Here is a 57671-nt window from a genome sequence, read left to right on the forward strand (position 1 = left end):
AAACCGTTCTTAAAAATGTAAAGAATTTTCGAGAATCGTATGTGTTTCACTGTTTAGTTATCAAGGTTGTCTGTCTTCACCTCTCGGCTGACAGCTCATTTATTATATCACTTGCTTTTTGCTTTGTCAAGAACTTTTTTATTTTATTTTTTAAGTTCTTTTTTCATCTGCATCAGCAACTCTGATATAATATCATGTCTTCAGTTTCCTGTCAACACTTTTTTTATATTTTTTTCAACTTTATTCAACCAAATCTCTGTTGTCTGTCAAAAAAAATCCGCCTCACTCAGAAGCGGATTTATCATATCATTATTTTCTTTTTGCGTCAAGTATTATTTTACATTTTTTTACATGTTTTTTACACCATCTCCGATATCGCTATAATATCCTCGTTTTTAACGCCCCAATATCAGAGTAAACATTCAAAAATCGTTCGCATTTGCGCAGGAAGACATTTGGATCCGATACCTACGGTCCACAGATACCAAACCTTTTTAATAGAAGATACTCATAAATATCCTGATCAGGATATCTCTGTCATATATGAAACTCAGGATGCAATCTTTCTTAATGATCTGAAGGGCCGCCTCACCAGCCTTTGTATTGCACACAATGGTGAGAGCCAGAAAGATAATCCATATTACTATAAGGAATTTAACTGCCCCCAGCAACGCTCCTGCTACCTTGTTCATGCCATGCAGCACAGGTAATCTCGTCACAAGATTCAGCATCCATGTGATACTCCTCACCATAATCGTCGACATCAGCAGAGAAATCAGGAAAGAAATTCCATTCACTGCCATTCTCGCCAGATATTGAGCAATATAATCCGAAAATGTAGTTACAGCCAAATACTGGTAACTGTCAGAATTATTATTCTGAACCAGTCCATTCCTCAGCAGTTCCGGGAGATTCATTTCATTTATAAATTCAGTCTGGCTTTCTCCACTGCCTGTCCATGTGCTGTATTCCTCTCCTACAAACTCCCGGCAGCTTTCCTGTACTTTTTCATAAATTGATGTATTTTCCCGAATAAACTCATTTACATAAGGATTTATAAACCACACGATCGCCATCGACAGAAAAACACATACAAGCGAAACCAGTTCTTTTATCAGTCCCCGCCTATAACCTCTGACACATGCAGCCGCCAGAAAAAGTATCGTAATGACTCCGGCCCACGTTAAAGCCATTTTCATCCTCCTAACTAAGTTTTATTATCTCTACACCGCTGTCCAATACCAGAAGATATCTGTTCATTCCGATTTTGAAGAAATCTTTGATCGTTCCATCCACACTGCCAAGATATTTCTGTACTCCCCTGCTGTTCATTACACACATCTGGGAACTGTTGTACATCAGAATATTTCCACCGCTTAATTTAATCGTCGTATATGGAATATTGAAGTTTTCTTTGAATTTCAATTTGCCATCTGTAGTATAAACTTCCATTGTATACTGTTTGTCTTTACTGTCATTCTTAAACACAAGACCAATCATATCATTATCATAAAAAGTACTGACAATTTCTTTATCTACTTTTACTGTTTTTACTTCCTTCGGAATCTGGCTTCCATGATAAATTGTAAATCCATTATCTTTAAGTGCTACAGACCGGTTATTATCAAGATACTGGATCTGCGGAACTACCACGCCTTCATACTTATATCCACTGACAATTCTGTCATCCTCGTTCTGTCCTACATCTCCAAAATTGTAAAATGCCACATAACTGGTCGTATCACTTCCATCTACGAACTGATAGGTTACCATCATGATCACTCCGTCTTCAGATACAGCAATATCAAGGGGATATCCCGGATCATCTATCTTCGTCTGATTTTCAGCAATCAGACTTCCATCTGTACCATAAAAATCAATCCATGTATCATCTCCACCATCCAGGATTGCCGCAACAAGACCGCTTTTGGATACTTTTGCTTTGACAATACTGTAGGAAGTAGTTACACTGCCTGTTTTTCCTGATTTATCATAAATCTCCAAAGTTGTTCCATCTTTATCCGCAATCACCGCACGAGTTCCATTGACATCTGCCACAGGATTCTGCATCTGATAGGTTTCACTCCATAATGTACTCATCTTATCAGAAACAAGCGAAACTCCGTCCGGACTGTATCGAAGGATATTTCCGTCTATTTCAACATAATTTGTAGAAACAATATCCTCCTGCTCACTTGTCTGGACTACTTTATAAGTATGATAGCTTCTCTTCTCTATGTAAAATCCCACAGCCGTTACAGCAGCAGCTATCGCCACCACTGTAATAACTGTCTTTTTCACTACACTTCTTTTGTGGCGGGACAATCTGCGCTCATAATCATCTGCATATTCCTCTTCAGCTCTCTCCCGGGCTTTCGCTTTTCTGTTTCTCTCTGCCTGAAGCTTTTTCTTTTTATGTTTTTTTATTATTTTCTTAAATGTATTTGCCATTTTAGCCTTTACCTTATTTCTCACTTTCATTTTGTTGATTATCAGGTTTCAGTTTTTGCCATTTATTATAGCACAGTTTTCTAAGGTAATACAATTACTTGTCCCGGATAAATGATTTCGTCCGCTGACATCCCATTCAATTTGCAGATCTGACTTATGGCTTCGATACTTCCGTATCTGTCCATACTTATCTGAAAAAGAGTATCGCCGGGCTGAATCACATATGACTCATGGGCTTTTCCCGCTGCTTCGCTGTTTTCCTTCTGCACAGCTTCCCTGACACGTTTCTGTGCTTTACGTTCATCTGCTTCCTGCTGGTAGATTTGTTCGGTTTTATCTGCTTTTTCTGTCTTTACATCCGGAAGCTGTTCTGTTTTGTCCGATTTTTGTTCTGTATCTGTCTGCTCTGCTGATATTTTTTTCTCTGAAGTATTGTTTTTCTTTTCAGAATTTTCTTTTTCACTGGTGCTTTGATTATTCTCTTCATCATTCTCTTCATTATTCTTTTTATTCTTCCCTGCATCATTTTGTATAGTATCTGTCCGGTATTGTTTATGCTGCCTGACAGCTTCATTGTTCGAAGTCCCGGCAACAGGAGACGGCGTTATCTCCTCAACGATCACCGAAGAAACCGTCGCGCTCTCCTTTTCGTTCTGTTTTACATTCTGGTAACTTCTGTAAAAATTAACACCCACTGTCAGTACTGCAATTGCCAGACATGCAGTTAATCCATATGAAAAAACAGAAGGAGCTGCCGGCTCCTTCCTGGTTTCCTTTTTATCTGCAATTATTTTGCGAAAATCTTTCACAGCCTGATCTTCATATTTTTCCTGAGGTTCCGGCTGAAGTTCTTCATTTTTGTCGATCATATACGTCTGCATACCGGGATTTTTTTCATAATAAAGATAATACCCTCCCAGACGCACCATTTCATTGTTTTCATAACGGAAAAAAGCATCTTCCCTTTCCTGAGGTTCCATAAGCATCAGGACTTTTTCTCCTCCAAAATGTTTCATGTGTACTTTTGACATCACTTCCGATACTTTCAGGAGAAGCTGAGGCTGTGAAAAGAACCATCCCACAATCTCCTGATCTTCGAAGTACTCCTTCTGGGCTTCCTGTATCTGCTTCCATTGATTTTCCGAAAAATCGATATGATCAGGTGCTGCCTCCATCTCCTCCGCTATAATAGCACCTTTGATAAACAGATAAGCTGTCTGAGAACGCCATTTAAGATTTCCTGTAAGAACTGCCACTCTGGTTTTTGCTTCCCCCAGAGAGTCTTCCGTTCTGGCAAGTCTTACCAGAAATGTGTACACATAGTCCTCCATATAAATCCTGTAATCTTCGGCTGCCAGGCCGATCTGGCGTATATTTCTGGGTAATCCAAACGGTTCCTCACCATTTTGTCCTTCCTGAGATTCGTCCTTATAGATTACTTCTATCATCTCTCATCACCCCTTCGGGTATCAGGATAACACAGATAAATTGCAGATTTTATCACATTGTAAGAGGAATTTACCAGAATTTGGCGACAGATTTTGCACAGTGCATATTTTTATCCCGGTAAGGATATGATGTTATCAGAAGCCTCTTCGCAGCTTGTTGTTATGAAGCAAAGGGACTATAGCAATTAAAAGATATAATCAATAATGTGCTCTCGAAATCTTTTTGTGCAGGTACAATAGAGACTCTGCGAGTACATAATACGATCAGGGAGGTTTTATGGTATTTTATGTGGACTCACAGAAAAGCAGTTCTGCTGAGGAAATCGCTTTTCTTTTAAATAAATGTATTCTTCAATATCCCGGCAGATGGTCGGAACTGGTTTTTCTGTGTATCGGAAGTGACCGCGTGACAGGAGACTGTCTCGGTCCCTATATCGGACACCAGTTACTTGAACATCTGAATACGGACACTCATGGCGTTTATGTTTACGGTACCCTGAAAAGCCCCGTACATGCTTTAAATCTTTCCAGAATTTCCCGCCAGATCAAAGTTCTGCATCCCGAAGGTCTGGTTATTGCAGTGGATGCCTCTCTTGGACAAAAAAAGCACCTGGGGTATGTGACCATCGCAGATGGTGCACTTTACCCAGGTGCTGCAGTTCAGAAAGAACTTCCTCCTGTTGGTGATATCCATATCACAGGGATTGTAAACATCGCAGGTGTACTGGAACAGCTAACCCTTCAGACTACCCGCCTGTCTACGGTAATCTCTCTGGCAGATATCATCACACAGGGAATCGTAAATTATACAAATTCTTTGATCTGTTTGTAGATGCCTTCTGCATCAAGACCATATTTCTCAAGAAGAGCTGTGGCAGGACCGGATTCTCCGAATACATCATTTACACCGATACGTTTTACAGGTACAGGTGCTTTCTCAGACAGGCATTCGCATACTGCTCCGCCAAGTCCGCCGATTACTGAATGCTCTTCTACAGTTACAACCTTGCCTGTTTCTTTGGCTGCTGCAACTACAAGTTCTTCATCCAGAGGCTTAATCGTATGGATATTGATTACTTTTGCATCTACGCCGTCTGCCGCAAGCTTCTCTGCAGCTTCAAGAGCAGGAGCTACGCAGAGACCGTTTGCAATGATCGTAAGGTCTTTTCCTTCACGAAGGACAATACCTTTGCCTAATTCAAATTTATAGTCCGGTCTGTCATTGATAACCGGAACTGCCAGACGTCCAAATCTCATATATACAGGACCAACATGCTCATAAGCTGCTTCTACCATAGCTTTTGCTTCAATATCATCAGAAGGGCAGGCAACAACCATTCCCGGAATTACTCTCATAAGAGCAAAATCCTCACAACACTGATGGGTAGCACCATCTTCACCTACAGAAATTCCGCCATGAGTAGCGCCAATTTTTACATTGATCTTCGGATATGCAATAGAATTACGAACCTGCTCAAAAGCACGTCCTGCTGCAAACATTGCAAATGTGCTGGCAAATGGAACTTTTCCTGTAGTAGCCAGACCTGCGGCAATGCCCATCATATTACACTCGGCAATACCACAGTCAATATGACGCTCCGGAAATTCTTTTTTGAATACGCCAGTCTGAGTAGCTGCAGCAAGGTCAGCGTCCAGAACGACCAGGTTCTCATGTTTCTTACCTAATTCAACCAGCGCAGCACCGTAGCTTGCTCTTGTTGCGATCTTCTTTACTTCTGACATAATGCTTCACCTGCCTTTTCTAACTCTTCCATTGCCTGTGCATACTGCTCGTCATTCGGAGCTTTTCCATGCCATCCAACCTGATTTTCCATAAAGGAAACACCTTTTCCTTTTACAGTTTTCATAATGATAGCTGTAGGCATTCCCTTAGTAGCTTTTGCTTCATCAAAAGCAGCTCTTAACTGATCCATATCATTTCCGTCTGCAACGTTAATCACATGGAAGTTAAATGCCTCAAATTTCTTATCAATCGGGTATGGAGAACATACTTCATCAACCTTACCGTCGATCTGAAGTCCATTATTATCCACGATCACTACAAGATTGTCCAGTTTTCTGAAGCCTGCAAACATAGCAGCTTCCCAAACCTGGCCTTCCTGAATTTCGCCGTCGCCTAATAAGGTGTATACACGATAGCTTTCATTGCTTAATTTGGCAGAAAGCGCCATACCAACTGCTGCAGAGATTCCCTGTCCCAGAGAACCGCTGGACATATCAACACCCGGGATATGTTTCATATCCGGATGTCCCTGTAAATAGGAACCCAGATGACGAAGAGTCTTCAGATCTTCTTTTGGGAAAAAGCCTCTTTCTGCAAGTGCAGAGTAGTATCCCGGTGCTGTGTGGCCTTTGGAAAGTACGAAACGGTCACGATCAGCCTTCTTAGGATCCTTTGGATCAATATTCATTTCTTCAAAATATAAATAAGTGAATACATCTGCTGCAGACAGAGATCCGCCCGGATGTCCTGCTTTTGCAGAATGTAATGCAGTAACGATGTCTTTACGGACTTCGTTTGCAATTTTCTGAAGTTCTAATTTTTCCATTGTGGTAAATTCTCCTTATTCGCCGAATACTGCTTTATAATCTTTCTGGAATTTCTCAATACCTGCATCTGTCAGAGGATGTTTTGTCATCTGTACGATTACATTGTACGGAACAGTTGCAATGTCAGCACCTGCAAGTGCACAGTCTGTTACATGGATCGGATTTCTTACGCTTGCTGCGATGATTTCTGTCTCGATTCCTGCCACTTCAAAAATCTCAGCGATCTCGCGAATCAGATCAACACCTCTTGTAGAAATGTCATCCAGTCTTCCAAGAAACGGAGATACATAAGTAGCACCTGCTCTTGCAGCCAGAAGTGCCTGGTTAGCAGTGAAGATCAGAGTAACGTTTGTCTTGATTCCTTCTGCATGAAGAACCTTAACTGCTTTCAGACCTTCTACTGTCATAGGAATTTTAACAATCATATTCGGATGAATGGCTGCAATCTCACGTCCCTCTTTGATCATTCCTTCTGCATCTGTTGTAGTAGCTTTTACTTCACCGCTGATCGGTCCGTCTACGATAGATGTGATCTCTTTGATTACTTCCTTGAAATCTCTTCCTTCTTTTGCGATAAGAGACGGATTTGTGGTAACACCACAGATTACACCCATATCATTAGCTGCCTTAATATCTTCTACTTTTGCTGTGTCAATAAAAAATTTCATGTTCTTAACCCTCCTGATTTTTGCTTGTCATAATCGTTCATTGATCTGATGGTTTCATTATAACAGACTTTACATTCAGGTCAAGCGCGGCAAAAGATTATTAATAATTTCTTTATTAATAATCGCATATCTTATTAATTCTTTATTTTTCAGTCAAAGCATATATTCGTTGTTATCAACATGCAATATACAATATGTTTTATAACCATTTCTTTTCGTAACTGTTCGCTGTCTTTGCTGTTGCAGAAAACCTCCGTCAGAAATCATTTCTGATATCGGATTTCAGCCGCACATCCTGAAATTTTGGTACGTTTCCAGAAAATGCCTGCCGGGTAGATATTCGCAATCTGCCTCGCCACACAGCTCTATACCAAATAACTGTTCTGCAGTTTCGATAAATTATTATTAATAATTTTCATTCGACGTATTTAATTATTTTTTTTGGTTCTGACATACCCCGTAGTGCGTCTCGCTATCAGCTTGGGGGTATATTCAATATTATAGAGACTGGCAGGAGCAGAATCTGTGAGAAAACGGTCCTGCTCATCGATTTTGCGCAGTATAATATCACAGGCATCTCTGCCTTTAAGGGCTACGAAATGATCGATCGTAGTAAGAGAGATCTTCCGTATTCCCGAATAAAAGATATTATCGCACCCAATCACCGATACATCCTTGGGTACATGAATCCTTGCTTCATGGAGAGCATCCAGCGCACCAATAGCCATCATATCATTCTGGCCTGCAATAGCTGTAAATTCCCTGCCTTCATCCAGAAGCTCCATAGTAAGCTCATAACCCATCGAATATTCCGAATCCATCCGTGGGATCTGCATATCGATAGCTTCATCCGCAGCCTTAATGATCACATGATCCTTCAGGCCTTCTTTCTCAAACTCTTTCACAAAACCATTTACACGTTTTGTTCTCTGCCATTGTCTCCTTGTCAGGGGCGGAGTGATAAACGCTACATCTCTGTGCCCCAGATCAAGCAGATGTCTTGCCATCATCCTTCCCACAACTGTATTATCCTGATTAATGGCATCTATAGTTGTAGTTTTCTCTTTATTACTGATGATAACCAGTGGGATTGTCTGCGCCAGTTCCTCTACCTGCTGCTGAAAATCCGGATTTGGATTACAGCAGTAGATAATGCCAAGCGGCTCTATTGTACCCATCATACGCAGATACTTCTCCTCCAGACGGGGATCTCTCTGTGTATTACAGATAAAGACACCATATCCCTGTTTGTTCGCCACTGCCTCAATTCCCTGCAGAAGCAATACATAATACGGGCTTGTAAGCGTAGGGCAAAAAACAACGATCAGCTTCTCTTTCCGGCTTTCTTTTCTGTTCTTTCGTCCGGGAAGATGATAGCCTAATTCTCTGGCTGCCTGCTCTACCTTCTCCACTGTTTCTCTGGAAAAAGAAACATTATATTTCTTATTCAGGACCATGGAAACAGTTGCCTGGGAGACTCCTGCCCTCTTTGCCACGTCAGAAGAAGTTGCTTTCTTTTTAGACAAAGTGATGCCTCCTTTTCCGATGATCTTTTGTCAGAACAGTAACCTTAAAGCTCCACACGCCCCTCAAGAGCACGTAAAAGAGTCACTTCGTCAATATATTCCAGATCTCCTCCTACTGGAACTCCGCTTGCGATCCTGCTGACTTTAATCCCGGTAGGTTTGATCAGCTTACTGATATACATTGCCGTTGTTTCCCCCTCCAGACTGGAGTTGGTAGCAATGATCACTTCCTTTACCTCATCCTTTGCCAGACGCTGCATGAGTTCTTTCAGTTTGATATCATCCGGCCCGATTCCAAGCATTGGAGAGATTGCACCATGAAGAACATGATAAACGCCATCAAACTTGCCTGTTTTTTCATAAGCTGCAAGATCTCTTGTATTCTCTACCACCATGATCACTGAATGATCACGCTTATCATTGCTGCAGATGGGACAGATCTCTCTGTCTGTCAGAGTACAGCAGCACTTGCAATACTGTACATTCTCTCTGGCACCGGTAATGGAAGAGGTAAGCTGCTCTACCTGATCCTTTGGCATATTCATGATGTGAAATGCCAGTCTCTGTGCTGATTTCGCACCGATTCCCGGAAGATGGGAAAGCTGCTCGATCAGCTTATTGATATGACTGCTGTAGTATTCCATCAGAATGGAAGACCTCCGCCAAGTCCGCCCAGACCACCTGTCAGTTTAGACATAACAGCTGTAGATTCTTCTTCCACTTTGCGAAGTGCTTCGTTTGTAGCTGCAACGATGAGATCTTCCAGCATTTCGATGTCATCCGGATCTACAACTTCCTCCTGAAGCTTTACTTTTGTCACCTCTCTCTTACCGGAGATAGTTACCTCTACAGCTCCGCCTCCTGCAGTAGCCGTAAATTCTTTCTCTTCCAGAGCTTTCTGGTTCTCTTCCATCTGGCGCTGCATTTTCTGCGCCTGTTTCATAAGATTATTCATATTTCCCGGCATACCCATTCCCGGGAATCCTCCACGTTTTGCCATTTGTGATGTCCTCCTTGCTATTTATTGCCTTATTATTTACTGCCTTTTCCTATAAGGAGAATATTTATTCTCCTTTTTCCTCATCAGGATCTTCCTCTATCACAACATCCATGTGGATATTATTCTTTATCGCCTGGTCCACTGTGATATTTGCCAGATTTGTATGCTGATGCTTATCTGCCACCAGCATCTGGATCTCTACTGTTTTTCCTGTCTGAGCAGTGATGATGTCCTGAAGCTCTTTCTTCGCTTCCGAATTGTCCACATAGGACTGCCCCAGAAAATCCTGAAATTCCACATAAAGAACAGGTTCTCCTGTCTCACTGTTATACTTCGGAACAGATTTCTGAAGCATCTGCTTGAACATCCCTGTTGTCTGTCCTGTGATCACTCTCCAGCCTGCCACGATCTTCTGCAAATCTTCCGGTGCAGCTTTCGCCGGTGCTTTGTTTCCCGCCGGTTCCTGAACTGCTCCGGTTTCTGCCGGCATTTTCCCTGAACCCTGCTGCACGATCACCTGCTGTACCGGACGTTCATCCATCCGCTGTTCCAGCACACGCAGTCTGTCCAGAACAGAATCCAGATTAGTCTCCATTGCAGGACGGCACAGCTTGATCAGTGCAATCTCCACGAGAACCCTTTTCTGGGTTGCATATCGGATCTGGTTGGACAAATCCGAAAAAATACGGATATACCGCATCAGCGTCTCCACATCCAGCATGGTGCTCTCTTCTTTCAGAAGCTTCATGTTGTCGGATGAGACATCGATCGCTTCCTCCGGATTCTCAGAAGTCTTAACGAGAAGAAGATTTCTCATATACCAGGTAAAATCTCCCACAAACTGGCTCAGTTCCCTGCCTCCTACGATCAGTTCCTCCAGGATATGAATGGAACCTGTCACATCTCCCCGGATCACTTTGCGCAAAAGCTTGCTAAACACTTCGGTGTCAACGGCTCCCAGAACCTCCAGAACTTTATCATAGGTAAGTTCCTGTCCAAGATAAAAAGCAATACACTGGTCGAGAAGGCTGAGCGCATCTCGCATGGAACCATCTCCCGCTTTCGCTACATATCGGACTGCTTTTTCCTCAGCTTCTACACCTTCAACTTTGAGCAGTTCATCCAGTCTGGCCGCGATAGTGTCTATGGTGATTCTGTGGAAATCATATCTCTGGCATCTGGATAAAATCGTAATCGGAATCTTGTGCGCCTCTGTAGTTGCCAGGATAAACATAACATAAGACGGTGGTTCCTCCAGTGTTTTCAGCAGGGCATTGAAGGCACCTGTGGAAAGCATATGAACCTCATCAATAATATATACTTTATATTTACCTTCTGTAGGGCGGTAAGAAACCTCTTCTCTGATCTCACGTATATTATCCACACCATTGTTGGATGCAGCATCGATCTCGATCACATTCATTGCAGTTCCTGCCTGGATTGCCTTGCACATGGCACATTCATTACAGGGGCTGCCATTTACGGGATGCTCACAGTTGACTGCCTTCGCCAGAATTTTGGCTACTGTTGTTTTACCGGTTCCTCTGGTGCCACAGAACAGATACGCATGGCCGATACGGTTATGCTTAATCTGATTTGTCAGAGTAGTCACTATGTGATCCTGACCTTTGACATCCGCGAAATTATCCGGTCTGAACTTTCTGTAAAGAGCAGTGTAACTCATGAGTAAACTCCTATCGTAACTATTCAGCACCCCCACTGTCAGCAGCGCGCCAAATAGTTATCTCTATCTTATTATCACAGCCGCCGCGGAAAAAATTCCCGCGGCGGTCTTTTTTACATCCATATCTTATATGAAAAAGTATCTGTCAGTCAAGTACTGTTTCACTTAATCAGTCACCAAAGCTGATACCGATCTGTTTGGCAGCAACTACAAGCTGATCTTTCGGTGATACCATCTTAAGCTTACCTGCACACTCTTCAAGAGGTACACGTTTAATTTTGCCGTTTACCACGCCGATCATGATGCCATATTCACCATCCATAATCGCCTGCGCTGCACCTGCACCGATTCTTGTGGAAAGAACGCGGTCATACGGACATGGTTCTCCGCCTCTCTGTGTATGTCCCGGAACTGTAACGCGGACTTCGCTTCCGATCTCTTTGTAGATCTGGTCGGCAATCTCATAGGAAACGGACGGATATTTCTTTGCTCGGGCTTCCAGTTTCTCTTTGTATTTCTTTTTAGGAAGTTCTGCGTCTTCTTTGGAAATCGCACCTTCTGCAACTGCAAGGATTGTGAAACGCTTGCCTGCTTTGGCACGTTTCTGGATCGCTGCGGTAACTTTTTTGATATCATATGGGATCTCAGGAATCAGGATGATATCCGCACCGCCTGCAACACCTGCATGAAGTGTCAGACTTCCTACCTTGTGTCCCATGATCTCTACGATAAATACACGTCCATGTGAGGATGCTGTCGTATGGATACAGTCAATGGCATTTGTGGCAATGTTTACCGCACTCTGGAAACCAAAGGTCATGTCTGTGCCATAGATGTCATTATCAATAGTCTTTGGAAGATGGATAATGTTCAGTCCTTCTTCTCTCAGAAGGTTTGCTGTCTTCTGTGTACCATTTCCGCCAAGGATCACAAGGCAGTCCAGGCAGAGTTTATAATAAGTCTGCTTCATTGCTTCAACCTTGTCCAGGCCATTCTCATCCGGGACACGCATCAGTTTGAATGGCTGTCTGGATGTTCCGAGGATTGTGCCGCCCTGTGTAAGGATTCCGGAAAAATCTTTGGATGTGAGCATACGGTATTTACCATAGATCAGTCCTTTATATCCATCATCAAATCCATAAACTTCCAGTTCATCCAAATTGTTGCTCAGTCCCTTTACTACTCCTCGCATGGTAGCGTTAAGAGCCTGACAGTCACCACCGCTGGTAAGCATACCTATTCTTTTAATCATGATAGTATCCTCCATTTCTGTGTTTTAAGAATTATCCATATCCATACATACAAGACATGTTGTGTACTCTGGCATATCCATTTCCAGAATAAAGATAGTTTATTTCTGTTTATTATATAATATTTATCGTTTTCATACAATAGTGTTAGAAAAGTTTTAGTTACTGTTCACTCCGTTCCCAGTAATAAGTTTTACTATAATGATTCACTATTGACAAAACAGCCTCCTGCCTATATAATCAGAAATGCGCAGCCGGGGAGATAGCGGTGCCCTGTACCTGCAATCCGCTACAGCAGGGGTGATGCCAATCCGAGGCTTGTATCCTGTGGAGCTGCCCTCTATAAGTGGCGTTGACGTTTGGGTCTTACGCAACAGGAATCTGTGAACCGTGTCAGGACAGGAATGTAGCAGCACTAAGCAGAAGCTCTTGTGTGCCGTAAGGGTGCCTGGGCTGAGTTAACTGTAGAGGTAACGTCTGTGGGACCATTCCGAAGTGCGGCGCGCAAAAAAGAATATTCATGATGCAGCTCATCATATAAAAAAGCATTCAGAATTTTATCTGTTGATAATTTTCTGAATGCTTTTCTTATTTTTGTGGTTTACAAAAGTCCATATATTAACAGAAGCGGGAAAGAGCCTTATACAATTTCCATCAGATAAAGAATAATTAATCCTCTACTACCTGTACCTGACTTTTGTTCTTATATTTCTTCATCACATGAAAATAATAAGGAATCAGTGGGATCAGTGCGGCGATCCATGCGGTCGGATCAGCCATACAGACACCGGCAAAGGAAGTATGTCCCGCAATCAATACGACAATTCCGGTTCTCGCCACCAATTCAAATACCCCGCCAAGCATTGGTACAAGTCCATATCCCATTCCCTGCAGAGTATTTCGATAGAGGAAAATACTTCCGAGAAACGGATATGCCCAGAATACTGTCCGGAAATAAGTAACAGACACATTTACTACGTCCTGTTCCGATGGATCTACGAAAAGATATGTCAGATATTTTCCGAAGAAAAACATCAGGAACATAACAAAAACGCTCCATCCCAGGACCATCATCTGCGTGTAACGGACTCCCTGTTTCACACGATCCATTTTTCCTGCGCCCCTGTTCTGACCTACATAGGTTGCTATAGTTGCACCGAAGGCTGTAAATACTGTGGCAAAAATATTCTGGATCTTACCGGCAGCAGAGAATCCGGCCATATGTACAGGTCCGTAAATATTGACCGCGCTCTGTACAATAATGGTTCCGATTGCTGTAATCGAAAACTGCAGTCCCATAGGAATTCCAAGCTTCAGAAGTCTGCCAAAACTGTCCCAGCATATCTCAAAATCCTTCCGTTCCAGATGAAGGATCGGAAATCTTTTTACAATATAAATCAGGCAGCACACTGCCGAAATTCCCTGTGCGATCACTGTAGCATATCCGCATCCTTCTACACCCATTCCAAAGACTACAATAAAAACTACATCCAGAATAACATTGATCACAGCCGAAATGATCAGGAAATACAATGGCGACTTGGAGTCACCCAGCGCACGCAGGAAAGCCGCAAGTGCATTATATGCACCTGTGATAATAAGACCTGCATAAATAATTCCCATATATGCAGTTACATCACCAAATACCTCTTCCGGCGAATTCATCAGATGCAGGATTGGTTTGTTCGCAAGACTGAATCCTATGGTCATGACAATGGAAAATGCAGCCATAAGGTAAATGGACATGGCAACATAATGGCGCATCCTGTCAAATTTTTTCGCTCCGAACATCTGGGCTACGATAATCGCAAATCCACTGCTGAGTCCATTCAGCCAGCCGGTCACAAAAAACATCAGTGAACCGGTGCTTCCGATAGCTGCAAGGGCATTTACTCCGATAAATTTTCCGGCAACAATGGAATCTGCAATATTATAAAACTGCTGAAAAAGATTTCCCAGGCACATTGGGATCATAAATTTTATTATCAGACTCACCGGACTGCCGACGGTCATGTCGTTTGTTGTATCTTTTTTCATTCTTTTTATTCGCCTCTTTTTATTTCTGCCTGTAACATTACTTCTGTTATTTTTATTACTCTTATTGCCTTTAAGATTCTTCCTGTTTTTGTCTGTCTTTTACTTTTATTATTCCGGTTCTCCCTCCGGATTTTCCTGTGCAGCTTTAAGGGCTGCCTTTTCCTGCTTCTTTTTCTCACGAAGCTTTCTGAAAAACTCAGACAACATAGAAGAACATTCCTCTTCCAGAACTCCCTGTGTAATCTTTACCTGATGATTAAATCCATCCACCTGTAAAAGATTCATCACAGAACCTGCGCAGCCCGCTTTGGCATTCATACAGCCGATCACTACTTCATCTATTCTGGACTGGACAAGTGCCCCGGAACACATCTGACATGGTTCCAGCGTCACATACATAGTGCATCCCTCCAGCCGCCAGTCTCCAAGTTTTTTACTGGCTTTGCGAATTGCATTCAGTTCTGCATGGGAGAGTGTATTTTTATCTGTGTTTCTTCTGTTATATCCACGTGCGATGATCTTACCCTCATGCACGATCACACAGCCGATTGGCACTTCTTCCAGATCTTCTGCCTTCTTCGCCTGACGGATAGCTTCTTTCATAAAACGTTCCTGATCTGTCAACTTTTCTTTTCCTTTCTGCTGTTGCATCACTACCAGAATAGCAAAAAGAAAGCCTGAAAACCAATTGGTTTCAGACTTCCTATGCGTAGTCGAAGCGACGGGATTCGAACCCACGACCTCTGCGTCCCGAACGCAGCGCTCTACCAAACTGAGCCACGCTTCGTCAATGCAAGTGCTATTATATTAATAAAATTGCAGTTTGTCAATAGATTTTTTCAAATTTTTTAATTTTTTTGAATATTTTTGTTATTGAGAGCGGAATGAACAGTGGCATATTTTTTTGTAACAGTCATATACATTATTGAATCTGGTTTTACGGAGGAAGGATTTTGTCTGGATATCGGCGTTTTATCGCATATGTATATGACTATGAAAACGGAAAGAAAGGCAGCAACTGCGGATTTATTAAAGTTGAAGTAAAAGATCAGCAATGTTCTGTTGAGATTCATCTGCATTGTCCGGGGCTGCCTGAAAATGTAAAATGCAATATTTATGGATTTACACGAAAGGATGGCCTGATCAACGGAATTCTTCTGGATACCTGCGAGACAGAAAAAGAAACTGTAGAATGCCTGATCATAACAGATGCAACAGATATGAATGACTCCGGCGTTGCAATGGGTAAGTTGGGCGGAATGATCATTACTTCAGATACCGGCGGATTCTTTGGTACTGAATGGGACGATCAGCCTATACGTCCGGAGAATTTCCATGAAATAAAAGCTATGCCTGCCGCAGATATTCCTGAGTCTGTGAAAATCACCTCACAAAAACCCGAAATTCCGGCAGGTATGGTATTACAGGAAATGCCCGAAGAACCAGAAGATATTTCAGAAAAAACTGAAAATATCTCGCTTACAAAAGTTCCTGACGACACTTTATCAGTCGAACCATCTGCCAACATTCCGGCTCAGGGAACGTCTGCTGATAATCCAGGAGAAGCGTCATCTACTATCTCAGATAATACTGTTGAAGATACCAATAGTTCTGAAAATACCAGCACTCCTGTCCCGGAAAGAAGTGCAGAAAACAGAAAAACCTCTGCCGAATTTTCCCCCTTCTCCGATGGCGAACTGATCGCTGCATGGAAGATACACCTTGATGATCTGAAGCGTTTTCCGCGGCATTACTGTGCACTGCGCAATAACCGATTTCTCCAGTACGGGCATTATAATTTCGGATATTTGCTTTTAGGACAAAGAAATAACGGACAGTATATCCTCGGCGTTCCCGGCGTTTATAATCAGCAGGAACGCTTTATGGCAAATATGTTTGGCTTTCCTTACTTCAAAGAAAGCAGCTATATAGAGATTCCAAAAATGCGCGGCGGTTACTGGTATCGTTTAATCGATGCCCCGGATTCCCACAGATAAAATCGTCTTTTGAAGAATCTTCTGAAAATTCTGAAGTTCTTCAAAAGTATAGCTTCCATATCCAGGCCTGAGGACTCCATCTGAGTCCTTATAAGCCTGCAGATAATATTCTTTCGCTCCTGCCAGCCACCCGGCGATTTCTTCAAAATCCTTCTGCGTATGCAGTTCCCGTACTACTGTTGTTCTGAATTCATAGTCCAGATTCCCATGCAGCAGAAAATCTGCTGTCTCAAAAATACTGTCCATATCAGGCTTTTCTATTCCGGTCAGATTTCCATAGTTATCCGGACAGGCTTTGATATCCATAGCTACTTTATCAATCAGTCCGGCTTCTGCCAGATGTTTTACAATCTTCGGACGTGAGCCATTGGTGTCCAGTTTAACAGCATAGCCCAGCTCTTTGATTTTTCCCAGAAATTCCTCCAGACCATCTGACAGTGTAGGTTCCCCTCCTGAAATGCAGACCCCGTCCAGAATTCCCTTTCTTTTTTTCAAAAAAGTCAAAAGTTCCTCCTGACTGTAATCCGGCTGTTCTCCGGGAGCCACAACCAATATACCATTCTGACAGAACGGACAGCGGAAATTGCATCCACCCAGAAATATAGTACTGGCTACCTTTCCCGGATAGTCCAGCAATGTCGTTTTATTAAAGCCACAGATTCTCATTGTTTATCTCCATTCCAATTATATTTTACCGTATATAAATCTGATATATCATTTTATCATCAGGCATCTGAATCCTCAAGTTAAACCACCTATGTTATAGCAATCCGGGCAAAAATCCGAAAAAAAGAACCCTGTTTTACCAGAGTTCTTAATCACATTATTGTTTTGTTATCAGTTCAACTGATAAACCTCAGCAGACTGAAGTCCGAAGCTTAATGCTTCTGAATGGCTGTCACAATAAATATCAACATGTCCATAAGGTGTTCCCAGATCCTCTACTGTGTATACATTTCCGTTGATCAGAAGCTGTGTTCCAAAGGGTACTCCCGCCATAGCTACAGTACGTCCTGCTGTCGGAACTGTTCCGCTGGCTGTCAGGTTACCTGCTGTACCGCAGCACTGTGCACAGTTGCAATATGCAGTCAGTGTAAAGTTGCCAAGGTATTTTCCCTGACCGGAAGAACTGTCTGAGGATGCCTGGCTGTCAGATGTATCTTCTGATTCATTGCTGTCAGAGTCTCCCTCATAGAAATCTGCATCGTTCTCTTCGTATGTATCTTCATCATCAGAATCCCCTGAATCTTCAGAAGTATCCTCAGATCCTTCAGTCTCCGAAGAATCCTGACTGTCCGAAGAGTCTTCCTCATAGGAATCTGTATCTTCTTCATAATCATCAGAACTCTCTTCTGCATCCTGTTCCTGTGCCGCTGCCGCCTCTGCTTCGGCCTGTGCCTGCGCTGCCTCTCTGGCTGCTTTTTCCTCTTCTGCCTGCTGCACAAGCTGAGCAATGCTGTTATCTGCATTGTTGATTTCTGCAGTCAGTGCTGCTGCTTCTTCCTGGCTTGCGCTGATCTGGCTTACATAGGAAGATATGTTATCACTTGTGCTTGCTGCAAGATTCTGAACCTCCTGCTGTTTGGCCGCTCTCTCTTCAAGAAGCTGATCAATAGCAGCCTTCTCTTCCTCAGCAGTTGTTTCCTGATCTTTGATAGTGTTCTGAAGGTTCTCGCATTTCTCCAGCATAGTCCTGTCATACTGGGAAATCTTCGCAACACTCTCTGCATTGTTGAGGAACTCAGAAAGATCCTTAGATGACAGCAAAGTCTCTAACGCAGATGTACCACCATTCTCATACATATACTGAATACGAAGTTTCATATCATCGTACTGTTTATTTAATGCTTTCTTAGCTTTCTTTAATTCTGTGTGAAGCTGTTTCAGCTCATTCTCCTTCTCTCCGGCCTGTATGCTGAGTTCAGAAATCGCATTAGTCAGGTCTTCATACTGTGTATTCAAATCAGACAGATAGTTCTCCAGCTCCTGCTTCTTGCTCTGAAGGCTGTCAATATTCGCCTGTGTCTGGGCAAGTCCGGCTTCTGCCTGCTGTTTCTGAGCCTGCATGTCAGCGATCGCATCTTCTGTTGCATATGCAGTTGTTCCCATGGAAAAAGTAAGCATTCCGGCCAGCAGTAATGAAAAAACTTTTTTCTTCATAAATTAATCACCTTTCTCGTTAATCTGAAACCCAGTATATCATATTTCGTAAAAAAATCAACACTTTTTATTAATTTATGTAATAATTATGTAACATTTTATCTTCACTAATGCTCAGCAAAAAACAGGCACTGCCCCTTTTTCAGAGACAGTGCCTGTGCTTCTTATCTGTTTACAGTTCTTTATTCACCGGTTATTCCGCAGCTGCAGCTTCTTCCGGTTCCGCATCCATAACTTCCTGGAACTTGTCCAGAATGATCGTCTGGATCCTGTCACGTGTTGCAGAATTGATCGGATGTGCAATATCACGATATTCTCCGTCTGTTGCCTTACGGCTTGGCATAGCGATAAATAACCCTTTTTCTCCTTCAATCACCTTGATATCATGTACTACAAATTCATCATCGATCGTTATGGAAACAACCGCTTTCATCTTTCCTTCTTTTGCTACCTTCCTCACACGCACGTCAGTAATATTCATGATACAAATTTACTCCTTTCGATTTACCGAATCTATCCGGCTGTTTTATTTACAGTATATATCTGTCATTTTTCTCCACGACGATCTTCACTTCACCGTCGCCGCAGTAATACGAATTTGCACGAATAGTATCCCGGCTTTCAACAATGCAGTTCTCAATATGAGTATTATCTCCCAGATATACATTGTTTAAAATCACAGAGTTCTTGATCACGCAGTTATTTCCTACAAATACGTCTTTAAAAAGAACGGAATTCTCCACCGTACCATTGATAATACATCCGCTGGCAACCAGGCTATTCTTCACCTGTGCTCCCGGATTGTATTTTGCAGGAGGCAGATCATCAATCTTTGTCTTAATTGTCGGTTCCTGTTTGAAGAAATAGTTTCTGATCTCCGGTTTCAGGAAATCCATATTTGTCTTATAATATGCTTCTGCTGTGGAGATATTGCTCCAGTATGTGTCAATCTTATATCCATAGATTCTCTTAAGATTCTTGTAGCGGATCAGAATATCCTTTACAAAATCATGTCTGCCTTCCAGCGCAGCTCTCTCGATCAGCTCGATCAGCTGTCTTCTTCGGATAACATAGATACCTGTTGAAATTGTATTATAAGAAGAAACCATTGGCTTCTCTTCAAATTCCTCAATCCTGCAGTCCTCATTCATACGGAGAACACCAAATCTCTCAATCTCACTGGGATTATCGCAGGTAGTGCATACTACCGTAACATCTGCACGTTTCGCAATATGATATTCAAGAACCTTGTTGTAATCCATCTTATAAATGCAGTCGCCGGATGCGATCACTACATATGGTTCATGACTGCTTTTAAGGAATTCCAGATTCTGATAAATAGCATCTGCTGTTCCCTGATACCACAGACTGTTCTCTTTTGTGATCGTAGGTGTAAATACAAAGAGACCACCCTGTTTTCTTCCGAAATCCCACCATTTGGAAGAGCTTAAATGTTCATTCAGAGAACGGGCATTGTACTGTGTCAGAACAGCAACTCTCTGAATATGAGAACTCGCCATGTTGCTCAGTGCGAAGTCGATACTTCTGTAGCTTCCGGCGATCGGCATTGCTGCGATTGCCCTCTTATTTGATAATTCTCTCATGCGGTTATTATTACCACCAGCCAAAATAATACCTATCGCTCTCATTATTCGTCACCGTCCTTTGCTGTAATTACCTGTCCGCCGGCCAGCTCACCATCAGGATAATCCTCAGGAACAGTTATACCTGAGATTGCTGTATTCTTTCCGATCCTTACATTATCCGGGATCACGCTGCGTTCACCAACCGTAGCAATTCCAAATGCATAAACTGCAGGTTTCAGCACATTCGGTGCTTCCTCACCACATCCCAGTACAACATTGTTTCCAATAGTAACATCCTCGGCAATAATAGCCTTATCCATCTGTACGCCCTCACCAATGGTAGAATTGCGCATGATAATGGAATCACGGATCACGCTGCCTTTTCCGATCACAACATTTGGTCCGATCACAGAATTATGTATTTCCCCGTAAATTTCTGCACCCTCACCGATCAGACATCTGTCTGTAACCGCATCTGCTGAAATATACTGAGGCGGGATAATATCTCCCTTTGTGTAAATCTTCCAGAATTCTTCATAGAGATTAAATTCCGGAATAATATCGATCAGTTCCATATTGGCCTCCCAATAAGAACCCAGTGTTCCTACATCCTTCCAGTATCCATTGTATTCGTAGGCGAAAAGTCTCTCACCTTTCTCCTTGCAGTATGGGAGAACATGTTTGCCAAAATCACAGCTGTTCTGATCCTTCAGAGACATCAGTGCTTCCTTTAAAGCAGGCCAGCTGAAAATATAAATTCCCATGGACGCCAGATTGCTGCTTGGATGCTCCGGTTTCTCCTCAAACTCCGTAATGCGTCCTATGTCATCTGTTACCATGATACCAAAACGGCTTGCTTCCTCAATAGGTACCGGCATACAGGCAATCGTCACATCCGCTTTATTCGCTTTATGGAAATCAAGCATTACTTCATAATCCATCTTATAGATATGGTCACCGGATAAGATCAGGACATAATCCGGATTATACTGTTCCATGTAATCCATATTCTGGAAGATTGCATTGGCTGTTCCTGTGTACCACTCACTGCTGGTACTCTTCTCGTAAGGCGGCAGTACTGTTACACCACCTTCGTTTCTGTCAAGATCCCATGGAATACCAATTCCGATATGTGTATTAAGTCGCAATGGCTGATACTGTGTCAATACACCTACTGTATCGATGCCTGAATTAATACAGTTACTTAAAGGAAAATCTATGATACGATATTTCCCGCCAAAAGCAACTGCAGGTTTCGCTACTTTTTCTGTCAGTACACCCAGTCTGCTGCCCTGACCGCCGGCCAGAAGCATAGCTATCATTTCTTTCTTAATCATGCAATCACCTCTTGTTGTAGTTATGGTAACTATTCGTCAGTCTGCTGTTTCGCGAGGCACTGAACAGTTACAGGTTATGATTATTTAATTATAACACACTTTTATCTGTTAGTGAACATTATTTACAATTTTTGTTTCTCATTTTTTGTTTTTTTATGATTTTTGCACACGTTTTTTATTGAGTCTGTATTTCCACCGATATATTATTAGGCATTTTTCATATATCCAATGTCGTTTTTTGTAATTTTTTATCAACCAAAAGAAGTCCTTTTCATTTTAAGGCACAGGGAGTATAATAAACAGACAGATAAAACAGTTCCAGTAACTATGCGAATATGTTACAGTTACCGGATTTATAAAGATTTGTAAATAATTAATCAAGGAGAACATACTATGTATCAGATAGATTTTCACAAACCACTTCATATACATTTTATCGGTATCGGCGGCATCAGCATGAGCGGACTGGCCGAGATTCTTCTCGGCGAGGATTTTGTCATTTCCGGTTCCGATTCCAAATCCAGTCCTCTTACGCAGGCACTGGAGAAAAAGGGAGCCACCATCTATTACGGACAGCGTGCCACAAACATTACCGATGACGTAGATGTTGTGGTATATACCGCAGCTATCCATCCTGACAACCCGGAATTTGCCTGTGCAAAGGAAAAAGGACTTCCAATGCTCACACGTGCAGAGCTTCTCGGACAGATCATGAGGAATTATGATACTCCTGTTGCCATTTCCGGAACTCATGGAAAAACAACCACGACATCTATGGTATCTCACATTCTTCTTGCAGGAGACTGTGACCCGACCATCAGTGTGGGAGGTATTCTTCCTGCTATCGGCGGAAACATCCGCGTAGGCAATTCTGAGACTTTTGTCACAGAAGCCTGCGAATACACAAACAGCTTTCTGAGCTTTTTCCCGAAGATCAGTATTATCCTGAATATGGATGCAGACCATCTGGATTTCTTTAAGGATATTGACGATATCCGTCATTCCTTCCGCCGCTTTGCAGAGCTTCTTCCTGCTGACGGTACACTGATCATCAATGCAGATACTCCGAAATATGAAGATATCATCCGGGATCTTCCATGTAATGTGATCACTTATGGTCTGGAACATGATGCAGATTATCAGGCAGCAGATATCACTTATGACAAATATGGACATGCTTCCTTCTCCGTTCTGCGCAATGGCGTTAAGGTTGGCAGCTATTATCTGAAAGTGCCGGGCATCCACAATGTTTCCAATGCACTGGCAGCAATTGCCCTCGGTCATCTTCTTGGTCTTTCCGAAGAAGTGATCATCAAGGGACTTGGAAGTTTCACAGGAACAGACCGCCGTTTCCAGTATAAAGGAGAAGTTGCAGGGGTTACGATCGTAGACGATTATGCACATCATCCTACAGAAATTGAAGCAACTCTTCATGCCGCACACAATTATCCCCATAAGAAATTATGGTGTGTATTCCAGCCACATACATATACCCGTACCAAAGCTCTGCTTCCGGAGTTTGCCAAAGCACTCAGCCTGGCAGATCATGTGGTAGTTGCGGATATTTATGCAGCAAGAGAAACCGATACTCTGGGAATTTCTTCTGAAGATCTGCAGAAGCGTATTCAGGAACTGGGAACTCCCTGCGAGTATTTCCCTACCTTTGATGAGATTGAGAATTATCTGCTCTCCAACTGCCAGGAGGGTGATCTGCTCATCACCATGGGAGCCGGAGATGTTGTAAATATCGGGGAGCATCTGCTGGGTAAATAATGTTTCTGCCTGACATAAATATCAGCAATTTACACAGGACAATTCGGAAAATAATTTTTCAGAATTGTCCTGTTTTTTACAACCGCCCAACTTATAGCACTTATAGCAATAGAAGATACTGAACACTTGTGTCTCTGTCGACAATTTCCATTAAAAAGTTATAAACATTTTATCCCCCTCAGTTCTTCCTTTATTTATAACAGTTCAGATCACTTATCCACATTTTCCACATCGTTATACACATTTTCATCTGCCTGCATATGTGGATGTATATGTGCATAAATCACTTAACATAATTCGACATTATTCGTCCCCGTAATACTCCGTTTTTCCCTGAAATTCAACATTTTTCAGGTTTCCAATAATATATACCATATTTCACCTTTCCACATTATCCACATTATCCACATTCAAATGTGGATGAAATCTTCGACAAAAATCCCCTATTCTCTTTTAAAAAATGTTGTGCTATAATTCATAGATATCAAGTCAGAGGAAAAATATCTTTTTTTACTCTGACATCTTATTATTATGATATCAGGGTCAAAAGGTCAAAAAGTCGTTCGTGCTTGCACGATAAGACTTTTGAACTTGGGACCCGCCAAACATGAGAAAGTAGCGATTTACGCAGTAAATCAGCGGATTTCGAATGTTTGAGAATTGTGGGAGCTGCTTTGCAGCGGAGCAATTCGTGGATATCAGGTTAGGGGCAAAATACCTTTTGACCCTAACATCTTATTATTATGAAAGAGAGTGGAAATTCATGGCTATGATCACTTTACAGAATTCCCGCAATGCGGAAGTAACTGTATTAACCAACAATTTCATAGACAACTATATGCCTGGGGCCAATGGAGAATTTGTAAAAGTATATATCTATCTTCTGAGGCTTCTTTCTGACACCTCTGTACCCTTCAGTCTGGAGCAGATGGCTGATCATTTCTTCTGTACAGAACGTGACATTATCCGCGCTCTGAAATACTGGGAGAAAGAGAAACTCCTTACTTTAACCTACAGAAATAACGAAGATATAGCAGATATCATATTGAATGTACCACCTGTAAAATCTGCTGCTTCCGACACACCCGTTTCGACAGCCCCTGTTACAAAAACAGAAACCCGTACTTCTTCTGCACCGGCACAGCCTGTGAAGCAGACCACCAACTCAGCCACTGCACTGTCTCCTGACCGTGTAAAAGAATTAAAGCAAAATGATGAGATCGTACAGCTCCTCTATATCGCAGAACAGTATCTCGGCAAAACGCTCACTCCTACCGAGATGAAAAAGATCCTGTTTTTCTATGATGAGCTGAAATTCTCGCCTGATCTGATCGAGTACCTGATCGAATACAGTGTCAGCCGCGGGCATAAGAGTATGCGTTACATAGAAACCGTTGCTCTTGCCTGGGCAGATGAGGGAATCACCACTGTCACCATGGCAAAAGAGGCAAATTCCCGTTATGCCAAAGAATACTTTACTATTTTTAAATCAATGGGAATCAGCGGACGAAATCCGGTAGATACAGAGATTTCTCTTATGAACACCTGGCTGAATGATTATGGTTTTACCATGGATATCATCCAGGAAGCCTGCAGCCGTACAGTTCTCTCTACCGGACAGCCAAGTTTCCAGTATGCAGATAAAATCCTTTCCGGATGGAAAGATAAAAATGTCCGTACACTTGCAGATGTCCGGCTCCTCGATGCTCAGCATCAGCGCCAGAAGCTGGAAAAGAATCCCCAGCGAAAAGCAGCTTCCAAACCGGCTGCATCAAACCGGTTTAACAATTTCCATCAGCGACAGTACGACTTTAACGAATATGAAAAGAAATTGCTGAATCAGTAACGGCAGTGACATAATCGTCTGAAAGTCACTGAACAGCTACAAAAAAACAAACGAAAGGGTGTGAAGTCATGCCTTTACAGAATTATCAGTATGATACGATCATGCGGGAATACAGCAAGACCCAGTCTCAGAACAGACGTATTCTGGAGGAGCGTACTCAGGAGATTTATAAAAAAATCCCGCGCATCCACGAAATAGATGAAGAGGTTGCCACCTTAAGCGCCAAAAAAGCAAGAGCACTCTTAAGCGGAGAATCATCAGGTCTTGAGGACCTTAAAGCTGCAATCTCTCTTCTGTCCCAGGAGCGCAATGCCCTGCTGGTATGTAACTCATATCCGGAGGATTATCTGGAACTTCCATATAAGTGTCCGGTCTGTCAGGATACCGGTTACGTCGGAAGCCAAAAATGTACCTGTTTTAAGAAAGCAGAGATAGAACTGCTCTATACGCAGTCCAATTTAAAAGAAATTCTCAAAAAAGAAAACTTTGACCACTTTTCTTTTGATTATTATTCTGATACAATGAAGAACGAAGCTACCGGACTGACAGAAAGAGAGACGGCCCGGAGAGCTTATGATATTGCCAGAGGTTTTGTGAGAAATTTTGACAGTTCCTTTGAGAATCTGTTTCTTTACGGTGATACCGGTGTGGGTAAGACTTTTCTTTCTCACTGTATTGCTCATGATCTTCTGGAATCAGCACATTGCGTTATGTACTTTTCCGCATTTGATCTGTTTGAACTGCTGGCAGACTCCAAATTCTCCAGAGATAAAACAGAAGGACAGGAATTTGTATTTGACAGCGATCTGCTGATCATCGACGACCTGGGAACTGAACTTACAAACAGCTTTGTCTCTTCCCAGTTGTTTTTGTGCATAAATGAACGCATCATGCGCAGGAAGTCTACGATCATATCAACAAATCTGAAACTGGAAAATTTCTCGGATACTTATTCCGAACGAACCTTTTCGAGAATCGCCAGCAACTACCGTATGGTGAAGCTGGAAGGAAAGGATATCCGTATACAGAAAATTTTTTTAGGAGGAAAATAAAACATGGCACAGGCAACAACTAAAGATTTAACTACACTTCCGGTGGGCAGACTTGGTCTGATCCCTCTGATCAGCTGTAAGGATCTGGGTGAAAAAGTAAATGAATGGCTGATACAGTGGCGTAAAGAGCGCAGCCACGAAGAGCTTGATTCTTTTGCATTTGAGGGTTATCAGAGAGAGTCCTATCTGATACCGGTCCAGACAGCACGTTTCGGTTCCGGTGAGGCGAAATGTACGATCATGGAATCTGTACGTGGTGACGATATCTATCTGATGGTTGATGTATGTAACTACAGTCTTACCTACAGCATCGGACCATACGAGAATCTTATGTCTCCTGATGACCATTTTCAGGATCTGAAACGTGTGATCGGCGCAATCGGCGGCAAAGCCCGCAGAGTAAACGTGATCATGCCTTATCTGTACGAAAGCCGCCAGAATATCCGCAGCGGCAGAGAATCCCTGGACTGTGCAACAGCACTTCAGGAGCTTGTAAGTATGGGTGTGGAAAACATCATCACTTTTGACGCACATGACGCGCGCGTGCAGAATGCAACACCTCTGCATGGATTTGAGACTATACAGCCATCCTATCAGTTTATCAAAGCTCTTCTCAATCATGAGAAAGGACTTCACATCGACAACGATCATTTCATGATCATCAGCCCTGATGAGGGAAGCATGAACCGCGCAATCTATCTTGCCAATATCCTTGGTGTTGATATGGGTATGTATTACAAACGTCTGGATTACTCCAAGAGAATCAATGGACGTCACCCAATCGCAGCTTACGAATTCCTCGGTCCAAACCTTAAGGGCAAAGATATGATCCTGATCGATGATATGATTTCTTCCGGTGATACAGTTCTTAAGATTTCTTCTCTCCTCAAGGAAAGAGGAGCAGGCAGAATTTATATCTGCTCTACTTTCGGACTGTTTACAAACGGACTCGAGAAATTTGATGAGGCTCATAAGGCAGGAGTGTTTGACAAACTGCTCACTACAAACCTAATCTATCAGTCTCCTGAGCTTCTTGCAAAAGATTACTACATTTCCTGTGATATGAGTAAATATATCGCCCTGATCATTGATACTCTTAATCATGATCAGTCCGTAAGCTATCTGCTCAACCCGGTTGACAGGATCAACCGCTGCGTAAGCAATTATATGGCTCAGTATGATGAGAAATAAATAACTTCTGTAAAATTTATAAAAAGAGATTTCATGTTCTGTTCCGGCTGTTTCATCCGAAATTCCTGCAGAACATGAAATCTCTCTTTTTGTTATATATAATGCAATCCACTCTTCTATGCGGCCCTACACTGAATAACTGCTTCGCAGTCTGATTAAAATTCAGGAAATAATTTGCTTCCCATAAGGGATTCCCTCTCTGTCCAGAAGTTCCATCTCGCGTTTACTGCAGGTACTGATGATAACCTGCTTTTTCTCCTTATACATCCATTCAAGAACTGCCTCAAGATCTTCTTCCTCATACATCCCAAAGATATCATCCAGTATCACCGGCAGACTTTCTTCCTGACACAGAAGCTCTCCTGCAGCCATGCGCATGGCAAAATAAATCAGCTCCAGAGTGCCGCGGCTGAGACATTCCAGTGCTTCCGCTCCGTTCCCGGTAGTTACTGTCATGTGGGATGCCGCATCCATCTGTACGTCCTGATATTCACCATCTGTAATCTCACTCAAAATCTGAGAAGTACGTATCTGCAGCTTTCGTCCCACCTGAAGATGAATATTTCCTGACATTCTCTCTATGGTTTCCATCGCCATATTCAGAGCCTGTACTTCCCGCTCTTCCGATGTAAGCAGAAAAGAATTTTCTTCGTATTCCCGGTATTCTTCCTTAAGGTTACAAAGTTCTGTTTCTTTCTCATCATAGTCCTGTCTGAGATTTTCTTTACTGCATCTGAGTTTCTCCTGCCTGGATACCCAACGTTTCTTCATCCGTATTCTCTTCTGAAATTCCCTTGCATACTTCAGCTGCTGTTTTCCACAAAATCCCACCAACGCAGCTGCAATAACCGCTACGATCAGACTTACCGAAACACTGTCCGCTATAATCGCAGTCAAAATCAATCCAAAGATGCCGGCAGCGGCCGATATCAGCATTCCCATTGCAAAGCTGTTTCTTTTTGCCTTTGCCTGTGCCATTCTCTCATCCAGAATAACCGCACCATTTTCATCTCCGGGATGCATCCGTAACGACTCCTCTTTCTCATTAATCTGATCCAGCTTTCCATTCAGATCATTCAGATCACTTATGATATCATCCATCCTGGTCAGAAGTTTCTGCCTCTCCTGTTCTGTCTCTTTCTGTTTTCTGTCTGCCTGTACCAGATAACCCTTTCTGGACATCTTGAGCATCTGCATGGCCCGTCCCAGATCCATGGAGCTGTCTGCAGTTCCCTGATAGCCGGTCATAAATTTTTGCAGCTCCCGAGCCAGATCCTGTTCTGTCGGACTCTTTAACTTCGCAGCAAAAACTGCATTATCGTAGATTGCTTCACTGATATCTCCGAGAAACATATTTTTAATATACGTATGTACTATCGCTCTTTCGCTTTCATTCTCTCCATACAGAACGTTAATTCCCGGAGAAAACTCTAAAGTTTTATCATGGATTTCTCCAGAGTTTTTAATATTTAACTGTCTGATAATCATATTCTGTCTGTCACCTGCTTGTTTCCAGTAAAGCCTGAAGACCATAATATAATGCCTTCTCCTCCACTGCATTTCTGTCTTTTTCAAGAAAATAACTGATATAGTCACCGATCAGTGTTCCACTATATTTTTTTTGAAGTGCTTCCAGATCATAGGAAGGCTTTGATTCATCCAGAACCTCTGTTACGTAGCCAAAAGACTTCAGTCTCTCGGGAAGCAGCAGAAGCTCCGGTGCCCTGGTTCCCTGGATCACGATCCTGTAGATATTCATGCGTCCTTTATTCGCCAGATCCGCCTTCAGCATATCCTCCAGAGATGCCTGTGTAGAATCTTCACGCAGCATCAGAAGAATCTGCTCATAGGAACGGCAGGCAAAAGGAACAAAATTTGTCTTAAGCCTTCCATTTTCCAGATGTCCTTCTATGTATCCATGATCACCCAGATCATTTCTGTCAACAGGCTCCAACGCACCTGCATAAGCTGCATTATCCCGGATCAGAATCTGGGGTTTATGAATATGTCCTAATGCAATATAATCAAATCCTGACGCAGCAATTGATTTGATATTCATGGGGATATGCTTCGCATCTCCACCATGAGCCAGTAAAATGTGAACCCCCTCTCCCTCTGCAGGATGTATGGAATCATACAGAGGATTCTCTATTTCCTGATGTTCATAGCTCAGTCCATATACATAAACATCCAGTTTCTCATCTTTCACACAGGTAAGCTGTTCATTCTTAAAAAATGTCACATTCTTTTCCCACTGAAAATCCCGGTAAAAAGAATCAGCCTTAATATAGTCATGATTTCCTGCCATCAGATAAACCCGGGTATCCGGGATGGTGGAAAACAGGTTATTTACTTCTTTCAGTTCCCGTAGAAGAGGCTGGCGGTGGAACAAATCTCCTGCTATAAATAACAAATCCACCGGATTCTCGCGGATACCCGCAATAACCCGGCGGAAAGTTTCCCAGATTTCTTCCTCCCGCCTGCTGCTCCATGGACAGCCCCTGTCAGGAACTGCACCAAGGTGTACATCTGCAAGATGAATAAATCTCATGCCAATCTCTCTTTCTATAACATTTTTGATATCTGCGGATTGCTCTGCAGCTTCAATGCTCCCACAATACTGATATCAGTCAAATTATAAATCACAGTTTTTAACAGTTCTTGGGAATGGAATTACGTCGCGGATGTTGCCCATGCCGGTAAGGTACATTACGCAACGTTCAAATCCAAGACCAAATCCTGAATGGCGTGTGGAACCATATTTACGAAGATCAAGATAGAAGTCATAATCCTCTTTCTTAAGTCCCAGCTCGTCCATACGTTTCTCAAGTTTCTCAATGTCATCCTCTCTCTGGCTTCCACCGATGATCTCACCGATTCCAGGCACCAGACAGTCCATAGCTGCAACAGTCTTGTTATCCTCATTCATCTTCATGTAGAAAGCTTTGATCTCTTTCGGATAATCTGTTACAAATACAGGTTTCTTAAAGATTTCTTCTGTAAGATAACGTTCATGCTCTGTCTGCAGATCGCATCCCCAGAATACTTTGTAGTCAAATTTATCGTTGTTCTTCTCCAGAAGCTCTACTGCTTCTGTGTAAGTAACATGACCAAACTCAGAATTGATCACATGGTTCAGTCTGTCCAGAAGTCCCTTATCAACAAAAGAATTGAAGAAATTCATCTCTTCCGGTGCATTCTCCAGTACATAACGGATCACATATTTCAGCATTGCCTCTGCAAGATCCATGTTGTCATTTAAATCTGCAAATGCGCATTCCGGCTCGATCATCCAGAACTCTGCCGCATGGCGGGTTGTGTTGGAATTCTCAGCGCGGAAGGTTGGTCCGAAAGTATAAACATTGCGGAATGCCTGTGCAAAAGTCTCGCAGTTTAACTGTCCGCTTACTGTCAGATTAGTTTCTTTTCCAAAGAAATCCTGAGAGTAATCTACAGCACCCTTGTCATCTGTCGGAACGTTGTTCATATCCAGAGTAGTTACCTGGAACATCTCACCTGCACCTTCACAGTCGCTTCCTGTGATCAGCGGAGTATGCACATAAACAAATCCCTGCTCCTGGAAGAAACGGTGAATCGCATAGGCACACAGAGAACGTACACGAAATACTGCCTGGAATGTGTTTGTTCTCGGACGGAGATGTGTGATGGTTCTTAAGTATTCAAGACTGTGGCGTTTCTTCTGAAGCGGATAATCAGGTGCAGAATTACCCTCTACTGTAACTTCTGCTGCCTGGATCTCAAATGGCTGTTTTGCCTGTGGAGTTGCTACCAGTGTACCTTTGACAATGATCGCTGCACCTACGTTTAATTTGCTGATCTCAGCAAAGTTCTCCATTGTATCGTGATAAACTACCTGAAGAGTCTCAAAGAAGCTTCCGTCGTGAAGCACGATAAATCCAAATGTCTTGGAGTCACGTACGCTTCGTACCCATCCACCTACTGTAACCTCTTTATCCAGGTATTTTTCTCTCTCTTTGTAAATCTCTTTTACTGTTGTTAACTTCATATCTATGTTTCCTCTTTCTCCTCATCGTTCTGGTCTTACACAAAAAGACGAAACGCTGTTTCAGATAACAGCCGTCTCGCCTTTTAGTATAGACTATTCCCTGTTTTCACGCAAGGAGTAATCTGGTATTTAACTATGTTTTTTCTTTTGTCAGGTGTAGCAAAATCATGCTCTCTGCCATTTGGTCAGGCAGGCACTCTCAATGAATCCATACATTTTGCAAAAATACGCTTATATGTCCTTGTAGTATAGTGAAGCCCGTCATCTACCGTACCGGTTCCGTAATGATCACTGGCAAAGCTGTATCCTGTTGATTTCAGATAAGAATACATATCAATATAAGTATAAGCAGAAGACAGATTTGCTTTCATATACTGATTGAATGATCTGACTGCCGCCTCACTTCTGTCCGCTCTTCCCGCATTGGGAAGCATCAGACGATTCACCGGATTTACAGACATGAAGTACAGTTCACATCCTTTGCTTTTAAGCTGTGGTGCAATCCAGTTATAATACTCCGCATAATCTGCAGATTTTGACAAGTCGTTTACTCCAAAATTAAAGATCACTGCGGTTTTCTTTGAAAGAATACTGTTGGAATCGTGCTGTACTATGGAATAAAGCTGAGCCCATCCTGTAGTGGTAAACCAGTCCAGTCCCTTTCCTGCCGAGCAGACAAACTTCACATTTTTAGTCGCAGATTCTCCCATTCCTGTCAGAACATTTTCCATAAATTCCGTACGGGAATCACCTACAAAAATCACCTGTTTATATTTATAGATATCTACCTGCGGAAGCTGATCCTCTGTAAGGTCTGTTTCCGTTGTTCTGTTAAATACCACTGCATAGAGATCCACATTTCCATTTACCGTGATTTTTTCTTCTGCCTCATACTGCGGAGAAACACTCTGCATTGGTTTTGTGGACCACCCCATAAAAGTATAACCTTCCGCATCCCTTACGCCCGGAAGAGAATAAGAACTTCCTTTTGCCAGAGTCGTTTTCTGCCAGGTGCTGCCGTCACATCTGTGAAAAGTCAGCTGTACTGCCTTCTTCTGTACCGCATAAAGAGTGATATTTTTGTTGACTGTACATTTCGCCTTTGCTGTTGCTTTCTCAGAATTTTTCTTACTTGACCATCCCTGGTTAACATAACCGGTTCTTGCCGGTACTTTTGCAAAGGTAACAACCGTTCCCTCTTCTACTGTCTGAGTAAGTTTTTGATAAGCCGCATTAGTGCTTCCATTTCCCAGATAGTAGCTGACCGTATAATAATTACTCTTTCTGCGCACTGCATAGAACTGAGTTGCCTTTGTAATCTTTACTGTATCACCGGCTGAATATTCCGGTTCTGTTTCTCCCTTTTCAGTTGTCCAGCCCAGATTTGTATAGCCCTTTACTTTCGGCACATCAGGCAGTGTCACTTTCTGATTTTTTGACGCATACATGGTGAGCGAAGTATAAATTTTGCTGGTACTTGTTCCATTATTGTTATTGAAAGTAACTGTGTAAGGCAATTTCTTATATACAGCATAGAGAGTCAGTGTTTTTGATATAGTCACATTCTGGCCTGCTTTATAGTCAGCTTTGGAGGCTTTTTTACTCTTTGACCATCCCAAAGACTGATATCCTGTCTTGACAGGCACCTGCGGCATTGTAACTGTAAGTCCTTTTCCGACTTTCTGATTCAGTCTGGTAAATTTACTGTTGCTTGCCCCCGTATTGGTCTTAAAATTCACCTGAAGTGCTGTACGGCGCACAATGTAAAAATCTGTGTCGCCGGTCACTGTAAATTCTGAATTCAGTTCATATTTTACAGCAGAACTTCCCTTTGTATCTGTCCATCCATAATTAATGTATTTAGATGATGGCATATCCGGAAGTATGACGTTTTTTGTCTCATATGCCTGCAGAATCCCATTGGAAAACACACTGGTTCCTGAATTATTATAAAGGGAAACCGTACATTTCTTTGGCATATAGAAGTTCAGGATGCCTTTTTCGAGAAACAGATTCCAGCTCTCGCCTTTCTTCAGAGTAAGAATATCTCCACCCTTCAGAGTGATCGCATCTCCAAGTTTTTCATTTTTTTCCAGTTTCCACATATCTGGTGCACCTGTATCCGGTACATTGGGAAGGATCAAAGATTCACCCCAGGACATCACTGTTCGCAGCTGTTCGCATTCATTTCCTTCTCCGTCTATAAACCGGAGCATTACCTCTTTCTCCGGATTAATCGTCGGCGTGGGAGATGGTGATGGTGTGACTGAAGGAGTCGGTGTTGAAGACGGCATCGGTGTGACCGAAGGAGTCGGTGTTTCTGTCAGTGCAGGTGTACCCTCCGGTGTCGAAGTCACTGTTGGTGTTGGTGACAGTTCCGATGCCATTACTTTCTCCGAATCAGAAGCTGCCGGCAAAGTATTTTCTGTATCAGTTATGCACGAATCTTCTTCCCCTGAACTGAAAATCTCTTCAAAACTGTCCGGAGTGCCGAACTCTGCTGCCTGTACGGGAACTGTTGCAGTGATCAGTGCCACAGTCAGAAACACACTTGCCAGACGCTTTCCTCTTTTGTGTCTTTTTCTGTACATATTTACCTCCATTTTGCAAAAACGTCCCAACATAAAATATGCGGGACGTTCTCTATGCATTCCCAATCATTCAAAAACATCTTCAGACTGCCCGGCTTTTGATCAGAACCGCCACAACCTGCTCATATGTAAATAATACCAGATTTGTCATCCTGCTATGTAAACACTGTTTTCTTATGGTTGAAAATATTCCTTATAATTTATTGATAAACCTCATAAATGCTTCTCTGCCTTCAGCAGTGCATTTATATACGCCGGCATCCTCAAGTACATGAACGAATACATTACCGACTTCTTTTCTGAGAACATCCTGAATGTTGTCTTTATCAAGGTTGTCATATTTCGGAAGGAATTCTGCAACCCACGCTGCATGTTTCTCAATCTTCTCATTGGAAGAAATGTCTTTTCCCTCCAGAATATATTCTGCCAGAAGTTCCAGTTCTTCTTTTAATCTTGCCGGAAGTACGGCAAGTCCCATTACTTCGATCAGACCAATATTCTCTTTCTTGATATGGTGATACTCTGCATGCGGATGGTATACACCAAGAGGATGCTCATCAGTAGTAATGTTATTTCTAAGTGTGAGATCCAGTTCAAACATATCTCCGGATCTACGGGCGATCGGTGTGATCGTATTGTGCGGTTCTCCATCAGTTTCAGCAAAGATAAACGCACTTTCGTCTGTATAACCTCTCCACGCTTCCAGAACATGTGTAGCAAGCTCTATCAGTCTCTTCTCATCCTTATGACGGATCCTTAAAACTGAAAGAGGCCATTTAACAATACCTGCTTCTACATCCTCATATCCCGGAATAGTCACATGTTTCTCGATCGGTGCTTTTGCCATTGCGAAAGTATAATGTCCGCCCTGGAAATGATCGTGACTTAAAATAGAACCGCCTACGATAGGCAGGTCTGCATTGGATCCCAGGAAGTAATGCGGGAAAAGTTTTACAAAATCAAAAAGTTTGATAAATGTATTCTTCTCAATCTTCATCGGAACATGCTGACTGTTAAAGACGATGCAATGCTCATTGTAATACACATATGGGGAATACTGAAATCCCCAGGGACTGTCATTTACAGTGATAGGAATGATTCTGTGATTCTCTCTGGCAGGATGATTAACTCTTCCTGCATATCCTTCGTTCTCCGGGCAAAGAAGACATTTCGGATAACTGCTGGATTTTACAAGCTTGGCAGCAGCGATTGCCTTCGGATCTTTTTCCGGTTTGGAAAGATTGATGGTGATATCGATTTTACCATATTCACTGTCTACTGTCCATTTCTGATCTTTCTTTACACGATAACGACGAATATAATCGCTGTCCTGACTGAGTTTATAGAAGTAATCGGTTGCTTCCTGTGGATCTTTCTCATATCTGCTCCAGAACTCATTCTGTACCTGCGCCGGACGTGGCATCAGACAGTTCATAAGTCTGGTATCAAAAAGATCTCTGTACACAACACTGTCTTCTATGAGATTTCTCTTCACAGCCTCATCCAGAAGTGCATTTAATACCTCTTCAAGATCGATATCCCTGTACTCTTCCTCAGGTTCCACATATTCGTCTTCTTTAAAGACATCCAGAAGAAGATTTATTGTATAATTCTTCTCGCAGGCCGGTGTAAGCCCTGTTTCTACTCCGTACTGTACTAATTTTTTAATGTTCTCATATAACATCTGTACGTTCCTCCGTTTCGCTGTTACTGTTTCACTCTTACAGTAACGTGTTTAAACAATAAATTTCTCTGCCACTGTTTGTCCTTTTTAGAATACTCAAATATCAGTGAAATGTAAAGAAGCATTTTTACAATTTTTTGGATGAATAACCGGCAGGTTGCTGTCGCGTTACTGTTCGCTCCGTTCTCAGCTGCCTGCCGGTTATGCTTTTCATCAGTAATTTACTGTTTCTATATAGGTGATAAACACATTTCCGGCTTTCTGGAAAAGATCCGTACTGTCATTCATTCCATACGGATAGGTCTCTTTTTTAACCGGATCATACAGCCAGGTATTATATTCATCATATCCTACGATCACCACGCTTGTATCTGCTCCCGTTTTGGCAATTACCGGACGCTGTGCACTTATCTCGTACAGCACACTGTCCAGACTGCAGCCGGAAAGATCGATCACAGTTCCGGTCTTTTTGAGGCTCTTTTTCAGGGTTTTAATATCATAGGTTCCCTGAAGCACAATCTCCGGAATCCCTTCTGTATCTATCTGCATTTTTGTCTTTTTATTTCCACGTTCCCATACATACTGCTGTGTACGGTTCAGCACTACACCTCCCAGCGTATCTGCACGCAATACAGCCTTCGCCGGATCTGTATAGATACCGTCCAGTCCGCCCTGTCCGTAAACATAATATGCTGTTTCCTGAGGAATCTGAGTGTCCAGAACAATGTCTTTCCGGTCGGAACTGCTTACCTTTGCATACATAGTCAGCGGAGAATCTGTCTGTTTGGTTGTGTTAAATACCAGTTTCACACGAACACCTGTCCTGGATGCAGAAATAAGTTCGATTTTTACTGTATTTGCCGCTGCCTTTTTATTATTCATGATCGTATCTTTCTTCTGGGCAACATAAGAGGTTTCTCCGGATTTTGCAGAAAGTTCAAACTCGATCAGAGTATTTCCTACTGAAATATCAGTGATATAAAGTCCGTCTTTCCGGTATTCTTTTTTTACATTTCCTTCAAAATCTTCAATACGCAGAATGCGGATCCCAACAGATTTATGTCCCTCCTCATCTGTAAGAATATCTTCTTTATTCAGCATTCCATAAATCAGATCTTCATTCATAAATCCAACTGTACGAAGTCTCTGGCCTTTCTGCGGTGCGATCAGTCGGGTTTTACAGGTATCAAAATCAATTTCCTTGATATTTCCCTTTTCATCCCCCTCTGAAACCAGCCAGGCTGCATGGTCATTATTATCGGAAGATACAAAATTCGCATTTTTTATTCCTTTTTCAAGAATTTCACTGGAGTTCTCTTCGATATTGATCCTGTAAAGATTCTTCGCCAGAATCAGAAACAGCTCATTCTTTTCATTGACATAGGACAGTTTTTCAAGATCTTTTTTAAGAAATTCAAATGATTCCGAAACAGGGATAAAGGCTCTTTCTTCTGCCACGTTTTTATCACGATTGTAATGGTAAACTGCAATTCCTTCATATCCTTCATGGCTTCCTCTGTTCATATATCCATAAAGTACGAAATCAATATCTCCTTCATCAGTTACTCTGACGATCTTGATGTCATGCTGAGTTCTGGAATCGCGGAAATCTCCGTCCTTCAATTTTCTGAAACTGAAAACCTGATTTACCTTTTCATTGCCCGGTGAATAGGACCACAAATCTCCCTCCTGCACAAAAGCTATCACAGTAGCAGCATCATTCATCATATATTCTACATTCTTATCGCGCACTCCAAGGATAATCCCATCATCCTCATAAACAGGCAGTGTACCATCAAAGACCTGATTTGCAGAACGCTGGAAATCCAGCAGATAAATCCTGGTATCCTGATATTTCATTCTGTAAAATTCTTTTACGTCATATAATTCCGTTTCCTCATCATCATTCTGCGAAGTCAGCTGATATTCCAGCACAACGCTGGCAGTTGTCTCATTGATCTCTTTGATTACAGGAATTCCCTCCTGACACAGCTGCGGAGCAAGATTCCCCCAACTGATCTCACTCAGGGAAGAATTAATATTAATTCCCGAGTAATTCGTTGCTGCTCCTGTTGTCTGTGGTTCCAGATAACTTCCCAGTGCATCTGCTGACTCTTTGTTAAGACACGCTTCATAAAAATATTTTACAAAAGCTGCATAATCTGATGCATGTACCTGTGACCTGGAAACAACTCTCGTATAATAATATGCTGTACCCTCATCCAGTTCCAGGGCAATCTGCATGGAATATTCCTGATTCATACGCAGATCACTGCCAATCTCCACGTCTACGGACAAATACTGATCTTCTTTTACAAGATTCTTAATCTTCTTATTTTCAAGGACTTTACTTCCATCAGATGTACGGATCTCATAAGAAAAACTCTTTACTTCCGAATCATAGGGATTCACTTTAAATGTCAGTTTTTTTGATGTATCCAGAGGAGTCACACTGTCTCTGCTAAAATCCGCCTGCATAGGCTGCGCATATCCATACATCCGGTTTATCAGCGTATCATTCATATCCACCATGACTTCCGGAAACACTGCGTCATTAAAATCAGAACGGTTATCTGTGGATTCACTGTTAAGAAGCAATGCAGTACCTGCTGTACCAAGCAGAAATACCAGAAGAAGAATACCTGCTTTTTTCAGTATCCTTTTCATCGCACACTCCCTTCCTGTTCTTTTTCATTCAGAAGCCTGTCCAGTGTAGGATGGATATTCAGGGCTGCAAGCATTTTCTCCACCTTACCCTGGTCTGATCTTTTCCCTGTTCTGACTGCTCTGATCAGGAGATTCTTAGGTGTATGTTCCATATCAATAAACTCCAGGATCTGGGTATCATAACCTTTGCTCTCCAGAAGATCTGCACGCACAGCATCTGTGATCAGCGCAGACATCCTTTCTTTCAGGATTCCATAGCGCAGAACCGGCTCCAGCATTTCATTTTTGATCTGTTTATTAACTTCATGCTGACAGCAGGGTACGGAAAGAATGACTTCAGCTCCCCATTCCACTGCCTTGGCAAGTGCATAATCGGTAGCTGTGTCACAGGCATGAAGCGTTACCACCATATCCACACAGGATACACCTTCATAATCTGCAATATCACCATGATAGAAATGCAGCTTCTCATATCCGTATCTGAGTGCCAGAGAATTACATTTCTCAATTACATCTGTTTTCAGGTCAAGACCTATGATATTTACATCATATCCTTTTAGTTCTCTTAAATAATAATACATGGCAAAGGTAAGATAACTCTTTCCACAGCCAAAATCCAGAATCGTTATTTCTCTGTCTCTGGAAAGTCTGGGAAGTATATCTTCAATAAATTCAAGGAAACGATTGATCTGTCTGAATTTGTCATATCTGGCATGGATAATCTTTCCCTGTTCATTCATAACTCCCAGATCGATCAAAAACGGAACCGGAACACCTTCTTTAAGAATATATTGTTTCACCCGGTTATGTGCCTGGATCTGAACTTTTTCTTTCTGTTCATGGTGTTTCTGTTTAATAGTCATTTTCCCCTTTTTACTGACAAGAACAACCCCGTCTGTTACTGCACCCTGTGCCTGAAACTGTCTGAAATTCTCTGCAAGTTCTTTTTCCACATATTCAATCAGTTCCGTACGCCCGTAGTTTTTATGCAGAACTTTCTGTCCTTCTGTGGCAGATGCCTGATAACAGATCTGTCCTTTCAGCCGGATCGGACGAATCTTTATTTTTGATATGCCATCTTTATTTCTGCCGGCACTCAGAACAGCCTGTATCAGATTTTCATTTATCTGTTCTTCTAAATATTCTCTTAAATTTTTCATTGCTCTTTCTGTCTGTTAATGTTATATAATCTGTTGTAACTGTCCGGTGTACCAGCAAACCGATTTCCCGAGCAATTACAATCTGTTTTAAAAGTATCTCCTGCAGCGATATCTGCGGCATCTTCTTCTGGATATTTCCTGGCAAAGCATTACCTGTATCAGTTCATCCAGAAAATCCTCCCTGATAGCCTGAGTGCTTATTTCCAGTTCCATACTCTCCCTGATCTTGCAGCCTAAATGATAAATCATATATTTATCCGGATATTCATCATAAAGGCGGCTTCCCTCATAATCCATGAGATCACATTCCTCTTCTATTTTCTCCTGAATATGCTGTACAGTCCCCGGATAATAGGATTTCATCAGGTTAAATTCTTTATCCTGCATCCGTTCTCCTTCATACAGAAGAGGATTTGCATATGTGGTATAAAACGGAAAATATTCTTTCAGATACATCGTACGATCCTGCATTCTTTTCGATTGTCTATTTCAGTATATGCAAAGTTCTGCAGACTGTGCCGAAATACAGTTCACGTGCCGCTTTATTTCATCTGCTTCTTGCAGACTACAATTCCTGGATCATTCTTACAGTTAATTTGACACTGTGTTCAATTGCCGCCATCTCAAACTCAGCGTAATCCATGTGAGCACTTCCGTCTGCCTTATCAGAGATTGCTCTTACTACAAGGAATGGAATATGGTTCAGATAAGCAGCCTGACCGATAGCAGCACCTTCCATCTCTACTGCAAATCCGCCAAATTCTGAAATGATGGCATCTTTAACGCTCTTATCTGAGATAAACTGATCTCCGGAACAGATTCTTCCTTCAAATACACTGATCTCAGGATTTACTTCTTTACATACTTTTGCAGCCAGTTTACGAAGTTTTTCATCAGCAGGGAAGGAAAATTCATCCATCTGCGGAATCTGACCTTTCTTATATCCGAAGCCGATCGCATCCATATCATGATGCAAAACATCTGTGGAAAGAACAATATCCCCAATATTTACATCATTATTCAGACTTCCTGCAATTCCTGTATTGATCACCGCTTCCACACCAAATACATCTGCAAGGATCTGTGTGCACATACCTGCGTTTACTTTTCCGATTCCTGAGCGTACAACAACTACTTTCTTTCCTTCCAGAGTTCCCTCATAGAAATCCATACGGGCTCTGGATGTAATTGTGACATCCTGCATTTTTTCCTTGATTTTTGCAACTTCCTGTTCCATTGCTCCGATAATTCCGATACATTTCATTATTAAAACACCTCTTCTTTGTATATTGTAATTTTTCATTTTCATGGTATCAGGTTCAGATGTGTAAACAGTGACAAATGTTCCTGACATTTCTTTATTATAGCAAAACTTTATTTATATGGAAACTTTTTTTATCCTCTGTTATAATACAATTGCTATTTTATGTTACTGTTCACATATCACTATTCCGCGAGGTGTTTTGGCATGAATATGCCAAAATCCCGAGACATACAAGCCGAAATTCCATTGCCGCAGGCAATCTGGAATGAATTTTGGCTACGTTACTGAGAACGGAGTGAACAGTCACGTAGTGGCATATGAACAGCAGCATTTATATTTACATTTTTTCACACAGGAGGAAACATATCATGACGTATAAAACAAAAGGTGTCTGCGCCAGCCATATTGAATTTGAAGTAGATGACAATAAGAAAGTCCACAATGTCCGTTTCATCGGCGGATGCAGCGGAAATACCCAAGGTGTAGCCAGTCTTGTAGAGGGAATGGATGCAGAGGAAGTGATCAGCAGATTAAAAGGAATCAAATGCGGATTTAAGAATACCTCATGTCCGGATCAGCTTTCCACTGCACTGGAGGAAGTTCTGAACAAATAAATAACTGTGGAAATACTGAACAGTTACGCAGGTGACCATATAAAATATCCCACGAAAACTATAGCAAGCCTCTTAAATAATGTAAATTGAATCAATATATTATTTACAAAGATTGCTATAGATAAAGTTTCGTGGGATATTTTTTTAATTTACATATCTGTCCTGTCCCATTTATCACACAGGGACTGAACATCTCTTGAAAATCTTTCCAGATCTTTATTCGGCGTTCCTTCATTTTTCCTGATAACCGTAATAAGCCTGTAACCAAGTGCCAGAAGTTTCTCGAAGGCTCTGGCTGCTCTTGTTGCCTTCGGTGATGCAGATGCTTTCTGGATCTTCACACCCTTTGCCTCATACAGACATACATTATCTGCCAGATCATAAACCGTACCGCTGAACGGAGCCATTGTATCATACCCCAGTTCATCTGTCAGACGTTTTGCAAAAATCTCTGTAACTGTATCATCTCCATGAGTAACAAAGACTTTCTGCGGTTTCTCCTCAAATGCCTTCGCCCAGTCTAAAAGGCCATTCACATCCGCATGACCGCTGATTCCCGGCATCTGGCAGATATGCGCTGCCACATGAACAGGTTCACCAAACAGTTTCACATCTGCAGCCCCCTCGATCAGTGCTCTTCCAAGAGTACCGACCGCCTGATATCCTACAAAAAGAATCGTATTCTTCTCATTCCACAGATTATGTTTCAGATGGTGCTTGATACGGCCTGCATCACACATACCACTGGCTGAAATGATTACCTTGGGCTCCTCATCATAATTGATCGACTTCGAATCATCACTGGTGACGGAAATCTTCAATCCAGGGAAACTGATTGGATTAATTCCCTTTTTGATCAGTTCCATCGCTTCTTCATCAAAACAGTCATACTGATGCTCCGAGAAAATCGTGGTAGCTTCATTTGCAAGAGGACTGTCCACATATACTTTAAATCCGTCATGTCCATACACCAGTCCGTCTGCCTTGATCTGTCTGATAAAGTACAGCATTTCCTGCGTACGTCCCACTGCAAAAGAAGGAATCACAAGATTTCCTCCTCTGTCAAAGGTTTCCTGGATGATTTCTGACAACAGTTTCACATAATCAGGCTTTTCTCCATGACTGCGGTCACCGTAAGTGGATTCCATAACTATATAATCTGCATGGTGCAGATACTCAGGATCCTTGATCAAGGGCTGGCAGGTATTTCCAATATCTCCGGAGAATACAATCTTTTTCTCTGTATCCTCCTCCCTGATCGTCAGCTCAATACTTGCAGAGCCCAGCAAATGGCCTGCATCAATAAACCGGGCTGAGATTCCCTCTGCAGGAGTGATCATCTTATTGTATGGGCATCCCACAAAGTTTCTGATCACTCCCATGGCATCTTCCATTGTATAAGCCGGAACAAATTCCGGTTTGCCCTGTCGTCTGCCTTTACGGTTTCTCCATTCTGCTTCAAACATCTGAATGTGCGCACTGTCTCTGAGCATAATATCGCATAAATGGCTGGTGGCATCTGTGGCATATACCGGTCCTCTGAACCCCTTTGCATAAATAGCCGGAAGATTACCTGAGTGATCTATATGTGCATGTGTCAGAAGAACAAATTCTATCTCTCCCAAAGCCACTGGTATTTCTGCATTTTCATAATAATCCGGTCCCTGCTCCATTCCGCAGTCTACAAGAAACTTGTGACCTGCTGCCTCCAGATAATAACAGGATCCCGTAACCTCATGAGTTGCCCCGATAAATGTAATCTTCATATAAAAACCTCCCTTCAGATTTTGATGTACTCTCGGAATCTTTTTGATATCCCCAATTGTTTTGCTGCATTTTGCCTGTTTAACCCGGCAACTTTTTACTGCTTTTATGATCCTTCTATATTGTATTAATTATACACTACAATGAAACAAATTAACAATATCTTTTCTGAAAACAAAAAGCAGAAACAGTTTTTTTTCGACTGTTCCTGCCTTTCTTTGCATCTGCCACGTAAGAATTTTAAAAATTTGCCGATATTTTAATGATTCTCTGTCGGTCAGTGCATAAATATATAACGTTTTGTTCCGAGCCTTTGATCCGCACACTTATCCGAAGAATAAAATGCCGGATTTCTGCTTCGCAAACTTTCATTACATATACTATGCGAATCAAATCGGCAAATATCACACAAAAAAATAAAATTTTTTTATTTTTTTTCAAAAACGGATGTTTTCTGATATGTCTGCGTATTTTTATCCGGATATCGACAGTCAGCTATAGCAGTCATTCCCACCAGCGCAGTCAACATAACTACTGCCACTGCGGCAGCTGCAGATTTCAGGATTCTGTGAGTCCTGTTCCAGTCATACTCAAGAATTTCAAGTTTTTCCTTTGCTGCCCCGGTGCTTCCTGTCTTTTCAGCCCTGACTGCTTCATTGAAATCCCCTGTTTCTCTCAGTCGGGTGATCAGCCGATCATACCCCGCCCGGATCTTCTCCTCGGATTCTTCCGGAAATTCATCCCATGAGGTTTTACCTGCTGCGTTCAGCAATGCGGATTCAAGTATTTTGGTTTCAGTATCATACTGCTCTTGAAGTATTTTGTCTATCTGCTGATTTTTTGTCTGTATATCTGTTTTGTTCTTCATAATATTTAACTTTCCTTGACAATTTCTCCCCCTGGGTTCATATTAAATAGTAACGTATAGCAATTCCATAAAATAATGAATCCGGACATTTTCGCAGGATTTCACATATTCCCTGCAGTCTTTTATAGAATTGTTGTAACTATTCAGAATAAAACAGGAGGAATCTCTATGAAACATATTGTGCTCACCGGCGGCGGCACAGCCGGACATGTGACTCCGAATATTGCTCTGATCCCACGCCTTAAGGAGCTTGGATACGAAATTTCCTATATCGGATCCTACGATGGAATCGAAAAAAAGCTTATTGAAGAAATGAATATTCCTTATTACGGAATCTCATCCGGAAAGCTGAGACGTTATTTTGATCTGAAAAACTTCACAGATCCATTTCGTGTACTGAAAGGATTCGGTGAGGCCAAAAAATTATTGAAACAATTAAAACCAGATGTGGTTTTCTCCAAGGGTGGCTTCGTGACTGTCCCGGTTGTAATCGCTGCCGGTCGACGTAAAATTCCTACCATCATTCATGAATCAGATATGACTCCCGGACTTGCAAATAAGATCTGCATTCCATCTGCAACAAAAGTATGCTGTAACTTCCCTGAGACTGTAAAAAGTCTTCCTGCTGACAAAGCAGTACTTACAGGTACTCCTATCCGTCAGGAATTATTAAACGGAAGTAAAGAGGCAGCCCGCGAATTCTGTGGTTTCACAGATGACAAACCGGTTCTTATGGTGATCGGCGGAAGTCTTGGTGCTGCATCTGTCAATGAAAATATCCGTAAAATCCTTCCGGAACTTTTAAAAGAGTTTCAGGTTATCCACCTGTGTGGTAAGGGAAAAATGGATGAAAGTCTCAAAGACACAAAAGGATATGTACAGTATGAATATATTAAACAGGAGCTTGCCGATCTGTTTGCTCTGTCTGATATCGTTATCTCCCGCGCAGGTGCCAATGCAATCTGTGAACTGAATGCTTTAAAAAAACCCAATCTTCTGATCCCGCTTTCTGCAAATGCCAGCCGCGGTGACCAGATCCTCAATGCACGTTCATTTGAACGTCAGGGATTCAGCATGGTACTTGAGGAAGAAGAGATTACAGAAAGCACACTTTTAAACGCAATCCGCGAACTGTACCAGAACAGAGAGTCCTATGTTCATGCCATGTCAGAAAGCAGTCATATGAATTCTATTGAAAAAATCACCGGGCTGATCGAAGACTGCGTAAATAAACAGTAATCACCGGGTTATTTTCTTATATTCCCTGGCAAGCCAGCGTCTCGTCCTCATGACTCTGTTATTCACATTATTTTCTGTGATATGATAATGTCTGGCAACGAGACGCGTTGGTATGTCATATAACGTTACACTGACATAGATTTCATAATTTGTCCTGTTCTTTTCTCTCAGTTTTTCAAATATCGACTGCAGGTATCCTGCTGCCTCCAGATTCAGAACAATCTCATCTACACGATTACCTTTTCTTACCCGCATATCTGTCATTTCCAGAATCGCATCTGAATTCGCATATTCATATTTCCTGAAGGCCTTTTTGCGATGATCGGATGCCTTATGGTAGCTGATTCTGACAATCAGATTCTCCAGTTTCTTTTCATCTGAAAAATCCACACTCCGGCCCATATGAAACAAAGTCTCAAATACATCCTGACAGACATCTTCTGCTTCGTCTTCATCGCCAAGGATAAATTTTCCAATATTGAACGCCCGAGAGCGGTATTTCCTGTAGATACTTACAAAATCTATATTTTCCATCTTTTGTAATGTGCTGTATCAGAATATCAGGACAGCTGCTCCTTTACTTTTAACAGGATTTCTTCTTTATCTGCATCATTGAGTTCACCCGGGTGCCATGTGATTCCCACCTGATCTCCTTTATATCTCGGAATCAGATGCATATGAAAATGAAATACTGTCTGCCCTGCACACTCGCCATTATTCTGTACAATATTAAATCCGTCACATTTCAGTGCTGCTGTCATTGCTGTCGCCATTTTCTTTGCAAGAATCATTGCCTTTGCAGCCATTTCATCCGATAATTCATAAATATTGGCAGCATGCGATTTCGGAAGGATCAGCGCATGTCCCTTACTCGCCGGGCCCAGGTCAAGAATTACCCTGAAATTCTCATCCTCATAAAGTGTTGCAGCAGGAATCTCTCCATTAGCGATTTTACAAAAAATACAATTTTCCATCTTTAAATCCTTCTTTCTTAAAATTCAAGATTTTGATTTGCAATAATCAGTAATACTTGTCGTTTTATTGCGAATTTTTCAGGACGAAATCAGTTGCGGCTGAAAGTTCACAATGATACACTTTTCCTGAGGTGATAATATGCAGATTGAAATAACAAAACAATCAGAAAAAGATTTTCGTTTTCTTTTATCCAGACTTTCACATGAAATCCGTAATCCGGTCACGCTGATCAACAGTGAACTTCAGTTGATGGCTTCCTCTCACCCGGAACTGTGCAGTTACAGACAATGGGACAGTCTTATGGATAACCTTGAATATGTAAAAGAACTGCTGAAAGAACTCTCTGACTTCAGCCATGCGCAGACAGTTACTCTTGTTCCCGTAAATCCCGCGGAATTTCTGACCACTGTTTTATCCTGTCAGAAAAACACTCTGGACTATCTGGGAATCCGGCTGGAAATACATGTGGAACATACTTCTTCACCTGTTTTTCTTGACCGGATAAAAATGCGTCAGGTCATATTTAACCTGATCAAAAATTCCTGTGAAGCCATCGATCAGCCAGGCGGAAAGATTATTGTAAATCTCACCCCTGCAGATTCCGGCATCTGCATCTGTATTAAAGATAACGGATGTGGTATGACGCATAAGCAGACTGAGAATATCTTTCATCCCTTCATTACATATAAACCGGAAGGAACCGGTCTCGGGCTTGCAGTAACAGCAGAAATCATCTCTGCACACCATGGTCAGATCAGGGTTTCCAGCACTCCCGGTCAGGGTTCTGCCTTTTATATTTATCTGCCGGCATCCCCTGAATAAAGGTCGGTTATCCTGCACGCTGCGAAGGGTGATAAAGCAGAACTGCAAGCAGGAATCCACAGATAAGACCGCCTACATGTGCCGCATTGTCCACTCCTTCGCTTGTAAAACCAAAATAAAGCGAAAAAGCAGCCATGATCACTACCTGTCTGGCAGAAAGATCTTCAATATGACCTCTGCCCCTGATCACAGCATAGATCATTGCACCCATCACAGCAAACACTGCACCGGATGCACCTGCCGAAACTGCAAAATCCGCACTGTCCAGTTCCAGGAACAGACACAGCAGATTTCCACCCATTCCTCCCAGAAGATAGATCAGCAGATATTTCAGTTTTCCAACTGTACGCTCCAGTCTGCCTCCAAGCACAAACAGTACCAGCATGTTATTTCCAAGATGCTGCGGTCCAAAATGAAGGAACATACTTGTAAAGATCCTATAGTATTCTCCCTGCATAATGGCAGGAGTATATGCTGCTCCGCACTGAAGCATATGCATGGTATCCTCTGATCCTCCGGTAAATTCCACTGCAGTAAAAACAAGAATATTCGCCAGAATGAGAAGCACTGTAACCGGTGCCTTTTTCAGTTCTTCCAAGTTTTACCTCTTTTCTGTTTCTTTATCTCAAAAACAATGTACCATTACTAATTGTAGCAGACCTCCTGTATTTTGTAAAAACATTTATTCCAGAAATATATATCTTGCCTGTGCAAAATCCACTTCATCTTCCGGTTCAAGCTGATATTCCTCATCCGGACGAAGTAATCTTCCATTTACAGACGTTCCGTTTCTGGAATTCATATCACTAAGGAAATAGTTTTCTTCTTTTTTTCGTATTTTTGCATGGATACGGCTTACGGTAGGCAGGCTGATCACCGCATCACAGGCAGTTTCCAGCTTTCCGATCACAGTCAGATCTTCATTGAGATAAATGGTCGCCAGTTCTCCCGGTTCTTTACTCACCAGACTGGCAGGTCCGCTTACTGTTCCGGCAGATAGTACTACTGTTTCACCATAGTCCATATGTATCCGGGATGATTTGGAAGTTTTTTGTCCACAGTCTGACATTTTCTGCCCATTCACCGGCTGACTCTGATTTGTTTGCTGATTTCTCTCCACTGTCTGGGACAGGTTTTCATATAATCTGTCCTCCCATTTCTGCTCTGACACTTTTCCTTCTGCTTCTTTCCATCCTGATCTTTTCCCTGATGTTTTCTTTTCTGTTTTATTCCATGATGGCATATTTCTTATTTTTTCTATGTGTCTCACTGTTTCTCCTGATGCATACGTCTGTTCCGGGAGATGCAAAACTTTTTTTGTCTTTATAATACGCAGGCCCAGCATGATACCCGCTATAGCTATAACAATTACACCAAGTATGGTTTCCATTTCCACATGTGGCAGATATCCCTTCAGGATAGCAGCTGCCAGTCCACAGATCAGAACAGCAGCCGGCACAATAACACCGACCGGGTTCAGTCGGCCGGGTTCTTTTGAATCTTCTCCTTCTCTTACAAATTCATTCCGGTTTTCATTATCTTCCGGGAAAGTCTCTTCTTCTGCAAACTCCATCTCCTGCTCTGTCTTTTTTGCATTTATTTTTTCTTTCTTCTCCCCATTTACATCTGAACTCTGAGTTTTGTATAATTCTTCTTTAATATGCTCCAGATGAAAACTGTCTTCCATTGCTCTTTTATATACTCCATATCCAAGGATTACCGCATCCTGATCCTGATGGTCTATTTTCGGCAGAATATATTCTGTCAGAAGCTGAAACTGTTCTTTAATATCCTTCTCATATCCGGGCATCATACAGAAATAAATCTGTCTTTTTTCAATATCTGTATAAATATATTCCGGCGACATTATAAACTGTCCGGGATTGATCAGATATTCCGCCGCATCTTCCATAACCTTTACAAAACCACCGAAAATAAGCCTGAGATCTTCAACTCCCATCTTCTTTTCTTCATACAGCACATTCACCGCCTGTTTCGAAGTAATATCAAAATAGATAAGAAATCTGCCGTCCATCCCCTGTATCCTGCACTTCAGAAGAGAGGGAATCACATTTCTCGCAAGCATCCTTACCTGATAGGAATCTGTATTGATCTCATTCTCACCATAGACAATGAGATAATTATGATTCATATCCCTCTTATATTCTGTCCGCATACTATTCTATTCCCCCATTTCTCTCAGAACCGCCTGCGCCGCCCGCAGTCTGCGGATATGTTTCACCGGATTTATCACTACAGATTTCCCTTCTGTCCTCAAATGCCAGCTCAGATTGCCATACGACGAGATTGTGTCCAGGTCATAGGTTACCTGCACTTCTTTTCCCACATTTGTCTGGGTATCTAAATTCTCCGCCCCGAAAAAGCCAATACTCCCCAGTTCCTCACTGCGCATCCTTGCAGTATCATATATTTCTCCGTTTTTCTTAATCCCTTCCATGCTCCCGCTTACTGCCGATTCATAAGCTGCCGCTGTCAGCCATGCCCTGTTATGTACAAAAAAGCTCAGATAGATAAGTCCCATCAACACCAGCAGGATCAACGGCATGACACAGGCAGTCTCGATTGTAAAACTTCCCTTACGAATTATACTGTATTCATTTGTTATACAAAAATTATCTTTCATATCAAAAATCCTCCCAGATATCCTGCCAGCAGAAATGGCACAAACGGTATTTCCGTACTTCCCTTTCTGCAAAATCCCATCATCATGATGCCGGACCATACTGCACTGCAGATCATTCCTATAAAAAGTGTTGAAAAAAATTCTTCCGGGTACAGCACTGTCCCCAGTGCCATAAGCAGCCAGCCATCGCCCATTCCCATAGTACCTTCTGTAAGGATGCTGATCAGCACAAAGAGAAAACCTGTCCCCACGCACATAAGAATCTCCGGAACATTTCTTCTGCTATATATTGTCCACACAGTTCCGCAGACTGCAAATATTATGATCAGCAGAAGAGAAACCTGCTTTTTTCTGATATCTATCCATGAATTTATTCCCAGAAATCCAAGTATACATATTTCTTTTACGCCATTCATCTCCATATACATCTCTCCGGCAAAATTCAGCCACACCTGCTACATGCTCCCATTTCCGAAACAGAGGAAGCTTTTACCAGTCTTACCGAACGTTTCAGCCCACTGCAGGACTCCAGATTATGGTATCTGTTTCCCTGTTCCGTAACATATACCACTCCTGCCGGATTCTGATTCCTGCTGCAGATTTCACAGGCTGAATAATGCTCCCCGTACTTATTGTATGCAGATTTTGCGGAACTTCCGGGAATTTGTTTTAATGAAACATTCAGATAGCTGCAGCCCGGATTTTTATGGTACACACTGCCCGAGGCAGTTACATAAACCATCGGTTCTGTTTCTCCCTGCTCTCCTCCATTGTCAGGAAATTCGGTTCCTGTCCATGCATGGACTTTTACATGGTTATAAACTACAACATCCGGAAGAGGTATCAGTCCACCAAAGGGTTTATACGTGTAGATATCCGGCAGCGTAATATCATCAACACTGTCCCCACCCGGAAGATACGCATACATTCCTGCCTGTTTTGCCTTCGTACACAATGCAGTCAGATGTTCCGTCTGCAGTTTATATATATCCATAAACGAAATCAGCGTAACCATTCCCAGGAAGAACAGCGGCAGTACAAGTGCTGTTTCTACTGCCAGACTTCCCTTCTTAATCTTTCCCCGAAAAGAGGTGCAGAAAGATACTTTTACAGAAGAAACTTCTCCAATATGTTCTTTTGCATTTGTCCGAAAATATTTCCGACTCTTTTGGGGGAATAAAAGATCGTAAATATTGCTTAGAGAGACTTTTCTCCTTTCATAAATTTTTTTATCTTTTTTTCCGATTTCTTCAATGCTTTGTTTTTCTTTCTGTAAAAGCATCTTTTCACACCTCTTTTCAGCAATTCATTCATAACAATACTGATGTATCACCTGAAATTCCTTTTTCCTGTTTGCTTTTACCTCCGCAAATGCCTCCAGAGCTACAACACAGGAATCCATATAAAAATTTGCCCTGCCTTTCTTTCTTATCGCATCTTCGATCATATCCATAGCTCTCATCACTTTCTTTTCCTTTGAAACAGGCAATATCAGAACCTGAAGGTAATCCTCATAGGACAATCCATGTTCATTGTTTTTCCGCATGGAATCCAGTCCTTCCATCAGACTTGAAAGATTAGACAGCGAAATCTGCCAGTCTGCGGAAGTTTTTACAAGGGGAATCTTCCCTCCTGCAAAAAGTTCTCTCACATCCAGTACGCTCTCCGCAAATGCCCAGCATAAAAGCAATGCAGACTCTATCACTACTGCTGCCGGAGGAACCAGAAATCCCGACGCAATGGCTGCAGCGAGTGCCTGTGCCTCTGTTCTTTTTACATTATCTGCCATCAAACATGCAAAGTTTACGCCTTCTCTGATGAACAAGAGCTTTGATGCCACAGATTTAAGGTTATCTATATCATTGTCTCTTCCTCCAAAAACATATTCCATCTGATATGCAAGACTTTCTTTTGACGGATCTGTGTAATTTCCCAGATGATTCATCAGATACTGCTGAAACAAAACCCCGGAAGTATAACTGCTATCTGCTGTCACTCCGTCCGGCATCTCCATTCCCTGTTGCAGCTGTCTTCCCGAAACCATTGTGTCTTTGCTGACTGTCCGGGTGGAAATTTCCCGTCCGGGCGGCAAAACCAGCTCCAGTATTCCCATTTTCATAATTCTTTTTATAATACTGATGGGATTGTCAGCCTGTGGCTGGGTTGATATTTGTCCTTCCTGTTGCTGCCTGTTTTCAGCTTCCTGTGCTGCCTGCCGGCTTTTCTGAGAAGCCTGATCCATTTCCGAATCATATCTGTCGATGGAGCCTCCTGTCTCCGCCTGTTTCGCTTTCAAATCCGCCTCTTCTGTTTTTCTCTCTCGATCAGACATTTTGTTGAGAAGGAGCTGTACCCCCTGACTTCCAAGAGTTTCCTGCATATACTGCACAATCTGCTGATAAAAAACCTCTCCGCACTCATCTGTCAGAAGCCGGTAACCGGTAAGTCCGCTCTGATGCAGTTCAAGTTTCTGACTGTTCTGCTTTAACACCGGTTTCATATAGGATTCCAGATTATCGCAGATCTTTGCGAGATTAAGCTGCCCGCCTCCCATGGAACCATCCAGCGCAAACAGATCATATTCCTCAAGAAGTTTCCTGTCATACTGTCCAAATACAGAATAAAGTCCGATATCCATACTGTTGAGTATTTGGGTTCTGGCCGATGCCATACGTACAGATTCTATACTTGTACATACAAGAGACAAAAGCAGACTGAGTATTAATGCAAGAAATAATGTAATGCTTCCTCTTTCCTTTCCGCAATATTTCATACAGGAAGTACACCTCCTTCTCTTTTCATCTTAAATAGAATTACTCTGTTTGGCGATCTTTGAAAGAATGCTCTGCACCAGTTCGGTCAGCTGCTCTTTGAAAATAATGACAAGCCCGATCAGGACTACAAGAATCAGAATGATCTCCACAACACCTACAGCGTCTTCTTCCTCTGCGAATCTTCGTATCAGTCCGTTTTTCTTTTTTATCTGTCTTATCAATTGTCCCATTTTTTCCCTCCATATCCAAAAGCACCCTTTACGCTGCACAGAATTTACTGCAACACCTTATCATGTTTCTCCGTAGAAAGACATAAAAGCAGGAATCATGACAATTGCCATAACGACAATAAGCATCATGATCATCGGCACCAGAAGTTTTGTGGCTGCAGCCTCTCCAAGAACACGTGCTTTTCTCTTTCGTTCTTCCCATGCTTCGGTTGATTCTCTTTCAAGCATATCAGCCATCTGTCTGCTACCCTTCTGGAGATTCTGGATAAGAAGCGTGGCAAATGTTTTATACTTTGCCTGACCACATCTTTCTCCAAATCTTCTGTATGCTTCACTTTCAGAAACTCCGCTTTCCATCTCATAGCATACAATCCGTATCTCTTCATACGCAGGTCTTGGATTCCGCTTTCTCTTTCTTCCATAATCCAGAGAAATTTTCTGGAATGCCTTTCTTACAGTCATCCCGGCCTGAACCAGAAGTGTAAATTTCATGATCAGTCCCGGATAATCCATAAGAAGTTCTTCATACCGTTTCTGAAGCTGAACCTGTTCTTCTCTCCCTTTCATCACAAGAATTGCCATTGCCGCAATAAGAAACAGTCCTGTCAGAAGCATTCCGGAAGTGTCTGCCGGACTTTCCCATTTTACCTTTTTTCCATTCAGCTTATCCGGAAGATAATAATAATCCGGATCACTGCGCTGCTCGTTATACCGGGATACTGCCTCTGCAATACTTTTTTGTGCCTGTTCTTTTCTGGTCAGCTTCTTATTCTGTTTCGGTTCTTCCTCCTGCTCTTCCAGTTCCTTCTCCGGTACCTGAATGTACATGGAGACCGGTTCTTCTCCGTCAACGGATACCATAAATTCCTTCTCATATGATCCTGTATCCTCCTTTTCCAGACGGTATCCCTGAGGATACACCTGTCCACCGTTTTGCAAAGTAAGGATCATGCCCAGCAGATTTCCGGCTATCGCTACTACCGCAAAAAGTCTGATACCATCCTTCCCTCCGATTCCGGAAGATGGAATCCATCCTTTTTTCCAGCCGGTCAGTGCACACAGGATCATAACAAAAATGACAACATGTACCCACATTTGTACTGTCACACCTCAATATCTACAATCCTTCTGCCAAGCCAGTATGCCGCAGCATAAATGACAAGACAGATACTCATTGCTGCAATTCCAAAGGGATTTCCATAAAGAACACTTAAGAAGCCCGGTGAAGTCATCTGCAAGTACAGGATAATTCCCACAGGCATAAGACTCATGATCATCTGTTCTGACTTCTTTGCTGCCAGTGTAGCCTCTATCTCTTTTTTAACGTCAATCTTATCTCCAAGCATACGAGACACCTTCTGAATTACCCGGTTCATATCACCACCTGTACGCTTGGCTGTATAAAATACAGAGGCAAAATTTTCGATATCTTCTATCTGACTTCTTTCTCCAAGATCCAGAAACAGCTCTTCCAGCGGAACACTGATATGCTGCTGGCTTTCAATATAGCGAAATTCCTCCACAATATCCGTTCCCTTTCCGTAGAGTCTCTCCAAATCTCTGACACAGGTTTTTACCGCGCTTTCCACCGAATATCCGGCCTGAACCGCAACACTCAGCGAAGTAAGTGCATCCTTAAACTGATAATTCAGATTCTTCCGTCTTTCCCTGATCATACGATTTTTCTGCCATTTCAGATAAAACACAGGAACGGGAAGCATAAGAAGCAACACCCATTTACTTTTGTAAAAAAGATAATCTGCCATTATGCACAACGCCAGTGCCTGTCCCATATATTTCAGTAGTTCTTTCATAGAAAAACGATAATGATCATAATTACGTTTCTGATAAAGCTGTTCTTTTTCTTTCCCTTTCATAGTTCAATCCCCGCTCTTTCCAGTTTTTCCACATGAAGGAGGGATGCTGTCTTTACAAGACCTTTCCCTTCCTGCCATTGATACAGCGGCCGGATACGGATTTCTCCATTTTCAAAGCCGCACACCTCAGTTACTTCCAGCAATTTCCTTGATTTATCCCTCATTCTTCCCAGATGTACCAGAATATCCACTCCGGAAGCAATCTGTCTTCTGATTGCTTCCAATGGAAGATCAACGCCCATCAGAACCATTGTTTCCAGTCTGGATAACATATCCCTGGCAGAATTGGCATGGGCAGTAGACAGCGACCCTTCATGCCCTGTATTCAATGCCTGAAGCATATCCATTGCCTCTCCGCCGCGGACTTCTCCCACTATGATTCTGTCTGGACGCATTCGTAATGCAGATTTGATCAGATCTCTGATCGTAACGGAAACTGCTCCTTCCATGTTTGCCATCTTTGCTTCCAGCCGGACCAGATTGTCAATTCCCCTGATGCGAAGTTCTGCATTATCTTCTATTGTGATCAGTCTTTCGTCCCTGGGGATATATTCCGACATTGCCGCAAGAAATGTAGTCTTTCCGCTTCCGGTTCCGCCTCCTATGACCATGGAATATCTGGCCTTCACAAGCTTCTCCAGAAATTCTGCACATTCCTGTGTGATACTTCCCAGTGCGATCAGCTTTTCCATTGTAATGGGGTGTTCAGGAAAACGCCTTATAGTGAGAATCGGACCATTTAATGCAACCGGATAAATTACAGCATTTACCCTGGAACCATTTTCCAGTCTTGCATCCACGATCGGCATGGATTCATTGATCACACGATTACATTTTCCAACAATCTGCTGGATCACATCCTCCAGTTTCTCAGCAGAAGTAAAACTTTTATGCCATTTCATAAGCTTGCCGGCCCGTTCTACAAAAATGGTATCCGGCCCGTTTACCATGATCTCAGTCACTGTCTCATCATCCACCAGTTCCTGAAGCACATCCAGTTTGCGGACAGAATAAAACAGTTCCTGACGAAGCTGTACCTTTTCTTTCAGCGCAAGACGGACATCTTTTATCTGGTTCAGAATCAGCTCATCAATTACATCAAGGATTTCTTTATCCGATAATTCTCTGGACAGATCCAGTTCTTCCATCAGCATCTGCCGCAGCTTTCTAAATACATCTTTGTTCATCCTTTTTCCCTTTACAGCATCTTTCCGGAACTTTTTTAATTTTCTTTTTTCTGGCTTTCTTTCCTCAGAAGGTTCCGCACATAATCTCCCAGTTCACTCCACATCAGCTGTTCAACATACGCAGGTGACAGACAGGTTGCCATATGAAACGGTGGATTTATCTTTTCCGTCTTTTCCAGAATCTGAGGATAATCCCAGATTCGGACCAGATTCTCAAACTGCGCAATCTTACACTGTGAAACAGCATCAGACAATACAGGCATATAAATCTTCTTACACATATCCAGCAGCTGGAAATTTTCATCAATCCCACATCCAATATCCAGCACAATCACTTCATAAGAACTGTCAATTATAAGCATCTGAAAAAGCCGTTCCCAGTCCTGCCAGGCTGTTGTACGGATATCTGCCGGCATCTGCACAGGTGGAACATAATCCAGATTATTGATTGTCTGTATCATACTGTTCATCTTATAGAGAAGATTCTGATTATCCTGTCTCACATAATAAAGAAGATCACTCAGATTGTGGGCAAAACCTTTTCCCATCAATTCTTCAAATCCGGAATATTCTTCCATATTCAGATAAAGAACGGCTCGTTCTTTGGCAAGTATCTGTCCAAGTGTCAATGCAAAAGAGGTTTTCAGACAACGTCCCAGAGGTGAAAATATTCCAATAATTTCTGTTGTCTTTTTTAATACAGCAATCTGATCTGCCACTGTCTTTTTTTCGGCGCCATAATATGCCATCACTTCCCGGAGAACATCAGAAGAAGACTGATATTTATACACACTTGGATACTGGTCAAGTTCCGGAGGGTGTACCCCTTCCGACAAAATGATGATCTTCCCGATATCCAGATCCCGGACTTCCCGGCACATAGCCCGCCCGGAGATCAACAGCAACTCTATACGTGTTTGGTTCCCATAGGCAATCAGGTTCTCTACAGATGTAAATGCCTGTATCTCAAAGGGAATATTCTTCTTCCGGTTCATATAGTCCATAAAGTTCAGCGCATAATCCACTTCCAGATCGCATACTGCAAAAATATTTCTTTTCAATAGATACCTCCTGCATATAACAACACACTTATAAAAACAGGAATCGTAAAATGGAAATTTTCAGGAGCAGCAATACTTTTTCTCCGATAGGAACTAATCTTTCCCGTACCGACTGTACATTTCACATATTCAATAAAATAAAGGATACGTTCACAGAAATTGTGGTTAAAGATCAGAAGTGCGGCCGAAATGCCTGCACCTGTCAGAAAAGAAATAAAGATGCATTTTATGATAGATTCACAGCCCATTATCCCTCCCAGTGCGCAGAATAGTTTAATATCTCCGGCACCTATCATCCCAAAAGCAAAGAGGATCATAAGAAATAACGGCATTACGCTTCCCATTATAAAAAATCCAATTCCCGTAATATTCTTTTGCCATATACAGACAAACAGTCCCACAGACATGGAAAAAATAATCCATCCGTTATCAACTTTTGCTGTACGGATATCCATGATCATGGCAGTCCCGGCAACCGCTACAGGAAAAAGGTGAAAAAATGCATATTGCATCACCCCCAGTCTTATATTTTTCGCAACTGTTTCGATACTGTTCATACAATAGGAAACAGTCTGTCTCCTCTTTGGTATTTTAAAAAAATAAAAGTGGAATTAACCGCCGAACTGACGGGATTGAATCACCAGAA

The 57671-nt window shown here is 42.1% G+C and carries 52 protein-coding genes, 1 tRNA gene and 1 other RNA gene; 10 read left to right on the forward strand and 44 right to left on the reverse strand.

The genetic code is table 11. The features are described 5' to 3' along the window. Positions 1-494: 494 nt before the first annotated feature. The 3 genes from ACESZG_RS14170 to ACESZG_RS14180 all read right to left on the reverse strand — a co-directional run bounded on the left by ACESZG_RS14170 (position 495) and on the right by ACESZG_RS14180 (position 3899). Positions 495-1193, reverse strand: a complete 699-nt coding sequence (locus ACESZG_RS14170) for a CvpA family protein (protein WP_025581045.1) — start codon at positions 1191-1193, stop codon at positions 495-497. A 10-nt stretch (positions 1194-1203) separates the two neighbouring features. After that, complete coding sequence (locus ACESZG_RS14175) at positions 1204-2451, reverse strand: DUF5711 family protein (RefSeq protein ID WP_373218599.1); 1248 nt, start codon at positions 2449-2451, stop codon at positions 1204-1206. Positions 2452-2531: 80 nt separating this feature from the next. Beyond that, positions 2532-3899, reverse strand: coding sequence for a LysM peptidoglycan-binding domain-containing protein (locus ACESZG_RS14180; protein ID WP_373218601.1), 1368 nt, complete (start codon positions 3897-3899; stop codon positions 2532-2534). 277 nt (positions 3900-4176) lie between these two features. Here ACESZG_RS14180 and yyaC point away from each other — a divergent pair, with 277 nt between their 5' ends. Next, on the forward strand, positions 4177-4731 hold the full coding sequence (yyaC, locus tag ACESZG_RS14185; protein WP_373218603.1) for a spore protease YyaC: 555 nt from the start codon (positions 4177-4179) through the stop codon (positions 4729-4731). Here the strand turns inward: yyaC and ACESZG_RS14190 are convergent. The 8 genes from ACESZG_RS14190 to ACESZG_RS14225 all read right to left on the reverse strand — a co-directional run bounded on the left by ACESZG_RS14190 (position 4704) and on the right by ACESZG_RS14225 (position 12600). Continuing rightward, positions 4704-5642 carry a transketolase family protein gene (locus ACESZG_RS14190; RefSeq protein WP_008706912.1) on the reverse strand — a complete coding sequence of 313 codons (939 nt, stop codon included), beginning with the start codon at positions 5640-5642 and terminating at the stop codon, positions 4704-4706. The two genes, yyaC and ACESZG_RS14190, sit on opposite strands and share 28 nt — an antisense overlap. Beyond that, positions 5630-6469, reverse strand: coding sequence for a transketolase (locus ACESZG_RS14195; RefSeq protein ID WP_008706915.1), 840 nt, complete (start codon positions 6467-6469; stop codon positions 5630-5632). Before ACESZG_RS14195 ends, ACESZG_RS14190 begins: the two co-directional genes overlap by 13 nt. Positions 6470-6484: 15 nt before the next feature. Beyond that, complete coding sequence (fsa, locus tag ACESZG_RS14200; RefSeq protein WP_026649740.1) at positions 6485-7138, reverse strand: fructose-6-phosphate aldolase; 654 nt, start codon at positions 7136-7138, stop codon at positions 6485-6487. A gap of 428 nt (positions 7139-7566) precedes the next feature. After that, entirely contained in the window at positions 7567-8664 is a 1098-nt protein-coding gene (locus tag ACESZG_RS14205; protein ID WP_062807065.1) for a LacI family DNA-binding transcriptional regulator, read from the reverse strand. A 44-nt stretch (positions 8665-8708) separates the two neighbouring features. Continuing rightward, entirely contained in the window at positions 8709-9308 is a 600-nt protein-coding gene (gene recR, locus ACESZG_RS14210) for a recombination mediator RecR (RefSeq protein ID WP_008706922.1), read from the reverse strand. Next, the gene (locus ACESZG_RS14215) at positions 9308-9664 is read right to left on the reverse strand and encodes a YbaB/EbfC family nucleoid-associated protein (RefSeq protein WP_008706923.1); all 357 of its coding nucleotides are present in this window, start codon (positions 9662-9664) and stop codon (positions 9308-9310) included. Before ACESZG_RS14215 ends, recR begins: the two co-directional genes overlap by 1 nt. Before the next feature lie 64 nt (positions 9665-9728). Next, positions 9729-11348, reverse strand: coding sequence for a DNA polymerase III subunit gamma/tau (gene dnaX, locus ACESZG_RS14220; RefSeq protein ID WP_055059435.1), 1620 nt, complete (start codon positions 11346-11348; stop codon positions 9729-9731). A 169-nt stretch (positions 11349-11517) separates the two neighbouring features. After that, positions 11518-12600: a 6-phosphofructokinase gene (locus tag ACESZG_RS14225; RefSeq protein WP_008706927.1), complete on the reverse strand. Its 1083-nt coding sequence runs from the start codon at positions 12598-12600 to the stop codon at positions 11518-11520. 244 nt (positions 12601-12844) lie between these two features. Here ACESZG_RS14225 and ffs point away from each other — a divergent pair. Next, positions 12845-13106: signal recognition particle sRNA large type (gene ffs, locus ACESZG_RS14230), an RNA gene on the forward strand. Between the two features lie 161 nt (positions 13107-13267). Here ffs and ACESZG_RS14235 read toward each other — a convergent pair. The 3 genes from ACESZG_RS14235 to ACESZG_RS14245 all read right to left on the reverse strand — a co-directional run bounded on the left by ACESZG_RS14235 (position 13268) and on the right by ACESZG_RS14245 (position 15422). Continuing rightward, entirely contained in the window at positions 13268-14635 is a 1368-nt protein-coding gene (locus ACESZG_RS14235) for an MATE family efflux transporter (RefSeq protein ID WP_055152042.1), read from the reverse strand. Between the two features lie 108 nt (positions 14636-14743). Next, complete coding sequence (gene tadA / locus ACESZG_RS14240; protein ID WP_182465592.1) at positions 14744-15259, reverse strand: tRNA adenosine(34) deaminase TadA; 516 nt, start codon at positions 15257-15259, stop codon at positions 14744-14746. 89 nt (positions 15260-15348) lie between these two features. Beyond that, positions 15349-15422 (reverse strand) — tRNA-Pro (locus ACESZG_RS14245). Positions 15423-15588: 166 nt separating this feature from the next. Here ACESZG_RS14245 and ACESZG_RS14250 point away from each other — a divergent pair. Then, positions 15589-16632 (forward strand): DUF6128 domain-containing protein, encoded by a 1044-nt coding sequence (locus ACESZG_RS14250; protein WP_368196530.1) that lies wholly within the window; start codon positions 15589-15591, stop codon positions 16630-16632. On the opposite strand, the gene ACESZG_RS14255 is transcribed toward ACESZG_RS14250, so the two are convergent. The 5 genes from ACESZG_RS14255 to ACESZG_RS14275 all read right to left on the reverse strand — a co-directional run bounded on the left by ACESZG_RS14255 (position 16603) and on the right by ACESZG_RS14275 (position 21715). Then, a complete protein-coding gene (locus ACESZG_RS14255) occupies positions 16603-17298 on the reverse strand; it encodes an anaerobic ribonucleoside-triphosphate reductase activating protein (RefSeq protein ID WP_008706935.1) in 696 nt (231 codons plus the stop codon). The genes ACESZG_RS14250 and ACESZG_RS14255 overlap by 30 nt on opposite strands. A gap of 171 nt (positions 17299-17469) precedes the next feature. After that, on the reverse strand, positions 17470-18792 hold the full coding sequence (locus ACESZG_RS14260; RefSeq protein ID WP_008706937.1) for a hypothetical protein: 1323 nt from the start codon (positions 18790-18792) through the stop codon (positions 17470-17472). 193 nt (positions 18793-18985) lie between these two features. Then, positions 18986-19273, reverse strand: a complete 288-nt coding sequence (gene spoVG, locus ACESZG_RS14265; RefSeq protein ID WP_008706939.1) for a septation regulator SpoVG — start codon at positions 19271-19273, stop codon at positions 18986-18988. Positions 19274-19322: 49 nt separating this feature from the next. Further along, positions 19323-20441, reverse strand: coding sequence for a glucose-1-phosphate adenylyltransferase subunit GlgD (gene glgD / locus ACESZG_RS14270; RefSeq protein ID WP_161276135.1), 1119 nt, complete (start codon positions 20439-20441; stop codon positions 19323-19325). Further along, positions 20441-21715: a glucose-1-phosphate adenylyltransferase gene (locus ACESZG_RS14275; protein ID WP_008706943.1), complete on the reverse strand. Its 1275-nt coding sequence runs from the start codon at positions 21713-21715 to the stop codon at positions 20441-20443. Before ACESZG_RS14275 ends, glgD begins: the two co-directional genes overlap by 1 nt. A 393-nt stretch (positions 21716-22108) precedes the next feature. On the opposite strand from ACESZG_RS14275, the gene murC reads away from it, so the two are divergent. From murC to ACESZG_RS14295, 4 genes are all read left to right on the forward strand, one after another. Continuing rightward, positions 22109-23488 (forward strand): UDP-N-acetylmuramate--L-alanine ligase, encoded by a 1380-nt coding sequence (gene murC, locus ACESZG_RS14280; protein WP_020993254.1) that lies wholly within the window; start codon positions 22109-22111, stop codon positions 23486-23488. A gap of 763 nt (positions 23489-24251) precedes the next feature. Then, positions 24252-25334, forward strand: a complete 1083-nt coding sequence (locus tag ACESZG_RS14285) for a DnaD domain protein (RefSeq protein ID WP_118409184.1) — start codon at positions 24252-24254, stop codon at positions 25332-25334. Positions 25335-25402: 68 nt separating this feature from the next. Beyond that, positions 25403-26386: an ATP-binding protein gene (locus ACESZG_RS14290; protein WP_008706949.1), complete on the forward strand. Its 984-nt coding sequence runs from the start codon at positions 25403-25405 to the stop codon at positions 26384-26386. A 3-nt stretch (positions 26387-26389) separates the two neighbouring features. Continuing rightward, positions 26390-27577: a ribose-phosphate pyrophosphokinase gene (locus ACESZG_RS14295; RefSeq protein WP_008706950.1), complete on the forward strand. Its 1188-nt coding sequence runs from the start codon at positions 26390-26392 to the stop codon at positions 27575-27577. A gap of 162 nt (positions 27578-27739) precedes the next feature. Here ACESZG_RS14295 and ACESZG_RS14300 read toward each other — a convergent pair whose 3' ends face one another. The 9 genes from ACESZG_RS14300 to ACESZG_RS14340 form a co-directional block, all read right to left on the reverse strand. Next, a complete protein-coding gene (locus ACESZG_RS14300; RefSeq protein WP_020993256.1) occupies positions 27740-29110 on the reverse strand; it encodes a hypothetical protein in 1371 nt (456 codons plus the stop codon). Further along, on the reverse strand, positions 29076-30128 hold the full coding sequence (locus ACESZG_RS14305) for a DNA repair exonuclease (protein WP_022380048.1): 1053 nt from the start codon (positions 30126-30128) through the stop codon (positions 29076-29078). The genes ACESZG_RS14300 and ACESZG_RS14305 overlap by 35 nt, the downstream gene beginning before the upstream one ends. An 84-nt stretch (positions 30129-30212) precedes the next feature. Continuing rightward, the gene (gene asnS, locus ACESZG_RS14310) at positions 30213-31604 is read right to left on the reverse strand and encodes an asparagine--tRNA ligase (RefSeq protein WP_008706954.1); all 1392 of its coding nucleotides are present in this window, start codon (positions 31602-31604) and stop codon (positions 30213-30215) included. 185 nt (positions 31605-31789) lie between these two features. After that, positions 31790-34195 (reverse strand): InlB B-repeat-containing protein, encoded by a 2406-nt coding sequence (locus tag ACESZG_RS14315; protein ID WP_008706956.1) that lies wholly within the window; start codon positions 34193-34195, stop codon positions 31790-31792. 193 nt (positions 34196-34388) lie between these two features. Continuing rightward, positions 34389-35879, reverse strand: coding sequence for a UDP-glucose--hexose-1-phosphate uridylyltransferase (gene galT, locus ACESZG_RS14320; RefSeq protein ID WP_008706957.1), 1491 nt, complete (start codon positions 35877-35879; stop codon positions 34389-34391). Positions 35880-36092: 213 nt separating this feature from the next. Beyond that, entirely contained in the window at positions 36093-38546 is a 2454-nt protein-coding gene (locus tag ACESZG_RS14325) for a hypothetical protein (protein WP_173704527.1), read from the reverse strand. Continuing rightward, on the reverse strand, positions 38543-39706 hold the full coding sequence (locus ACESZG_RS14330) for an SAM-dependent methyltransferase (protein ID WP_008706963.1): 1164 nt from the start codon (positions 39704-39706) through the stop codon (positions 38543-38545). Before ACESZG_RS14330 ends, ACESZG_RS14325 begins: the two co-directional genes overlap by 4 nt. Before the next feature lie 87 nt (positions 39707-39793). Next, positions 39794-40162, reverse strand: coding sequence for a hypothetical protein (locus ACESZG_RS14335; RefSeq protein ID WP_008706964.1), 369 nt, complete (start codon positions 40160-40162; stop codon positions 39794-39796). Positions 40163-40271: 109 nt separating this feature from the next. Further along, the gene (locus ACESZG_RS14340) at positions 40272-40970 is read right to left on the reverse strand and encodes a 5'-methylthioadenosine/adenosylhomocysteine nucleosidase (RefSeq protein WP_008706966.1); all 699 of its coding nucleotides are present in this window, start codon (positions 40968-40970) and stop codon (positions 40272-40274) included. 368 nt (positions 40971-41338) lie between these two features. On the opposite strand from ACESZG_RS14340, the gene ACESZG_RS14345 reads away from it, so the two are divergent. Beyond that, entirely contained in the window at positions 41339-41584 is a 246-nt protein-coding gene (locus ACESZG_RS14345) for a TIGR03905 family TSCPD domain-containing protein (protein WP_008706968.1), read from the forward strand. Positions 41585-41733: 149 nt separating this feature from the next. Here the strand turns inward: ACESZG_RS14345 and ACESZG_RS14350 are convergent, their stop codons facing one another. Together ACESZG_RS14350 and ACESZG_RS14355 are read right to left on the reverse strand one after the other, a co-directional pair. Then, on the reverse strand, positions 41734-43350 hold the full coding sequence (locus ACESZG_RS14350; RefSeq protein WP_008706970.1) for an MBL fold metallo-hydrolase RNA specificity domain-containing protein: 1617 nt from the start codon (positions 43348-43350) through the stop codon (positions 41734-41736). A 425-nt stretch (positions 43351-43775) separates the two neighbouring features. Continuing rightward, positions 43776-44216, reverse strand: a complete 441-nt coding sequence (locus tag ACESZG_RS14355) for a hypothetical protein (RefSeq protein ID WP_008706971.1) — start codon at positions 44214-44216, stop codon at positions 43776-43778. Positions 44217-44384: 168 nt separating this feature from the next. On the opposite strand from ACESZG_RS14355, the gene ACESZG_RS14360 reads away from it, so the two are divergent. Next, positions 44385-45455: an undecaprenyldiphospho-muramoylpentapeptide beta-N-acetylglucosaminyltransferase gene (locus ACESZG_RS14360; RefSeq protein WP_008706972.1), complete on the forward strand. Its 1071-nt coding sequence runs from the start codon at positions 44385-44387 to the stop codon at positions 45453-45455. Here ACESZG_RS14360 and ACESZG_RS14365 read toward each other — a convergent pair whose 3' ends face one another. Together ACESZG_RS14365 and ACESZG_RS14370 are read right to left on the reverse strand one after the other, a co-directional pair. Further along, the gene (locus ACESZG_RS14365) at positions 45456-45989 is read right to left on the reverse strand and encodes an RNA polymerase sigma factor (RefSeq protein ID WP_008706973.1); all 534 of its coding nucleotides are present in this window, start codon (positions 45987-45989) and stop codon (positions 45456-45458) included. A gap of 26 nt (positions 45990-46015) precedes the next feature. Beyond that, the gene (locus tag ACESZG_RS14370) at positions 46016-46429 is read right to left on the reverse strand and encodes an HIT family protein (RefSeq protein WP_008706974.1); all 414 of its coding nucleotides are present in this window, start codon (positions 46427-46429) and stop codon (positions 46016-46018) included. A gap of 139 nt (positions 46430-46568) precedes the next feature. On the opposite strand from ACESZG_RS14370, the gene ACESZG_RS14375 reads away from it, so the two are divergent. After that, positions 46569-47252 (forward strand): PAS domain-containing sensor histidine kinase, encoded by a 684-nt coding sequence (locus tag ACESZG_RS14375; RefSeq protein ID WP_008706975.1) that lies wholly within the window; start codon positions 46569-46571, stop codon positions 47250-47252. 7 nt (positions 47253-47259) lie between these two features. Here ACESZG_RS14375 and ACESZG_RS14380 read toward each other — a convergent pair whose 3' ends face one another. The 12 genes from ACESZG_RS14380 to ACESZG_RS14435 form a co-directional block, all read right to left on the reverse strand. Continuing rightward, positions 47260-47850, reverse strand: a complete 591-nt coding sequence (locus tag ACESZG_RS14380; protein WP_020993258.1) for a rhomboid family intramembrane serine protease — start codon at positions 47848-47850, stop codon at positions 47260-47262. Between the two features lie 84 nt (positions 47851-47934). Beyond that, on the reverse strand, positions 47935-49404 hold the full coding sequence (locus ACESZG_RS14385; RefSeq protein WP_195279957.1) for a DUF6382 domain-containing protein: 1470 nt from the start codon (positions 49402-49404) through the stop codon (positions 47935-47937). A gap of 30 nt (positions 49405-49434) precedes the next feature. After that, positions 49435-49896, reverse strand: coding sequence for a TadE family protein (locus tag ACESZG_RS14390; protein ID WP_008706978.1), 462 nt, complete (start codon positions 49894-49896; stop codon positions 49435-49437). After that, positions 49893-50318 carry an A24 family peptidase gene (locus ACESZG_RS14395; protein ID WP_020993260.1) on the reverse strand — a complete coding sequence of 142 codons (426 nt, stop codon included), beginning with the start codon at positions 50316-50318 and terminating at the stop codon, positions 49893-49895. Before ACESZG_RS14395 ends, ACESZG_RS14390 begins: the two co-directional genes overlap by 4 nt. 20 nt (positions 50319-50338) lie before the next feature. Then, on the reverse strand, positions 50339-51178 hold the full coding sequence (locus tag ACESZG_RS14400) for a TadE family protein (RefSeq protein ID WP_008706981.1): 840 nt from the start codon (positions 51176-51178) through the stop codon (positions 50339-50341). Between the two features lie 24 nt (positions 51179-51202). Continuing rightward, entirely contained in the window at positions 51203-52669 is a 1467-nt protein-coding gene (locus tag ACESZG_RS14405) for a DUF5702 domain-containing protein (RefSeq protein ID WP_020993261.1), read from the reverse strand. Between the two features lie 30 nt (positions 52670-52699). Then, entirely contained in the window at positions 52700-52900 is a 201-nt protein-coding gene (locus ACESZG_RS14410) for a Flp1 family type IVb pilin (RefSeq protein WP_020993262.1), read from the reverse strand. A gap of 60 nt (positions 52901-52960) precedes the next feature. Continuing rightward, positions 52961-53995: a type II secretion system F family protein gene (locus ACESZG_RS14415; protein ID WP_020993263.1), complete on the reverse strand. Its 1035-nt coding sequence runs from the start codon at positions 53993-53995 to the stop codon at positions 52961-52963. A gap of 8 nt (positions 53996-54003) precedes the next feature. Then, positions 54004-54777 carry a type II secretion system F family protein gene (locus ACESZG_RS14420; protein ID WP_008706986.1) on the reverse strand — a complete coding sequence of 258 codons (774 nt, stop codon included), beginning with the start codon at positions 54775-54777 and terminating at the stop codon, positions 54004-54006. Then, positions 54774-55964: a CpaF family protein gene (locus tag ACESZG_RS14425; RefSeq protein ID WP_008706987.1), complete on the reverse strand. Its 1191-nt coding sequence runs from the start codon at positions 55962-55964 to the stop codon at positions 54774-54776. The genes ACESZG_RS14420 and ACESZG_RS14425 overlap by 4 nt, the downstream gene beginning before the upstream one ends. A gap of 35 nt (positions 55965-55999) precedes the next feature. Next, positions 56000-57025, reverse strand: a complete 1026-nt coding sequence (locus tag ACESZG_RS14430) for a hypothetical protein (protein WP_243246137.1) — start codon at positions 57023-57025, stop codon at positions 56000-56002. Further along, the gene (locus ACESZG_RS14435; protein WP_020993265.1) at positions 57022-57582 is read right to left on the reverse strand and encodes a prepilin peptidase; all 561 of its coding nucleotides are present in this window, start codon (positions 57580-57582) and stop codon (positions 57022-57024) included. The genes ACESZG_RS14430 and ACESZG_RS14435 overlap by 4 nt, the downstream gene beginning before the upstream one ends. Positions 57583-57671 lie beyond the last annotated feature (89 nt).

The sequence above is a fragment of the Blautia sp. Marseille-P2398 genome, assembly GCF_964240315.1.
Taxonomy (GTDB): Bacteria; Bacillota; Clostridia; order Lachnospirales; family Lachnospiraceae; genus Blautia_A; species Blautia_A wexlerae.

Bases quoted from the DNA above. Each gene is read 5' to 3' on its own strand.
- ACESZG_RS14225 (WP_008706927.1), bottom strand. From the start codon at position 12,600: ATGATTAAAAGAATAGGTATGCTTACCAGCGGTGGTGACTGTCAGGCT.
- ACESZG_RS14190 (WP_008706912.1), bottom strand. From the start codon at position 5,642: ATGTCAGAAGTAAAGAAGATCGCAACAAGAGCAAGCTACGGTGCTGCG.
- ACESZG_RS14255 (WP_008706935.1), bottom strand. From the start codon at position 17,298: ATGAGAATCTGTGGCTTTAATAAAACGACATTGCTGGACTATCCGGGA.
- ACESZG_RS14290 (WP_008706949.1), top strand. From the start codon at position 25,403: ATGCCTTTACAGAATTATCAGTATGATACGATCATGCGGGAATACAGC.
- ACESZG_RS14295 (WP_008706950.1), top strand. From the start codon at position 26,390: ATGGCACAGGCAACAACTAAAGATTTAACTACACTTCCGGTGGGCAGA.
- fsa (WP_026649740.1), bottom strand. From the start codon at position 7,138: ATGAAATTTTTTATTGACACAGCAAAAGTAGAAGATATTAAGGCAGCT.
- ACESZG_RS14195 (WP_008706915.1), bottom strand. From the start codon at position 6,469: ATGGAAAAATTAGAACTTCAGAAAATTGCAAACGAAGTCCGTAAAGAC.
- ACESZG_RS14355 (WP_008706971.1), bottom strand. From the start codon at position 44,216: ATGAAGAACAAAACAGATATACAGACAAAAAATCAGCAGATAGACAAA.
- ACESZG_RS14285 (WP_118409184.1), top strand. From the start codon at position 24,252: ATGGCTATGATCACTTTACAGAATTCCCGCAATGCGGAAGTAACTGTA.
- ACESZG_RS14315 (WP_008706956.1), bottom strand. From the start codon at position 34,195: ATGTACAGAAAAAGACACAAAAGAGGAAAGCGTCTGGCAAGTGTGTTT.
- ACESZG_RS14170 (WP_025581045.1), bottom strand. From the start codon at position 1,193: ATGGCTTTAACGTGGGCCGGAGTCATTACGATACTTTTTCTGGCGGCT.
- ACESZG_RS14345 (WP_008706968.1), top strand. From the start codon at position 41,339: ATGACGTATAAAACAAAAGGTGTCTGCGCCAGCCATATTGAATTTGAA.
- yyaC (WP_373218603.1), top strand. From the start codon at position 4,177: ATGGTATTTTATGTGGACTCACAGAAAAGCAGTTCTGCTGAGGAAATC.
- ACESZG_RS14375 (WP_008706975.1), top strand. From the start codon at position 46,569: ATGCAGATTGAAATAACAAAACAATCAGAAAAAGATTTTCGTTTTCTT.
- ACESZG_RS14400 (WP_008706981.1), bottom strand. From the start codon at position 51,178: ATGCTTTTACAGAAAGAAAAACAAAGCATTGAAGAAATCGGAAAAAAA.
- galT (WP_008706957.1), bottom strand. From the start codon at position 35,879: ATGTTATATGAGAACATTAAAAAATTAGTACAGTACGGAGTAGAAACA.
- glgD (WP_161276135.1), bottom strand. From the start codon at position 20,441: ATGAGAGCGATAGGTATTATTTTGGCTGGTGGTAATAATAACCGCATG.
- ACESZG_RS14215 (WP_008706923.1), bottom strand. From the start codon at position 9,664: ATGGCAAAACGTGGAGGATTCCCGGGAATGGGTATGCCGGGAAATATG.
- ACESZG_RS14435 (WP_020993265.1), bottom strand. From the start codon at position 57,582: ATGAACAGTATCGAAACAGTTGCGAAAAATATAAGACTGGGGGTGATG.
- ACESZG_RS14335 (WP_008706964.1), bottom strand. From the start codon at position 40,162: ATGTATCTGAAAGAATATTTTCCGTTTTATACCACATATGCAAATCCT.
- ACESZG_RS14300 (WP_020993256.1), bottom strand. From the start codon at position 29,110: ATGGTCTTCAGGCTTTACTGGAAACAAGCAGGTGACAGACAGAATATG.
- ACESZG_RS14350 (WP_008706970.1), bottom strand. From the start codon at position 43,350: ATGAAGATTACATTTATCGGGGCAACTCATGAGGTTACGGGATCCTGT.
- ACESZG_RS14325 (WP_173704527.1), bottom strand. From the start codon at position 38,546: ATGAAAAGGATACTGAAAAAAGCAGGTATTCTTCTTCTGGTATTTCTG.
- ACESZG_RS14425 (WP_008706987.1), bottom strand. From the start codon at position 55,964: ATGAACAAAGATGTATTTAGAAAGCTGCGGCAGATGCTGATGGAAGAA.
- ACESZG_RS14305 (WP_022380048.1), bottom strand. From the start codon at position 30,128: ATGAGATTTATTCATCTTGCAGATGTACACCTTGGTGCAGTTCCTGAC.
- recR (WP_008706922.1), bottom strand. From the start codon at position 9,308: ATGGAATACTACAGCAGTCATATCAATAAGCTGATCGAGCAGCTTTCC.
- ACESZG_RS14370 (WP_008706974.1), bottom strand. From the start codon at position 46,429: ATGGAAAATTGTATTTTTTGTAAAATCGCTAATGGAGAGATTCCTGCT.
- ACESZG_RS14395 (WP_020993260.1), bottom strand. From the start codon at position 50,318: ATGGAGATGAATGGCGTAAAAGAAATATGTATACTTGGATTTCTGGGA.
- ACESZG_RS14340 (WP_008706966.1), bottom strand. From the start codon at position 40,970: ATGAAATGTATCGGAATTATCGGAGCAATGGAACAGGAAGTTGCAAAA.
- spoVG (WP_008706939.1), bottom strand. From the start codon at position 19,273: ATGAATATTACTGACGTGCGTGTGAGGAAGGTAGCAAAAGAAGGAAAG.
- ACESZG_RS14360 (WP_008706972.1), top strand. From the start codon at position 44,385: ATGAAACATATTGTGCTCACCGGCGGCGGCACAGCCGGACATGTGACT.
- ACESZG_RS14420 (WP_008706986.1), bottom strand. From the start codon at position 54,777: ATGAAAGGGAAAGAAAAAGAACAGCTTTATCAGAAACGTAATTATGAT.
- ACESZG_RS14180 (WP_373218601.1), bottom strand. From the start codon at position 3,899: ATGATAGAAGTAATCTATAAGGACGAATCTCAGGAAGGACAAAATGGT.
- ACESZG_RS14175 (WP_373218599.1), bottom strand. From the start codon at position 2,451: ATGGCAAATACATTTAAGAAAATAATAAAAAAACATAAAAAGAAAAAG.
- ACESZG_RS14260 (WP_008706937.1), bottom strand. From the start codon at position 18,792: ATGAAGAAAAAAGTTTTTTCATTACTGCTGGCCGGAATGCTTACTTTT.
- dnaX (WP_055059435.1), bottom strand. From the start codon at position 11,348: ATGAGTTACACTGCTCTTTACAGAAAGTTCAGACCGGATAATTTCGCG.
- ACESZG_RS14235 (WP_055152042.1), bottom strand. From the start codon at position 14,635: ATGAAAAAAGATACAACAAACGACATGACCGTCGGCAGTCCGGTGAGT.
- murC (WP_020993254.1), top strand. From the start codon at position 22,109: ATGTATCAGATAGATTTTCACAAACCACTTCATATACATTTTATCGGT.
- ACESZG_RS14390 (WP_008706978.1), bottom strand. From the start codon at position 49,896: ATGAAAGATAATTTTTGTATAACAAATGAATACAGTATAATTCGTAAG.
- ACESZG_RS14410 (WP_020993262.1), bottom strand. From the start codon at position 52,900: ATGGGACAATTGATAAGACAGATAAAAAAGAAAAACGGACTGATACGA.
- ACESZG_RS14405 (WP_020993261.1), bottom strand. From the start codon at position 52,669: ATGAAATATTGCGGAAAGGAAAGAGGAAGCATTACATTATTTCTTGCA.
- ACESZG_RS14275 (WP_008706943.1), bottom strand. From the start codon at position 21,715: ATGATTAAGAAAGAAATGATAGCTATGCTTCTGGCCGGCGGTCAGGGC.
- asnS (WP_008706954.1), bottom strand. From the start codon at position 31,604: ATGAAGTTAACAACAGTAAAAGAGATTTACAAAGAGAGAGAAAAATAC.
- ACESZG_RS14415 (WP_020993263.1), bottom strand. From the start codon at position 53,995: ATGTGGGTACATGTTGTCATTTTTGTTATGATCCTGTGTGCACTGACC.
- ACESZG_RS14365 (WP_008706973.1), bottom strand. From the start codon at position 45,989: ATGGAAAATATAGATTTTGTAAGTATCTACAGGAAATACCGCTCTCGG.
- ACESZG_RS14330 (WP_008706963.1), bottom strand. From the start codon at position 39,706: ATGAAAAATTTAAGAGAATATTTAGAAGAACAGATAAATGAAAATCTG.
- ACESZG_RS14385 (WP_195279957.1), bottom strand. From the start codon at position 49,404: ATGAATCATAATTATCTCATTGTCTATGGTGAGAATGAGATCAATACA.